The sequence below is a fragment of the Spiroplasma phoeniceum P40 genome, from assembly GCF_003339775.1.
GTDB classification, from domain to species: Bacteria; Bacillota_I; Bacilli_A; order Mycoplasmatales; family Mycoplasmataceae; genus Spiroplasma; species Spiroplasma phoeniceum.
Window position 1 is genome coordinate 1,557,129 of the sequence record NZ_CP031088.1, and the last position, 57,671, is coordinate 1,614,799.

Here is a 57,671-nt window from a genome sequence, read left to right on the forward strand (position 1 = left end):
GATAAAAAATATTTTTTCACAATCATCACACAAAATAAAAACACTGCAAAGCAAATAATATTCAAAATACTAAACCAACACAATACAAAGAAATTAACCAAAGTAATAAATCAATTAAACTAAACAAAAGCATTGAACCACTAATATAACAATAGTTTTTAAAGAAAAATATAAACTTTTTCATTATTTAAAATACCCAACTATTTTAAAAACCATTCACAAGAAAAACCAAGTTAAAAACAAAATCACAATTCAAACACCAACCATCAAAGTTAAATATTCATTTTGCGTTAAATTCCACATTGTAATACTTTCAACATTCGCCTTATCTATAAACAAAAAAATATAAATAAAAAACTCTTTGAATTCTTGTCAATCATTTTGCATTTTTAAAAACTCCACATTTTTTGAATAAGTTTAAAAAACATTCCAAAAAACAAAACAATAAATAACACAAACGATATAACATATAAAAACTCAGGGGCATTTGAACCAATAATATAACTAACAAATTGAACTCAATAATCATATAAACTCATTTAATTTAAACTTTCTAAATCATTAATTAATTGTTCTTCTTTTTCAACACTTCAATTTGTTAAATTATTATTGTTATTATTTGCTTTTACTTTTTTAGGTTCACTTAAAAATAACGCTTTTTTCATTTTAGTAAAATAATTTTGTTTATATTGATTATATAAATTGATTAATTCGGTTCCAGTTAAATATTTTCAAATATTTCGCTTTAAATTTTCATCATATTTTACAATAGGATAAGAATTATCATAAATCAAACCGATTGCTACTTGTTCCAAATGTTTTTCACTCGAATAAATAAACTTATTACTCAACCAAAAACCAATATGGCGATTATGATTGGGTAAATTAATAAAACTTGCTTTATCTGTCTTAAAAGGGATAAATTCCTTACTAATAAAATAATTTTCTATATTCTGATTTTTCTTAACAAAATTACTCAATTTTATCATCTCCACTTCTTAACATTTTACCTTCTCCTAATTTTCCAACTATATTTTCTAACGGTAATAATTGCTTCTTAAATACTGTAACTTTAAATTCCTTAACTTCTGATATATGCTCCATAATTACAAATGGTAAAAGTACAACAAAAAGAATTAAACAGAAAAAATATCCTAAAATACCTATAATATCTCATACATTTAAAGACCAAATTATAATAACAATACAAAGACCAGAAATAATTAATATAGCAAAATAAATAGAAACAAAAACAAAATTCATAATAATAAATTCTTTTTTTAATTTTTTATATTCCTTAGTTGTTTTAAATTTCATATCCATAATATAGTCTCCTAACTAAATATTTGTTTAATAAACAATGTTATAAATAATGTTTATATAATGTTTTTTAATTGTAATAAACACTGATTATTAACAATGTTATATATAATGCTAATATATTGTTTATTTAATGTTTAATAAACATTGTTAATAAACATTGTTAAATATAAAAATAATAAAAATTGGCACACTGAAAATAACTATTAAGAACTTTAATAGTAAATATAATAAGTTCATTTTTCTATTTAATAAATTCATTTTTTACAAATGTGATACCATCTATTTTTTGATTATCATGAATGGTATCACCAATTAAAACAATTATTTCACTAAAACTACCTAGATTGTGCCTTAACTAAGATATAATCGATTATAATAAATACTAAAATCCTTTAACCATAACACGGAAAAAGTTTAAGATTTTAATAATACAAAATATAGCAAATGGAATTAATATAATTCACGCTTCACCTAAGAAAACCATTATCTCAGGTAAAATATTTGTTATACCTTCTTTAACTTTTCATAATGCACTAGTCAAACCCGTTCAAATCCCAGTCATACCCTCAGTCATAGTTTTAGGTGTAGGTGCTGTTAAAAAATTAAACGCTGTTGTTAAATACATACCTAACATTATTTATTACTCTCCTTTCTTTCAATTTCTTTTTTATCTTTTTTCTTTCCTCGAATTTGACGAATTTTTTGGTAAATTAATAAACCAAAATAAAGAAAAATTGCTAATACAATAACAACACTAAATATTGTCGTTAATCAAGTTGGCATAATACATCTCCTTTCTAAAAACTAAAAAATTGAAATTTGCAAACTCGCTCCGCTCGTTGTCGCTTCGCTCCATTAAAAACACTACTGAATAAATTATCCGCTAATAAATTACGCGGAATAATTTATTCTTTTACTTTTTAATTTCAATATCTTTTGCAATCTTATTAACAGTATTAATAACATTATCTTTACCATACTTTTTCACTAGGGGCCGCAAAATAAAATATTGCTTTGTTTGCATAATTTCAACTCCTCAATTAAAAAAATTAAAAAAATTTACTTTCCAAAACTGTAAAAACCAAAAATACAAAATGTATGTGGTTTCTACATTTTTTCAAAATTTAACTAATCCAAATCTACAAATAATCAATTATTATTCATCAAGTACAAAATTTTTTTGAGAAATGAATTATCAAGAAAAAGCAATTTTACAGAAAGAAATGCAAAATGGTTTTAATGAATTAAAAAAATTAAGTCAAGACGCAACAGTTGACTTAATTATTGTTGATGAATTATTGGAGTGTATTTATAATGAATTAATTTCTGAAGCAGAATTAATTGAAGTTATTCAAAAAAATCTCCAAATATTGAAATGGCTTTTTCTGGCGATCATATTACTAATAATTAATTTAATTAATGCTGTTGACTTAGTTAGTCATGTTCAAGCAACAAAACATTATTTTTATCAAAAAGTTCCTGCTCATAAAGGGATTGAATATTAAATTAACTTTTTTAAAAAGATAAATTAATAATATCATAATATTTTCTTAATTGTCATAAGCAAATACTTAAAATTTTATGCTATTTAAAAATTTTATATATAACTACATTAAAAATAAAGTTATTAGCAATAGTCTTTAATTAACAACTCGCCATTTTTTTACATCAACTACATGCATACTTAATTGGTAACTCCCCATTATAAAGACTACTATCTTTTGCTGTAATTATTGCATTTCATTGCGTAATATTTGTTACATTAATATCATCAATATTTAAATCATGATATTTTGTTTTTAATTTATCTTTTATATGATTTTCTGTTGGAACAGGAAACCCATTTGTATTAATTCTTTAATACAATTATTCTATAATATAAAAATCTATTAAATTAATTGTTGTTGTAAATTTACCTTTAGCATTTTTGTGCCAAATTATAGTAATATCAAATGTTTTATTCTTAGAAGCATCATTAATAAAAACTTTTCTTAAATTAAACATGCGACTCTTATAAGGCTCAGCTTCAAAAACAATCGTAAAATCATTTTCACTTAAATTAGGATCAATTTTTTGAATTTGTTTTAAAAATTGTGTTCTAATTTTATCTTCTAAAAGTCATGCTGTAAAATAATCATTTGGATATTTTGGCAATCTATCTTCAGGACTTGGAATTTTAATTTTTGTAAAACTTGTAAAATCAACAATTTTATATACTGTCTTTGGAAATAAAATTTCTAACTTAATACTATTCTTAGCATTATTATATCCTACAATATTAATAACATAATTATTAACCTTCTTTGCTAAATTAATTGTTCACGGTTGATTCTGATTAAAGTAATCATTGAAATTAAAAGAAAAATCATTTTCTGTTATTGTCGCATTTAATTGTTGTCTTATTACTGTTAAAATTGCTGCTTGTAAATATGGTCTAATTTCTGATTCTTTTACTTTTTCAATATCACCAACTTTAATTTTTAAATCTAACAAATTAATTTCTTTGATATTTCTAAGTTCAGCTTGTTCCAATGTTTTTTTAAGTTCTTTAATTTTTGCTTTTAGTTGCAAAATATTATTTTGTAATTTTTTGATTTTTTTTATGTTTATTTGTTGATTTAAAATATTAATTTTATGATTTAATAGGTGAATTGTTATTTTAACATTATTGATATTATCTTCTTGCTCTTGATTTGTCGTTTCAGGAATTGCTTCTTCTAAATATTGCAGTTTTTTATTACCGCTACAAGCAGTTAAACTTCCTCAGGGTGTACTAATTAATCCACATATTCCTAAAATATTTAATAATTTTTTCATTTTTCAGTATTTTTCCCTTTTCTAAAACTTAATAATTAAATTAATACTTAAAGTATTGATAATATTTTATAAAAAAATATTAAAAACAAAATAAAATTAATTTTTATCAAATTATTTGTAATTTAAACAAATATTTTTAAAAATAATTTGACAAAATATTTTTTATTTTTATTTTTAATATAATAAATTTTTTTATATAATATAACTAATATAATTCTATTTTAATAATTGATTAAGATTATTAATCATTTCTGTTAATTTTGTAATCAAGCCATTATAAACATTAGCATCAGTATAATCAATTCCGATATCTTTTAAAATTGCTAATGGTTCTTTACGACCACCTTGTTTTAAAAAATTTAGTAAATATTCTGGATTGCCATTAATGACATCATTATAAAGTTTAAATGAAGCAACAATACAAGTTGCATATTTATAAACATAATATGGTGAATGAAAGAAATGTAAAATTCGTGGTCAACTATATGTCTTTTGTTGTAACTCATGTTTATCAAAAACAGTATAACCAAATTCATTAGCTTTTTGATCAAAAAGATTTGCTAATTTATCAGCATCTAATGGCTCATTATTTTCAACCATTTTATGCGCAGCTCATTCAAAATCAGCAAAATGAATTTGGCGAAAGAAAGTTGCCATAATTTCATCAATTCGATTTTGTAATAAATAAATTTTTTTTTCTTTACTTTCAGCATATTTATATAAATAATCAAATAATAAGTGCTCATTAACTGTTGAAGCAACTTCTGCTAAAATAATTGGATAACTATTTAATGGATATTTATTATTTAAATCTGCTAATAATGTGTGAACAGAATGACCGGCTTCATGTGCTAATGTATTAACTGAACCAATTGTATCATCTCAATTCATTAAAATAATTGGTTCAACTCCTGAACCACCAGATGAATAAGCACCACTACGTTTATTAGTATCTTCAAAGTAATCAATGCGATGATCACTTCAAACTAACTCTAATTGGGTTAAATATTCATTTCCTAATGGTTGTAGGGATTCACGTATCATTTTTTTTGCATCTTCAACATTATATTTCTTATCTAATGATGCAATGTTTTTAACTAACTTCAAACTACGATCAGTTGGATAAAACTTTTTAAATTTAAAATGTTTTTTTAATAACTCATTATATTGAACAAATAAATGACTATTTTCACGACCATATTTAATTAAACTTGCATAAATTTCTTCAGATACATCATCATTATTTAATGATGCTTGTAAAGTATTTTTATAACCACGTAAGCGAACAGATTCAACACTATGTTGAATGATTCCCTCATAAATTCGTGCAAAAGAATGTTTTTTATCAACTAAATGCTCAGAAAACAATTGTGATGTTTTAATTCGAAATTCTTGTTCACCTAATGGATCAGATTTCTCCATAATTTCACTATATACACTATTTGTTAATTCTGTTTTTGTTCCTTGATAATAAATAAAAGTTGACTTTTTATCAGCATATGCTAATAAATCATACAATTCATAAGCTACACTTCGTGACCGTGTTACTAAAGCTAAAATTTCTTCATCACGTTCTGATAAAATATATTTTGCATTTTTAAAAAACTTACGATAACTATATTCATATGCACTTAATGCAGAATCTTCTTTAATTCATGTCATAATTGTTTTTTCACCAATTGCTTTTAATTCGGGAGCAACAAAAGCTAATTGACTTAAAATTTGATTTAAAGTATTTGAATAAGTTCCTGCTAATTCTTGATATGATAAATCAGTTGTATCAATATCACCCATATGTAAATATTGTCCCATTTTATTTGCAATTAAATCAATTTCTTCATCTAAAAAAATATATTTTTTAAAAACAGCTATTTGATTTAATTTTCCTTTAAAGGTGATAATTTCTTCTAATTTTTTTACAATTTTTGCTAAATCTTTTTTCCATGCTTCATGATTGGAATATAAATGATTGAAATCTCATTTATATTGTGCTGGTGCTTCATTTCGTTTCATTCTTTTCTCCTCTTTCTTCTAAATTTACCTTTTTATATTATAACGGAAAACAAAATATTTTTATTGTTATTCTAGATAATGTTATAATATTACGTATATAATTATCTATATAGAAAGAAGGAATTTTACAATGGTATTATTAAATGACAAAAAACAAGATTTAACACTAAAAGCAATTTTTAAAGGTGATGAAATCAACCCATTAGTTGTCCAAGAAAACGGTGCAACTACTTTAATTTCAGAAGAAAAAACAATTTATGCTTATTTCGAAAAAGCATTAACTTTTAAAAATGCTGAAGATTTTATTCAAAATTTTATGAAAACAATTAAATATAGTTTAAATATTGATGTTGACACTTTCAAAAAAGGTGCTGAAGCAAATACTCATATTTTTAAAGCACTAGCAGAAGGAACACTATATGCTTTAAATGATAATTATAATTTAAAAACATATAAAAAAGAAAAATCAGTTTATACAATTAATTTAATCCATAAATGTGACAAGGCACCTACTATTTTTAAAGAAATTCAAATTAAAATGGAATTTGTTAATTTTGCTCGTATGTTACAAGATACACCACCAAATTTAATGTATCCAGAAGTTTTTGCTGAAAAAATTACAACAATGGCAAAAGGAATCCCAAATTTAAAAGTAACAGTTTTAGATAAAAAAGAAATTGAAAAAGAAAAAATGGGTTTACTTTTAGCTGTTAATGCGGGAAGCTATTTAGAACCCCGAGTTGTTATCTTGGAATATCTAGGTGATAGTAGTAAAAAAGAAAAAGTTGGCTTAATAGGAAAGGGAATTACCTTTGATAGTGGTGGATATAACTTAAAGCCATCAACAGCATTAACTGGAATGAAATTTGATATGTCAGGAGCAGCTATTGTTTGCTCAACAGTATTAGCTTTAGCAAAAGCACAAGTTAAAACAAATATTGCTGCGGTGTCTTGTTTAACAGAAAATCGAATTGGAGGAAAAGCAACTTTAACTGAATCAGTTATTACGTCAATGAACGGAAAAACTGTTCAAATTGATAATACTGATGCTGAAGGAAGATTAGTTCTAGCTGATGGTATTACTTATGCTATACGTAAATTAAATGTGGATAAATTAATTGAAGCCTCAACATTAACTGGTGCAATTCTAGTAGCTTTAGGAAAATGATTAACTGGTGTTTTTGCTAATAATGATGCATGATATGAACAATTTGCACAAGCAGCTTCTAAAGCTCATGAAGGAATTTGAAGAATGCCAATTTTAGAAGAACATAGTGCTGTAATGCGTAAAACACCAATTGCTGATCTAACAAATGCTGAAAGTTCACGCTTTGCTGGTAGTTCAACTGCTGCTGCCTTTTTATGTGAATTTGTAGAAAAAAAACCATATATTCATTTAGATATCGCTGGAACAGCGGATACTAAAGATGGGCGTGGAACTGGAGTAATGATTAAAACATTATTTGAATTATTTAAAGAATAATTTTAAACATCTTGTAAAAGCAAGATGTTTTTTTATTTTGCATTAAAAATAGATTTACTAAAAGTAAATCTATAATCATCGCTTAAAAATTTTAATATATAAATCTTTGACTCCTTGACTCATTAAACAATATCCAATCACTAATGCAGCAAAGAAAGCAAAATACATTGCGGGTAATGGTACTAAACTTAGTTTTGGCCCTAATGATGTAAATGGTAAGGTCATTCCAATCAAAATGACGGCAATGCTGGATACCAATAATTGCCATGATGGCATTGATTGAAAGAATGGAATTTTTCTTGTTCGATACATTTGAACAATTAAGGTTTGGGTCACTAATCCTTCAACAAATCAACCTGTTTGAAATAAAGTAATTTGTTCAGTTGTGATGTGTTGTGGATTGGCAAGAACCCCAAAATAATAACCCATAACAACAAAAGTTAAAATATCAAAAATTGAGGAAACAGGTCCATTAACAAAAACAAACGGTAAAATATCCTTTGTTGTTCAAGTTTGTGGTTTTGATAAAAAGTCTACATCAACCTTATCAAATGCTACTGCCAATTGGGATATATCATATAATAAATTTTGAAATAGAATTTGAATTGGCATCATTGGTTGAAATGGTAATCATGCTGAAGCAATTAAAATACTCAGAACATTTCCAAAGTTAGAAGCTATTGTAATCTTAATATATTTTAAAATATTTCCAAAAATTTGTCGCCCCTGAATAATTCCCTTTTCCATAACTAATAAGGACTTTTCTAATAAAATAATATCTGATGCTTCTTTTGCAATATCAGTTGCATTATCAACAGATATTGCAACATCGCTTTGGCGTAAAACAGGTGCATCATTAATTCCATCGCCCATAAAACCAACAACATGTTGATTTTGTTTTAAAGCTGTAATAATTTTTGCTTTTTGTAATGGATTTAATTTAACAAAAATATTATTTTGTTCAACAACATCACGGAGTTCAAATTCACTTAATTTTTCAATATAATCGCCAGTTATAACACCACGAATTTTGAAATGAACTCGATCACAAATTGCTCTTGTTACTTGTTCATTATCACCAGTTAAAATTTTTAATTGTACTCCATTTTTTCGCAATAATTGAATCATTTTTGCTGCAGAAGGTTTTGGTTTATCAAGAAAAGAAACAAAACCATAAAAAATTAAATTTTTCTCATCTTTTGTTGAATAATAAGTATCGGCATAATGACCATGGTTATATGCTAATCCAATAACTCTTAATCCTTCACTATTCATTCGTTCTGCTGTTGCAGAAATCATTCGTAAATGTTCTTCTGTTATCTTTTCAACTTTTCCTTTATATTCAATTCTTGTACAATTTTTAATAATTTCTTCAATTGCCCCTTTACAGATTAAAGTATGATGTTTGTCTTTGTCTGAAACAACAACCGTTAATTTACGCCGATTAAAATCAAAGGGGATTTCATCAATTTTTTGATAATCATCCTTAAAACTAGATAAATGATGATTATCAATATAATGAATAATTGCTTTATCTAAAGGATTTTTTAATCCCGTTTGAAAATAACTATTTAAATATAAATATGTTAATAAACGATCATCTTTTTTATTATCTAATAACTGATAATCAACCAATTCAATTTTATCATTTGTTAAAGTTCCTGTTTTATCTGTACATAAAACATCAATTGCCCCTAAATTTTGAATTGCTTCTAATTTTTTAACAACTACTTTGGCTTTACTCATTCGACTAGCACCACGAGCAAGATTAGAAGTCACAATCATTGGTAACATTTCTGGAGTTAAACCAACAGCAACTGAAATAGCGAATAATAAAGCAGATAACCAATCATTTTTTGTAATTCCATTGATAATAAAAACAATGGGAACCATTACAAACATAAATGATAATAGTAATCAGGTCGTTCTTTTAATTCCACGATTAAAACTATTTTCTGGTGGTTTAACTTGCAATGTTTTTGAAATTGTCGCATAATATGTTTCTGTTCCCGCACCAATAACAACTGCAATTGCACTACCTGAAACAACACTTGTTCCCGTATAACAAATATTTTCTAACTCTAGTAAACTTGCTTTATGACGATTATAACTAGCATGTTTTTCAACAGGTAACGACTCACCGGTTAAACTGGATTGATTAATAAAAAGTTCATTACTTCATAATATTCGAACATCAGCAGGAACCATATCCCCACTTGATAAATAAATTAAATCACCTGGTACTAATTCATGAATTTCTAATTCTTTTGCTTCTCGAATTAAACTAGTATTATTTTTAACTGATACTTCAGAAACTTTTTCATCATCTTCTAATCGAATTACTGTAATTGTGTTACTAACTAAATCTGTTAGTTTTTTTGTCACGAAAAAACTGCGGATATCTTGAACATATGCAATTGTAGTACTAATAATAATCATAATAGCAATAATAATAACTCCAATAACTTCAAAACTATCACCACCTAAAGTAAAATAACTAATTATATTATAGGTCGCAATTAAAGCCAAAACAATATTAAAAGGATTTAACAATACTTTTAAAAAATGTTTAAATCAATGAAATTTCATTTTTTCTTGCGAATTATCACCATATTTTTTACCCATTTCTTCTGCTTCATCATAAGTTAAACCAAAACTTTTAAGTTCAAAATGTTCTAAAATTTCGCTTTGAGAAAACTGGGAAATTTGTTTAATCTCATCAGTTTTTAAAAAACCAATTTCTTTTTTTCTTGCCTTAAACTCTTTATTATTTCCCTTAAATTTAGTTATTATTTTTGCCATTCCTGGACCCCTTTCTTAAAAAATATTTTTACCTAAATTATAAATTTAGGACTTTTAACACATACATTAACAATTTATAAATCAAATAAGACTTAAAGTAATAAAATTCCTAAATCAATAATATTTTTTATCCTTTTTAAATAATTTCACCTTAGCCTCTCATAATTTTATTCTTATGTTAATTATAACGAAAATAATTTAAATAAAACATAATTAATAACAAATAAAGTGAATTATGTAAAATTAAGTGCAACAAATTTTTATTAATTAAATAATATAATAAAAATTACAAAAATCAACCATAAATTTAAAAAAATTAAAAATATTTTAATTTTTCTTTTATTTTATCCATATTTAAGCACACTAAAAAAGCATTTATTAAATTTTACACAAATAAATTTATATAAAATTCTCTAAAAATAAATCTTTTGCTGTTCTTCAATTCAAAATAGGCCTTAATTTTTCATTTATAACATTAAATACTCAATTTATTTTTTGTTGACTAACATTATTAAAACAGTACCCTTAGGAAATCAGTGTCTTAATTCACTATTCATATATTCAATTAAAGGTTTTTGACGAGGTTTACCAGCATCACAAAAATATACTTGTGTTTCAGCAAATATTTTCATTTCTCTTCACTTAGTAAATTCTTTACCTCTATCTGTTATTATTACTTTTATTTTTCCAATTAAATTATTATTTATAACAATATCTTTAAACTTTTCAAAAACTTCATTAGCAGTATGATTTTCTAATTTTATTGCAAAATAATTTTTACTTGATTGTTCTACTAAAACTAAAACAGCAGATTAATGGTCTTTACCAACTACTGTATCCATTTCAAATCATCCAACATTAGAAACTTTATTTTCAATATCTCAAATTGACTTAAAATCAGTTAATTTACCACGATTATCAAATTTCCCTTTTGTTTTATATTTTTTACCACGATGTCGCAAATTCTGTTTTAAAAAACCATAAAAACCCAAACAAATTAATTTATACAATGTTTTAACACAAACGGGAAATTTAATCCCAAATTTTAAAAAATAACGATAAATAAATTCTCTCGAAGAATCACGATATTTATTAAGTCTAATTTTCATAAAATTAATCTGTTCTTCCGTAAATTTACATCTTTTATTATTCTTTTTTCTTTTCTTATAATACATTTTATCTGACTTATAAACACTATATTCATCAATATTTTTAAACTTCTTAATTTACCGTAAAATAGTACTACGATGTCTATTCAAAAATTTAGCAATTACAGAAATATTCTGTTTACCATTCTTTTTTAAAAACATTTTTGATAAAAAAAATTGTTTTAATTTAACCTTATCCATAAAAATTAAATGACTATACATAACATTTATATACCTTTCATCAATTTATAAATTTAATATTAAAATTATTTAATACATGATTGATATATGATAAGAACAGCTATAGCATTTAAATAATTTTAATAAAGAAGGAGTAAAATATGAAAAAATGACTTAGCATTTTAGTGGTAATCGGATTAACAACAATAAGCACAACCACATTAATTAGTTGTGAAAAACCAAATAACAATGAAAACGGGGGGATAATAAACCAGAACCATCATATAATCCACAACAACCACCAACTGAAAGTAATTGAAAATTAAATACTCGTTCTACTTTGCCAGATAATAAATGATATATTGCAATTGTTAAAAAAGAACGAACTGATGATTTTTCTATTATAAAATTTAATTTTAAAGATAAATTAGTTTGAAGTGTTGGAGTACCTTATCATATAATTAATGGAGTATGATATATTGTTAATTCATATTATCGTTGAGATGGTGATAATGAACCACAAATACCTACCATTGATAAAAACATCGGTGAAATTACTGATTGAAAAGAACAAAAAGGAACTGAATAACAGTTCCTTTTTTATATTAATCGCACAAATTTCATAAAAATAATTAATAAAAAATATTTGTTATTGTACTATACAATGCTGGATTAAATTTTCACACTTCAAATATTTGACTAAAAAACTATATACTGTCTCAAAAACCTTACCAACACCACTCGCTAATTCATTAACTTGTTTAACTCCCGGAATAGTATTAACAATTCAAATCACAGCATTTTTAATATGAGCACCAAAATATCATCAACCCTGTGGCGTTACATATTGCACTTGTCATCATTGTTTATTGGGGAACAAACCACCGTTATTAATTTCTTGTCAGTTATAAATACCAAAATTAAAATCATAATATCGATACATATCATTCTCTTTTTGTGCTTGTAATTCAAAAACATTATAACCGATTTTTTGTTCTTCATTTTTTTTATATTGCAAACCATATTTATTTTGTAAATTACCGCCAAAAACATAACCAGAATTTAATTTAATATTATATTCATTTGTAACCGAAAAATCATAATTAAAAACACTACCATAATTATTAATCGTATAAAACCGATTTTTAAACACAGAATATAATTTAATATCTAATTGCTTATATTTATCTGAAAAATAAAAATATCGTGGATAAATTTTAAAACCATTATTTACTAATAAACCATATTTTTTATTATAATCTTGAACATAAGTATTATTTTCTAAATCAAAAATCGTGCGTAAATAATTAGTATAAAATTTCTGTGAAATTTTAAACATACTATTTAATAATTTATCAAATTGTAATTTATATTTAATATTTTCACTTAATAAAATATTATTAAAATTTTGTAATTTCAACGCAAAAAAGTTAACTAAAACAGTATCATATTGTAAATTATCAATATATCCATTTTCAATAAACGAACTACGATTTTGAAACACTGGAACCAAAGCACTTGCAAAAAACGACTGTAAAAACTTAGATAGATCAAACTGACCGCTAAATTGTTGATAATATTTTAAATCTTTACTATTTAATGATGAATAAATTGAACCATTAAAATTAAAAAATGCACCCATTGCCGTTAGCATAAAACTAAAATTAAAACTTAAATCATCATTATTAATATTATTTAATTCCAAACTACCAGAAATAATTAAATTTGCTTCATCAACAGTCAAAATCATCCGATAAATTGCTTTTTTAATATTTTTAACATCCAATTCATCAACTATCTCAAAATCAAAAATTATCCGCTTTGTTCCAACCTTATTCGGATTTTCATAATCCGCACTACCACCTTGCTGAACACGGACATTTTCTTGTAAAACAGCATATAAAGATAAATCAATAAACTGTTTTACACGACTTCGTTGATAACTATTTCAATCAGTAATTTCACCAGTATCCTTGTTGATAGTTGGTATTTGTGGTTCACCAACTCCATCTCAACGATAAATTGCTTTATATTGATATAAATGTCAGAGTCCTTCGCCTTCTATTCTTTTTCAACTTGTAATATTAACATTAGGTTTATTTCCAAAAATTCCAATATAAGTTTTACCACTATTTCCTTGACCGGTGGTATTAATAATTAATTTTCAATTATCTTGGTTTAACTTAACTCTTGGATAACGATTATCTTTATAACGGTCAACATTCTCCACAATTTTTTCAGATACATCATACATCTTATATTTTACTGCAAAAGCATAAATAAAATCAGTTAAATCATCCAAAAAATTCTCCTTTTTAACATCATAAAATTTATCAACCATATATCAACTTTTTTTAAACTATGTCATTGTTGATAATAATTTAAAAATGTTCCACCAGGTTTATCATAAACAACTCCCGTAGAATAACTATCTTGTAAAAAATCCAAATACCATTTATCATTAAACGATAATTTTTTTGATGTTTTTAAAGTTGGATTAATAAAATAATTTGTTTTTGATCAATTTTCAAAAAAACTACTGCGTAAAAACATTGTATTAATAAAATCAGTTTCATTAATACCTTTATCAGTATATTCTCTTGTTTAAGCGTATAATGTAATAGGATAAGAATTATCATAAATCAAACCGATTGCTACTTGATCCGAATGTTTTTCACTCGGATAAATAAACTTATTACTCAATCAAAAACCAATATGGCGATTATGATTGGGTAAATTAATAAAACTTGCTTTATCTGTTATAAAAGGGATAAATTCCTTACTAATAAAATAATTTTCTATATTCTGATTTTTCTTAACAAAATTACTCAATTTTATCATCTCCTAACTAAATATTTATTTAATAAACATTGTTATATTTAATGTTTATATAATGTTTTTTAATTGTAATAAACAATGATTATTAACAATGTTATAGATAATACTAATATATTGTTTATTTAATGCTTAATAAACACTGTTAATGAACATTGTTAAATATATAAAATAATAAAAATTTGCACACTGAAAAATGCTATTTAATTTTTAACAATAGTTATTAAAATATAAAATCATAAGTTTTAAGTTGATATTATTTAATCAAATCACATATAAAAACTAGTGTGCCACAGTTAAAATACATGATAAATAATAAATACTAAAATCCTTTAACCATAACACGGAAAAATTTTAATACTTTAATAATCACAAAAATTGCAAACGGAATTAAAATAATTCACGCATCACCGAAAAAAACCATTATCTCAGGCAAAATATTTGTTATACCTTCTTTAAATTTTCATAATGCACTAGATAAACCAGTTCAAATACCAGTCATACCCTCAGTCATAGTTTTAGGTGTATGTGCTGTTAAAAAATTAACCGCCGTTGTTAAATACATACCTAACATTATTTTTTATTGTCCTTTCTTTCAATTTCTTTTTTTTCTTTTTTCTTTCCTCGAATTTGTTTAATTTTTTGATAAATTGATAAACAAATTCAAGCAAAAATCCCTAATATAATAACAACACTAAATATTGTCGTTAATCAAGTTGGCATAATATATCTCCTTTCAAAATTTTTAAATATAGCATCACGCTCTGCGTGTTCGCTACGCTCAAAATAAACAATATTGAATAAATTACCGCTAATAAATTACGCGGATAATTTATTCATTTTCTTTTACATTATTAATTACTATTTTATTTACAGTATTAATAACATTATCTTTACCATACTTAATTACTAAGGGCCGCAAAATAAAATAATGTTTCTTTTCAATAAAAAATCAACTCCTTTCTGAGTTGATTTGTTGCACTTCGATTACAAAATGCAAAAATAAGAATACATTAAAATTCTTAGTACTCTTATTTTTAATAACCTAACAATAAAAACTGGTTAATTAGATTGTATTGTAGCAGAAATATAGTTTGAAACATAAAATATGTTATGGAAGTCAAATCAATCTGAATTCATTCGTTTTGCAATTGAAACTTCTATTTTAATAGGAGACAACTTATCACTATTATTTCAAACAGAATTAATAGTCTCTCAATTATCATATATTTGTTCTGTTAACCCAAGAAGATATTTTTCTTCGTTAACATTTGAATCAATTTCAACAGATTTAAACATTCTATTTATCAACACATTACTAAAACCTAATTTGCTATTAATACTTATAATTAACTTTAATATGTTCTCAAAATTAGGGTTCAAAAACAGCATATAAAATTGTTGTTTCGGTAAAAAAATTATAATAATATGTAATTTTATTTATGCTACTTTTGCTACTAGTTTGCGCTAAACTTGTTGGTTTATCATACATACTGACAGCACCTATTAAAGGTATTACATTGGGAGTTATACTAATTGTTCCTAAAAAAAGCTAGTATTTTTTTTCATGAAATAATATCCTTTCTCTTTTTAATATAACTTTTAAATTAATACTATTTTATTATAACAAGGTTAAAAATTAATAAAACATTAGCATTTAATAAATTATGTCTTATCCTTTTCTTTTGTATCTGAATTTTCTACTAAATTTCTTTTTAAATCCTTACTAGAATTTTTATCATTAAATGACATTGTCATAGTTAACTTTTTATTAATTGTATCATTATCTTTCATTCATATCCCAAATCATGGCAAAACTAAAATTAGCAATAATAATGCAATTGCTAAAATGGGACCAGTTTTTTCTGGCATTACAATAGCATTTAAAAAATATGAATAGATATTATATCCAATAATAGAAATAATACAAAGTGCACTAATAAATGCAGCTGGAAGAAAATATCAATTTTTAATTGTTGCAATCCGTTGATGATAACGATTTCATATTCCCAAAGCAATAATTGTTCCATACATCAGAAATGCCATCACAACACCTGCATTACTAATAAAATCGTAAAAATTATAAGTTTCTTTTGCAAAAATAATTGGAATACCCATAATTAGTCCTCATATTAATGTAATCATAACTGATGCTAAAAAAATTGCAAAATTAATACTATATTTTTTCATAATTTTATTCCATAGTTTTGCACCAATAATAAAATTATCTTCAATTGATGAATGACTTAGTTTAACTAAAGAAAAACTATATCCATTTAAAGTTCCAAAAGCACTAATTAAAATAAAGAAGAAAATAATTCATTCAAAAATTTTATTAATAACCGGATTACTAAAAATTTTACCCGCAGCAACAGCAACACTTCCTTTAGCATCTAAATTTAAAGTTCCAATTGAAACAAGTAAATAAAGTATTGTTACTGATGCTAAACCTAATACTAAAGCTAATGGAATATTTCGCTCTGGTTTTTTAACATCCTTTTGAATATATGTTGTTGATAAAAAACCATCAAATGAAAATAGAATCCCTGGCAAAGCCATTAAAATCATTTCAAATCCAGTTTTATTTGCAACTAATTTATATTTATCAGGATCACCTAAACCACTCTTACTTAATGCATTAGGGTCATTATTAAAAAATAACATTCCAATTAAACCAATTAAAATTAATGGAATTAATTTTAAAACAACAGTTGTCATTTGAATATATTTTCCTGTTTTTTCTAAATAAGTACAAATATAAATTAATAAAACAGTATAAATAATTGAAAAACTCGTTAAAATTAATTGATAATTAGCATAACCTCCAACTTTTTCACTAAATACAATTTCTGCGGTCAAACCACCACCAAAAGCTCAAATTGAAGCTTTTGTTGTATAATACGCAACAGTAAAAGTTGTTAACGGAATATAAATATGGTTCATAGCGTTTCTCACTACACGACCAAACCATTTTCCCCCGAACATCTTTGCATACAAAGCAATACCTGAATTTGAATCTTGTTTTGCTGATGAAATTTCCATAAATGATAATCCAAATGAGAGAGCCATTATACCACCAATTATCCATGCAATTAAACCTAGAACTCCATTCCCATTAATTAATCCATATACACCTTCATTTTTAAAAAAGATTCCTGTTCCAACAACTGTTCCAACAACCATACAAAAGCACATAAAAAATCCATATTTTTGTGCTGTTTTTTTCTGCATAACTTCACCTCATAATTCTTACTCATTTTTATTGTTTTTTAAAACTATGAAAATTTAAATAATACTTAGTATATTATTCAATAATCAAAATTTTAACATAAATCTGATAATTATTTTAACATTAAAATAATAATTAAAAGGAATGGTTGTCATAAATAAACATTCCTTTTAACTATTTTTAAAATTATTTTATAATCAATTTTTTGTCACTTTAATATAACCAACTTTTGATAATTGAGCAGTGATACAATAAGCTCCAATAACTCCTATGACGATTGGAATATATACTAATGGTTGTGCTGTCATTGGAAAGACATTGTTCAATGCATATGGAATTAAGAATCCTAATAATACAACAATTCCTGTGGCAACATTAACTGGTCAAGTTGGTTTTGATTGAATAAATGGAATTTGTTTTGTTCTAAACATTAACATAACAACGGTTTGAGTAATTAATCCTTCAATAAATCAACCCGATTGAAAAATTGCAACATGATAAGCGGCATTTGCCGAAATAGGATCAGTATGATATGCACTAAAGACACCAAAACCATACCCCAAAATAATAAAGGTTATTACATCAAAAACACTACTAATTGGGCCGTTAACAAAGGTAAATGATAACATACCTTTTGTACGTCAGTGCTGTGGTTGTAATAAGAAATCTTCATCAACACGGTCAAATACAACCGCAAATTGTGAAAAATCATAAATTAAATTTTGAAATAACATTTGAACTGACAACATTGGCGTAAATGGAATTCATCAAGCCACAATAATTAAAGTAAAAACATTCCCAAATTTTAGAAGCCATTGTTATTTTAATATATTTTAAAATATTTCCAAATGTTAAACGTCCTTGTTCAATTCCTTGTTCAATTACATCTAATGATTTTTCTAATAAAATAATATCTGATGCTTCCGATTATTGATTGTTAATGAAGTATTAAAGGGTTTATTGCCATTACTTTTAATAATATCATTATTAAATTCAATACTATATCATAATTTTTGAAAAATTGGAAAACCATAAATATTAACGAATAAATTAGCAAAAGTAATTAAATTATTAATAAATAACTTTTGCTTACCAGAAGCAACAGCAGCAACAATTTCCGCAAATTGATAATAATAAACTTGATTATTTGTTACTCCATGCACAACATTAGCAAATGTTTGAAAATGGTTAAATTTTTTCTTTTTGTTAAAATTGTTAATTGACATCTGGCTTGCTTGATAAGTCATATTATTTTCACAACGATGAATAAATGCAAAATCTTCATCAGTTAACGATATCTTTTTTTAAATTTACTATTAAAAGATTGTAATTTTCCTTTTACTAATTGGTTATTATTTAAATTAGATAAATTTATTTTTTCTTTACTATGATTACGGTATAGTAAACAATCACTATGTTTAGCATAGTCAATTTCATTATCGCCTTTTAAAACACATCAAAATAATCCTCCCATAGAAAAGATAATTATTACACTAGTTATTAAAATAATAATTATTGTAATATCTTCATTTTTTTCATAACCTTTCTCCTTAAATAAAATTAATTTTGATATGTATAAAAATATTTTTTCATAATTTAAAGTTAATAAAATATTACATCGCACTATAGCATTATAACAAAATATTATCTAAATTAAAAATTACATTCATTTAATTCTAATTAAAAACATCCATGGGGTACGGATGTCAAAATATTAATACTAATAAGATGATTATGGCTATTAGGTTCTCTCTAATAACCAACTTGATAATAACATTACCTTATTAGAAACTATTTTTTAGTTTAATAAAATTTTATTAATTATTATCATCTTCAGTTAAATCTTTTATTTTCTTTTTATCAATTTTAATTCAATTAGACGCTTGTTTTTCGTGATTTAATTGTAGTCAAATTTTATAATTTGGATCTTTTGGATTATTAGCCGCTTGTCTTAATTTTAACTTTTGTTCAAGGGTTAAATGTTTAAAATCAAAAGGTTCTTCTTTATTTAAAGTTTGGGGAGAATCAATTGATGTTTTAACTCTTTTAGCTATAGCTAAAATCTCAGCCATTGTTTTTTCTGCCATTTTCTAGACCTCCATTTTGGACCTATTTACCTATACTTATATTATAACATTTTTTAAGTTTTCATTACCATTGTGAATTTTAGCATAGAAATTTAAGAATAAAATATTTTAAAAAAAATATCAAATTATTTTTAAAATTATAAATTTAATTTACAAATAATTTGATAAAAACAAAATTTACTTTTGATTTTATTATTTTTTTATAAGATATTACTAATAGTTTAATTTTTAATTAAACTATTATTTTTAGAAAAGAGGTCCCATTTTAAATCTATGAAAAGATTATTTAGTATTTTAGGTGCAATTGGAATTTTTAGTATATCAGCACCAAGTTTAACAGCTTGTAAAAAACCAGATCAAACTCAAAATACTGCAAAAGACCTAAAAAAAAGATAAAACAAATACAGATGACAAAAATTTAAAAAATGACAAAAATTAAATCCTTAACTAAGGAAAAATGTTAAAATCCTTTAAAATAACAAACTTTTTAATAAGAAACGAAAAAACACTAATAATTAATAATTTATTTAAAAATTCTTTCATTTTTTTTGCATTAAGAAAGAATATACTTAAATTTATAAATAAAAACAATAATTTATATTATTGTTTTTTATTATTTTATAAAAATAAAAATATTTTTCATTAAAACCTATCAAATGTTTCGGGATAAATATTATCATACATATTAAGACTCTGTAAGATTTGAATTGTTTTTTTAGTTAGTCTATTTTTTTCACTCTGCTTGTTTTCTTGGATATGACGTAATAGTTCTGCTTTAGCAATTGGTTGAATACTAAAATATTGGATTCAAGCTAAAACTAATTGAGCAGCAGTACAATTATATTTTTTAGCTTCGGCAGCTAGAATTTGATTTTCCATTGTATTAGCATTTGTTGAATATGCTTGTACCAAAATGTTTTTATTTTGACAATATTGTACACGATTTCATCTTTGGTTAAAAGGATTAAATTCAATTTGGTTTAAATTTGGATAAATACCCGTTTCTTCAAACAAAATTTCAATCATATCCTTATCAAAATTACTTACACCAACAACATTAATTAACCTTTTCGCTTTGCATTGTAGCAATTCGGTATAGACTTTGATAGTTTTGTAAAAATTTAAATTTGGGCGATGAATTAAAACAATATCTAAATAAATTGCTCCTAATACATCTTCTTCATTAATTAATTCAACCTTAATGCCTAATTGACAAATTGTTTTTATTATTTTTTGATGACGTGGTTTATTTAAAAGAATACATGATAAATTTTGCTTAATTTTTAATAAAGTCAATAAAATTGCTTCAATTGGTTGATTAAAATCAACTATTACAGCTAAGTCCTGTGATAAAAACAATTTTTCCATATACATTTCTGAGATTTGTAACATTGTATTATTTTTAGCAACAGCAATACATGAAATTGAACCCGGTTCATTTTTACTAGCCGGTATTGTCCCTTCAATTGGGTCAACTGCAATATCAATCGTAATTGCTTGTTGATGAGAAAAAGTTTGCCCTTGATATAACATTGGTGCTGCATCAAGTTCACCTTCGCCAATTGCAATTTTTGCTTTAACATCATTACTTGTTAATAATTTATTAATAATATCAACTGCTTTTTGGTATAACATATTTTTATCATTTTTACCAACCAATTCATATGAAGCAATCACAGCTAACTGGACCGCACGTAAAAAAAGACTATTTGTTTCCATTGTTCATTCCTTTGCTTGCTATTAATATTTAATCATATAATTTCCAAAATAAAAATGTAAAATACCTTACATTTTTATTTTTTATTAACCTTATTTTGTATTTTGTTTTGGAATCTTACCAAATAATTCATGAAAGGCCCGCTTTCATCGAACTTTACTAGCATGAACTAAAAATTCATTGCTAGAAATAATAAAAGTACAAAAGACAATTGGAATAACATATACTCAATAATATCATTTTGGTTCTGAAATTTTATTTGGAACATTTACTGCAATAAAAATATATTGAAAAATTGGGGTTCAAAAAAACATTAATAATAGGGTTGAAGTTGTATAGGTGGGGCCAGACATTGCTAAACATGCATAATATAGCATTCGAGAACTACCCATAATAATTCCTCCAGCAAGAACAATTAATGCATAATCATAATATTGAAAATTAGCAAAAATTTTATAACCATCTAAGAAACTTTGATGAGAAAAAACTGCAGCAATTGGTGTCCCTAATAATAACATTAATATCGCTGAAGAACTTGTTTTAATTGATACTGTTTCATGATTTGTAAATTTAATTTTTGAAGAACTCATTAAATGGGACATTCCTAATGCTTCCATTGCATAAAAGTCAGCGGTCACTAAAGCTAAACACATCCCTCCAATCGATGATCAAGCTATTCCTTCTTCAATTGCAAAATGAATTGACATTCCTAAAATTAAACATGTAGAAATTGCTAAAGCAGTTCAAGTATATTTACTTTGACGAGCACGAAAGAAAATAGCACTTCCAATTGTCGCTAAAATAACATTTAAATTTAACAATAATCCTGGAGCAGTTCCATCTGTACCACCTTGATGATTAATTGTTAATAAAACTGATAACTGAAAAAATACCATTGCAACCGGACCACCTAAAAAACCATATAATACAATTAGTCAAGTTTCTTTGTGACGAAGTAATTTTAAAAAATTAATAAAAATTTTTTTGGTTTATAAAAATAAACATTACAAAAGTTGCCATTATTTCTTGAACTGTCACATAAAAAGTGGCATTAATTGGCGCTGCTAAATTACCATATGGTCCTTGTTCTGGAATAATATATAGCATTAATGGGACAAATAGAATACCCAACTGCAGAAATTAATCCATACATAATTCCCAGAATAATGCGACGTTTTTTACAAATAGTATCTAATTCATTTTTTACATTTTTTTCTTTTGGTATAGTGTATATTCAAGCTCCAATTTATCTCTGTATGATTGTATACTAAAATAAAAAGTAAAGTAATTTACTTTTTTTATTTTGATGTAAAATAAACATAATAAAAATAATATTAAGTTCTTTAATACATTTTCCTACGTTTTTAGTTCTTAATAAGTTTGGTATTACTCTTTTATTTAATCATATTGTTTAAATAATAGCAATTTTAATATGCAAAAAGGAGTAAAAATGAAAGAATTTAATCCAAAAACAGCAAGTTTACGAACATTCTATCGTAAAATAGATGAATTTTGGCAAAATAAATCACCTAATAAACCATATACTTTGAACGATTTAACCAATGAATTCAACCTTTCTCGCAAGTGAAGATATGATACTTATGCGAGCGAGAATATAGTTCCTTTACTTGAAAAACAAGTTGATAGAATTGAAAGTGAAATAATTAACTTTATTATGAAATCACCTGATGGTGCTAAATTATATTGACAACGAGCATTTAATTATAAATATTCACTGCAAGAAAAACAATTGGAACAAGAATTAAACTTAAATAATCAACAACCAATAATAGTTAATTTACAAACTGATATTAGAGATATTAAAAATAATGATAAGGAAAAATAATAATGCTTAATCATTTTACTTATTTGTTAGAAATTCCTTATTGGTTATTACAAAACAGTAGTATTGCTAATAAATATCCCTTTGCTAAGAAATATGAGTTAGTTAATGAAATTAATCAAATTGGTTCACGACATAGTGGTAAAACTTTATCTAATTTAAAAATGTTTGCTGAATTAATTAAAAATATCAATGTTAATTAAAGAACCTATTTTTATTTTTGCTAGTAGATTTTTAGTTTTGTTTTTGATATATTTTTGTTTATTTTTGATATAATTTTAAATACAAAGTTACCGATGACAAATACGTCAATTGCTTATTTTTTAATCTTTTTTATGGTTATTAAATTATCTATTTATGCAATTAATGGGACATCAACACAATATAATAATTTAGGTTCAACAGTTAATAATGGTGTTTCGCAAATATTTTCTTCAACAGTTCGCGGTGTTTCTGATACTAAACAAGGTATGCAAAAACATATTAAAGAGAGTAAACAATTTAAAATTAATCGTAATAAAAAACAATTATCAAGTTTAGCAAAACAAGCAAAAACAAGAGAACAAGGATATAGGAGAGTACATAAATAATGATTAAATTAGTTTTATTGGTGGCAGCAATTGCGATATTTGGTACTGGTTTTATTACTGTTATTATTAATCAATTTACATCAGCAAAAAATATTATTATGTATTTATATAATTCTGATACTTGGTTAATTTGATTATTTGGGAGAATGGCAATTTTATTTAGTCATCCGTTAATGTTAACAATATCAAGTTTATATATTGTTGGGTTTATTGTTTCAAAAACATTGTATAGTTAGGAGTTGAGTTTATGAAAAAATCGTTATCTTTATTTGCCATATTTATTTTAACTTTTTTAGGTTTGGTTATTCCATTTATTACTTTAACGGCGTTTAAACCGTTAAATGAGGAGCATTATACATTTAAACAAGAAAAATAGTACTAGTAAAGGTATTAATGAAAATGATTTTATTAATACAATGTTTTTACGCAGTAGTTTTTTTGAAAATTGGTCAGAAACAAATTATTTTATTAATCCAACTTTAAAAACATCAAAAAAATTATCGTTTAATGATAAATGGTATTTGGATTTTTTACAAGATAGTTATTCTACGGGAGTTGTTTATGATAAACCTGGTGGAACATTTTTAAATTATTATCAACAATGACATAGTTTAAAAAGTCGATATATGGTTGATAAATTTTATGATGTTAAAAAGAAGAATTTTTTGGATGATTTAACTGATTTTATTTATTCTTTTGCCTTCAAATATAAGATGTATGATGTATCTAAAAAAATTGTGGAAAATGTTGATCGTTATAAAGAAAATCATTATCCAAGAGTTAAGTTAAATGTAGATAATTGAAAATTAAATACTCGTTCTGTTCTACTTTGCCGGATAATAAATTATATATTGCAATTGTTAAAAAAGAACGAACTAATGATTTTTCTATTATAAAATTTAAAATTAATGCAAAATAATCAAAAATTTACGATATTGTAGTATTTTTTTACTTTTATTAATTATTATGTAAATTAAGTTGTTAAAAAATATTAAAAATTTGCAATTAATTTGTTAAAAATTAAAAAATATACTTATCTTTTTCTTTTTTTATAAAATATTTTATTAAGGATTAAAAAAATGAAAAAAATATGAATAATAAATGCATTTTTAATTTTAATTAATATTATATTAATATCTTTTATAACTTTTTTGTCGGCATATATATTATAAAAATAAATGAAAACAAGAACCTTTAATTAAAAATTATGAACCATTATATAAAGAAAAAATGAAAATATTATAAAACATAAATCAATTTCATTACCAGTTGAATTATTTTATCAAGAAACAAATTATTGATGTGGACCCGCTAGTGTACAAATGGTAATAAATTATGTTTCTAATAAAAAATATCACAAGAAAAATTAGCAAATTATTTACAAACTGTAAAAACAGAAACTTATCCAGGAAATATTCCAGCAATTTTAAATAAATTCACAAACCAAAATAATCATAAATATACACGAAAAATATTAAGACTCAATTATGGTTTAACCGAAAAAGAACAAAAAATATTTTATAATGATGTAAACAATAGTTTAAAGCATAATTTTTTAGTTATATTAAGTATGCATGGTAAATATCCTTGAAACAACCATATGATAAAACATCTTATTGTTATACATGGAATTCAATTATCAGAAAAAATTTGAAGAATATACATATTTAATTGCTGATCCTTGATCCGGAAAAGTAGAAGTTAAACAATCACAAATAAGTAGTCTATTTACTTATGATGCAAATAGTAGCATTATTAAATCTAATTAAAATATTTTAAAATTATTTGTGAATTTTTAACTACTATAACCATCGATTCTTCAACTAATTGAATATACAATATTTTAAACATTGCATAATTTATTTTATTAACACTTGATTGCAATCCTTCTTTTACTATTTTTAATTTTTATTCTATTCTATATCTTTTTTTTAAAAATAAAAAATCCAATTACTTTTGTTTTAATTTTGTGCAAATTAGAAATTTAACATTAGGTTGTTAAATCTTTTTAAGTTATTAATTTATTGTATTGAATATATCCTAAAACTAAGCAAATAAATGATTTGACAATTAATTTGTAATATAAAAATTTTTAATTCGCTGACTTGGAGGTGTTTTAAAGGCACCAACTACATTACAAATAAGGTCATTTTTTCAATCTCGTTCTGATAATGCCATTTCAAACAAAATTTCACGAAAAGGACGATCTTTTTTAGGGTCAAGGTCAAGACCATTTGTACTAAAATTAGCACTACCGGATCAAAAAGCTAATATTTCATTATTTGCATTGTATCACACATATAACTTAGTATGTGTTTTAGGTTTAGTGTACTTAATAAAATCAGAATTATAAACATTAGGTTTCGGATGTTCACGAATAATATTTAATCGATTAATATTTTTTTCATCTTTTAATAACTCTGCTTCAAGAACCGGATTATATCCAGCACTAGTATTACCAACAAAAAGATCTAAATTAATATTATCCTTTGCCGTTTCATCTAAATATCGTTTAATAAAATTCGTATCACCATCAACAGTCAATACCAATAGTCCTGTTGCTGTCTTTATTTTTTCATTTGTTTTATGTGCTTTTACAATCTCATTAAATTGGCTTTTTTCTTTCAAAACATTTGCTTCTAACTGATAGGTTATCTTATCATTAACATCAAAGCCAACACAATTTTGTTGATATAAATCACTAATTCGTGTTGCACTAACCTTCTCTGTTGCATTAATTCCTACGCAAAAAATATCACGACCAAGGCCTTTATAATTTGCAATATTGTATAGAACTTCTTTAAAAGATGGGACTTTTAATAAGGTAGATTCTGAAAAATTACCACTACCTGTAAAAGAACGAATAATTTCTTTTTTATCATTAAACCAAAAATACGATTTCATATGAGACAACCTATTAGGCTTATCAATAACATTAGCTTGGTTATTTAAATTATTGTGTGAAAACTCTTGATTATATTTAGTAACACGTTCTTGCTCATTTTTTGCACGACCTGAAGCCATATAACTACGAATAATATCAACCGAAAATTTACCTTTAACACTTTCAAATAAATACTTTTCAACAAAAGATGTACCAACAAATCCGTTAATAAAACAACATGGGCAGTATCCTTGGGTGTTTCTTTAACTATTTCTCATATTTGGCTTTTTTCAGTTTCAAAATCACCGTTTATATGTCTAATACCAAAAACAATACCTGCAATAGCTCCTGCTGTTGCTAAGACACCAAAAGTTGTTCCTTCGATTATTATTGTTTGTTTTTTTACTTTTCTATTCATTTAATTAATTCCTATCTTTTTGTTAAATTATTTAAATATATGTGTTTTCATAATTTCATTCCTACTAATATTTTATAATATTTTTTAAATTATTTTTTTATAATAAATGTTTTAACAAAAAAAATTAGCAACAGTAAAATTGCTTGATTCCCCTATTCATTCTTTTAAACACCCTATCAGTTTTTAAAATTTTCCTTACCTATTCATTATTATTTTCATTATCCCTTTGAACATTATTAATTTGTGTTTTAATTCGTTCACGACGTTTTGCTTCTGCTTCCTTTGCTGTTTGCTCTTCAATTTCTAACATGCGTGATAAATAAGGATTACGATTAGTATGATATTCTTTAACGTGGTTCATATCTGGTTCAGAATCACTGTTTCGTAAATCATGCAATTTCTTATGATATCCTGATGCATTTTGTGATAATGGTTTCGGGCGACGAAGAAACTGATTATTTAAATTATTTTCTTGTAAATTAAGTAGCTTTTTAAATCTAACTGATCCCGCTTTTGTTGAATTATGTTGGATTAATCGACAGCGTTGCTCTAATGGCATATCTTCAGAAAAATTATCATCAATATGATAAGCTTCAGCAACTGAATTGCGAATCTGTTCATTAATTTCTCTTTGCTCTTCAATTCCTTCAAACATTGCTGTTTGCTCATAATCATCAACATTATGTTGTGGCATTGAATTACGAATTTTTTCTTTAATTTGTTCTAATTCTACTTTTAACTCAGCTGTTCTTCTATCGCCAAAAATATTTGTTCCACTTTTTCGCGGCTTTAATAAAAATGATACCGTTTGTGCTGTTGGTTCAGATAATTTATTTTTAGTTTTTAAAGTTGATGGAATAATTTCTTTATTTGTAACTGGATAATATTTTCGAAAATATGGTTCAATGTTAGTTTTATCAAAAGACGAAATTTTTTCTTCAGTAATATGAATTTTCACTAACTCCGCCTTCTTCTCACTCACCGGCTGAGCAATAACATCCTCAATCGAAGTTATGGGACTAATTTCTTTTTGTTGTTTATATGAATGCGACATATTAACTTTAAATTCATCAGCACCATTTAATTTTTTTCCATATAAAGGTGAAACAACTTCACATAACGATGTTAAAAGAGATTTATTCTTATTATTTTCAATTGTATTTTTTTCGTTTTCATTTTGATATTGTTTTCGTTCCTGTTTTAAATGAGGATAAGCATCATCATGATTATAATAAGACTCTATTTTATGGTTTTTATTTTCACTCATCATGAAAACCCCCTTTATTTACATATATTATAAAACATTTCTTATTTTTTAACTAGTCGATTCGAAGCAATATTACTCCGCCCAACCTTTGCTTGATCAACACCATTTAATTGAACAGCATCACCAGTAAAGCCAATATTAATTTTTGCCAACGATTCACCAACACCATAAATATCAACAGGAACACCTTCTTTTTCAAAATCCTGGATTTTTTGAACATTAAATCCTGATGAAACAATAATTTTAATATGTTGATATCCTGCCTTATCTAGAGTTTGACGTAAAGCACGAATTAAGTGTTTATTAACACCATTAATTTCACTACTTGGATACTTATCTTCTTTTCCAAGAAAATATTTATCGATTAATGATTGAGAAGTATCAACACGAACTGCATATAAATTTGAAAATGCACGTGCTACTTGCAAAGTATCAGTAATAACATCATTATTATAATCAACTAAAGCCACTAATTTATCAGTTGGATAAAACTTTTGATAAGCTTTCAAAACTGCAATTAAATCACCATTAAAAGCTTGGATTAAAGCATGCGGAACAGTGCCCATAGTTTCATAATTACCAACTAATTTTGTTACTTGTGCTGTTGTAACAAAATTAGTTATTCCACCAATTTTTGCAGCATAACCATCATTTTCTTGATTATAATAATAATCACTACGATCATTCATATATATCACTTGCTTATTATTAGCTGCTTGTAATACACGATAACAATTTGTTGCAATACTTGTTTGTCGTGCTAAAATACCATCAATAATACCTTCTAAATGGCCAAACTGATAATAATGCCCAGTTACTTTTAAAACTGGTTCATTAGCTTGAATTAAATCGCCATCCGTTAAGGCAGTGATTTCTAAACTTTCCGCATTAAAAACTTCTGTTTTTAATAATTCAACACATTCATTAACGCCTGCTAGAATAACATTTTCTTCACGTTGAAAAAACTGCATTGTTATTAAATCATTTGGTTTTTCATTTTTTAAAATATTTGCTGTTTTTAAAAAATAAATTGCACTATAATACCCTACCTTAATTTTGCCCATTATAATATTCCTTTCAAAAACTATTTCCCAGATGATATTGTTGCTTTGATAATAACATAATTTTTTTACCAATAATAGTAATTGGTAATCCCAATTCGCGTTCAGAACAAAGCATTCCATTTGAAATAATTCCTCGTAATTCACTAGGAACAATTTTTAAACATGAAGGCATAATTGCCCCAACACGCGCAACAACAACCAATTGGCCAATATCACAATTATCAGCTCCACAAATAATTTGTTCAGTTGATAAACCAATGTCTACTTGACAAATATTTAATTTATCTGAATTAGGATGTTTTTTACGCTCAAGAATTTTACCAACAATAAATTGTGGTTGTTGATTAATATTAAAAGAATAATCTTTTTGTTTAAAAATACCTCCTAACTCTGCTAATAAATCAGAATTATCACTATTAATTCCTAACTTCAAAGATGTTGTTAAATGTTTACTAGCATTTAACAAATTAAACCCACAACATTGGTGGCTTTGATTATAAAATAATACATAATCATTATTAATAACATAATTAACTGCATCGGGTGTTGATTCATATCCCATTAAAACATTAAAGTCTTGATTATAAAATAAACCAATTGTTTTTGTTCCCATTTTTACTCCTTATTACTTCAATTAAATCATTTAATTTTTGTTTCATCTAAATCTTCAATAATTGTTGTTACTAACTTAATTGTTTCATTAAAGTCATCTAAATCAATAATACCACTAAAATACCACTAATTGTATGCAAATTACGGGCAATTAAACACGCTTGAATAGTTGTAATACGAGCTGTTGTTAAATGAACAGATCCAGCATCAGTTCCTACTGGCGAAATATAAAATTGATATTTTATTGCATGTTCTTTCATCAATTTAAGTTGATATTGAATTAAATCATAACGCGTAATATAGCCATTATCCATTCCACGTAACATTACACCTTGCCCTAATTGACCAAAAGTTGTTGTTGATTCATAATCTTGTCCTGGTGAAACATCAGTTACAATTGCAAAATCAGGATTAATTAATGCTGTAGCTGTTTTAGCACCGCGAGTTCCAACTTCTTCTTGCACACTAAAACCAACATATAAATCATAGTCTAATTGTTTATTTTTAACTTGTTCTAAAACTTCTAATCCTAAAATAACACCCATTCGGTTATCAATCGCTTTTAATTAATAATCGTTTATCATTTAAGAAAACTGTTGGACCTTAACAAATTACAAAATTTCCTTCTCGAATTCCAGCTTTATAGGCTTATGCTTGTGAAGAAAAACCAAAATCAACTAACATATTAGCAATTGGCGTTGGTTTTAATCGAGCTTCTGGTGATAACAAATGCGGTGCAATTGCTGAAATCGCGCCAATCAAAAACGTTCCATCATCTTTTAATAACTTTACTCGTTTAGCTAATAATGTTTGTTCTCAAATACCTCCTAATGGATTAATATGAACTAAACCTTTACTATTAATTTGGATAACCATAAAAAAACTTCATCACCATGTGCCATTAACATTACTTTTTTATTTTAACAACTTCTTGCTCACATCCAGATGGTCCAAATGCTTGTAAAATAGTCTCATACATTTTTTCTGTTCAGTAGTAATTTTCATTGTTTTCTTCCTTTCATCCTTGAAATTATTATATCAAAGTTTATAATTAATATATTGTTAAGACTTTAACAATACCTTAACTTAGATTCAATGATACTTAAGAGATAGAAATAAATGGAGGAAAAATATGCGCAAAGTTGCATTAATAATCGACTCATCGTCTGGAATTAAGAAAGACTATTTAAAAAAATATGAAGATACTTATTTATTACCATTATTACTAAATTTTCCAGATGGAAGTGAAGTGGAAGATGACGAAGATGTTATTTCATTTAATGAATTTTATGATATTTTAGAACATCAAGTTATCAAAACTAGTCAAATTCAAATGGGAAAAATGTTAAGTACTTGAAACGAATTGTTAAAAAAATATGAAGGCATTGTTTTTATGGGATTATCAAAGGGGCTATCTGGTCAGCATGAAAATATTTCAATGTTAGCTCAAGGCGATGAATATAAAAACAAAGTCTTTGTTATTGATACTGACGGGGTAAGTCAACTGCTAGTATATATGATTGATCTAGTATATCAATGAATTGGAGAAGGAATTGAATTAACAAAAATTCAATCAAAACTTGATTTAATTAAAACAAAAGTTAGCGCCTTTATTGTCCCAAAAAGTTTGGAAACTTTAAAACGCGGGGGTCGAATTACAGCGGCAGCGGCAGCTTTAGCATCGCTTTTGAAGATAACCCCTATTTTGAGATATGATGGTCGCATTGATAAATTTGATAAAACTAGAACATTTAAAAAAGCTGTTGAAACAGCTTTAGGACAAATAAAAAAAGAACGGCAAAATTGAAAAAACATTATTTTATTGCATTCAAAAACAGACGATGAAACATTAAAAGAAGTTTACAATATTATTGAAGACGCGGGTGCTAAAATTACTTCAACATACATTTTGCCAAATGTTATAGCAGCTCATACAGGAGCAAATACGGTTGTGCTAGTATGTTGAGATGAATAAAAGGAGGTACAACCAATGAGTAAAAAAATTGCAATCTTAACTGATTCATCAGCAGGTTTCACAACAGCAGAAATTAAACAATTAGGTATTCATGTTATTCCCTTACACATTATTTTAAATAATGAAATTGATATCTTAGATACGGAAGAAGAAACAACAAAACATAATTTTTATGAAGTTGTTCAAACAGGAACAACAAAAACAAGTCAAGCATCAACTGGTGAATTAATGGTTAAATATGACGAAATTTTAAAAACATATGATGAAATTATTCATTATCCAATTGCTGAGAAACTTTCAAACCAATATGCAACTGCTTATCTTTTAAGTCAAGATAAAAAATATCGTGGAAAAGTTCATGTTGTTCGTAATCATACAGCAGCTTTTGCTTTAAAAACATTAATAATTTATGCTAATGAATTAACAAAACAAAATCTTAGTGTCGAAGAAATTATTGCAAAAACAAATGAACTTGAGCAAAAAACATATATGGCAATGATTCCTGGTAGCTTAGATCGTTTATCAAAAGGTGGACGTGTTGGAAAAGTTTTATTATCATTAATTAACTTATTTAAAATTAAAATTTTAATTCAATGAGGAGAACATCCTAAAAAAATTGCCTCATCAAGAACTTTAAATAATTTAATTGAAACTTTAGTTGAAACATGAGAAAAATTTAAAAAAACAGTTAAAATAAACTTTCAATTATTTGTTTTAAAAACAAGTGAATGTGCTAGCAAAGTTTGAGATAATGTTACACAAAAATTAAATGAATTAAAAGTTAATTACCACACCGAAAATTTAGCTAATATCTTTGTTGCACATGCAGGGTTAAACACAATTGCTTTTGTTGGTGTTCCACAAATTAAATAGTAATAAAAAATCATTTCTAATATTAGAAATGATTTTTCATTTTTTCTTCATTAAATGGCGGAAGTAAAGAGATTCGAACTCTTGCATGGATCACTCCATCTAACGGTTTTCGAGACCGCCCCCTTCAACCAGACTTGGGTATACTTCCACTGTTTAAACTGGCAGGGGTGACAGGACTTGAACCCACAACGTACGGTGTTGGAGACCGCTGTTCTACCATTAAACTACACCCCTAAATCCTTTTTAAATCATAACATAATAAGATAAATATGGCAAAATAAAAAAGTATTTCCATACTTTCATCTTTTTATGTTATGGCAGGGGTAGCAGGACTTGAACCCACAACACCCGGATTTGAAGTCCGGTGTTCTACCGATTGAACTATACCCCTAACAAGATAAATTAAGCTTCTAAATTGGCACTTAACCATTTTAACAAAATAATAGAAAATAGCAAATAATTTTACTTATTTTCTTCATTGAAGTACTCTTCAAATTGAAGTGGTTCATATTTTTTATTATGGCACTGATCACAGATTCCATGACCTTCAATTTTAAAATGGACTGGTTCTCAATTAATATTTGTCATTACATCTTTTAAATTATCTAACTTAATTTCATGTAAAATATTCGTATCTTTAATATGAACAACATTTTTACAAATATCACAAACCATATGAAAGGATGGGTTTTCTGCTAAATCATATCAAATTTGTTTACCATCAAAAGAATTTGTAAAAACAATATGCTCACTAATTAATAAATCAATTGTGTTGTAAACTGACATTAAATTAACATTTTTAAATTCTTGTTCTAATAATGTTACAATTTCAGTTAACGTTAAATGTTGCTTTTCTGATAAAATTTTAATAATTGCTAACCTAATTTCAGTAATTCGGTAATTTTTACTTTTTAATAACTGTACAATCCCGTCATATGATAATGCCATTGCCACCATCTCCTTTATTTTTTATTTTCTTTAATAACTTCAACTAAATCTGCAACTGTTTTAATATCCATTAATTTATCATCTGGTATTTGAATTCCACATTTTTTCTCAGCCTCAATAACTAAATCCATCAAATCTAATGAATCTAATCCTAATGTTTTAAACTCCGTATTTAAATCAATTGGTTTAGAAATTCCACGTTCTTTTAAAACTTTTTTAATTTCATCTAGCACATTCATTTAAAATCCCTCACATTCTTTTAATAATTAATATAATTATAACAAGTTTAACAATAAAATAATAGCATTCACTAGTGTAAGCTTTCTAATGTAAGCTTCCAAGCTTGATATAATTGTTGTTCATTATGATAATGATATACAATTATTGTTTTTGAATAACTAATTTTTTCATTACTATAATAGAAACTAAGATAACTTGTTGGATTATAAAAAACATCATTTGTGGAATTCAACATTTTAAAAAATAATAATGAAAAAGAATATTATCAAAATAATATTCACTATATACATAATTAATTTTTGTTAGTAATTTTCTAAGATATAAAACAAATTTTTGTTCTGGTTGCAACTCAACATTCTAATCGTCTTTATTAAAAATACGTAAATTAACTTTAAGTTTATTATTACTAATTAAAATATTTTTATAAACATAAATAAAAATAGAACTTTTTTTTAAAAAAAACTAACATTGAGAACAAAAAACCAAGAATAATAACTAATCTTTTATTAAAAATTTTTTTCATCTGTAACTAATTTTTGCTCCACAAAAAAATCAAATTCAAATTGTGTTAAAAGTAATAATTTAAAACTTAAAATTTTTCAAGGTGAAAAAGGAAATGTTTCTAATGTGTTAACAGAAGGTAGAAAGAAGTAAAGAATGAAGAGAAAGTTAGAGAAAATTACTCTGCGTGAAGTTGATTTTGCGCAATGATATACTGATATTGTTTTAAATGTTGATTTAATTGCCTATGGGACAGTCAAGGGAACAACTATTTTTAAACCTTATGGATATGCAATTTGAGAAAATATTCAAAAAATTTTAGATGCTGAGTTTAAAAAAATGGTGTAAAAAATGTTTATTTTCCTTTACTAATTCCAAAAACTCTTTTTAATAAAGAAAAAGAACATATTGAAGGGTTTTCACCAGAAATTGCAACAGTAACAAAAGTTGGAGATAAAGTCTTAGATGAAGAATTATACATTCGACCAACATCAGAAGTTCTTTTTGGAACCTTTTTTAGTAAAGAAATCCAAGGTTATCATGATTTACCATTGTTATATAATCAATGAGTTAATGTTTTACGTTGAGAAAAAACGACCCGTCCGTTTTTACGTACAAGTGAATTTTTATGACAAGAGGGGCATACAATTCATAGCTCAAAACAAGAAGCACAGCAATTTACTTTAAAAATTTTAGATATTTATGCTACTTTTGCAGAAAAAACTTTATTATTACCTGTGATTAAAGGGCAAAAAACAGAACGTGAAAAATTTGCTGGAGCAGAAGAAACTTATACGATCGAATCATTAATGTATGATGGTCAAGCTTTACAATGTGGGACTAGTCATTATTTTGGTCAAAATTTTTCTAAAGCATTTGATATTAAATTTTCAAATCAAAAAAATACTTTAGAATATGCTTACTCAACATCGTGAGGGGTTTCAACGCGTTTGATAGGAGGGCTTATTATGACACATAGTGATGATAATGGACTAGTATTACCACCACAAATTGCGCCAATTCAAATTATGATTTTACCAATTAATAATGATAATGATGAGCAATTATTTGCAGTTGAGCAACTACAAAAAAAATTACACAAATATCGTTGTGAAATTGATCAATCAGACAAAGGTTTTGGGTTTCGTGCAGCTAATGCGGAAATTAAGGGAATTCCATTGCGAATTGAAATTGGAGCTCGTGATTTAGCACAGCAACAAGTTACAATTGCTCGGCGTGATACTTTTGAAAAAATTACTGTTTCCTGAACAGAAGTTGAAAAAGTAGTTTCTGATTTATTAGATCAAATTGCAACAAATTTATACCAAAGAGCTTTGGATAATCGTCATCAACGGACAAAAAAAATCGATAATTATTCAGAGTATAAAAAAACTTTAGCAAAAATAAATGGTTTATTTTTAGTGCCGTTTTGTTGTCGCATTGAGTGCGAAGATACAATTAAAGCTGAAACACAAACAACATCACGTTGTATTCCATTTGATGTTCCAACAAAAAAAACAACTTGTTTTCATTGCGGACAACCAGCAACTAATTTAGTTTATTTTGCGCGAGCTTATTAATAACAAGGAAATCTCTTTTATTTTTGATAAATTTCAATTGTAAAGGAGGTTTTTATTTGTTTAATCAAAATTTTATTGAAGAGCCATTAGCAGTTTATAATTCTTTTCAGTTTGCTTCTAATAATAAAATTAATTTAGCATTAGATTTAACAATTCCTTTATTTGCTTTTAATAATGGTGATAATAGTAAAGCCTATGCTTTTTATATTCGTCATAATATTGGCAATTTAAAACCATGGTTTACTCCAACTGGTGAATTAACAACAGCATATAAAAATGACCACGAACCAAACACCAAATTTCTTGATGTTTTAAAAAAACGTTTTTTTCAATTTAATTTTAATTTTTCAATGTTAAAAGTATATTGAAATATTAATAATAAAAAACAATGTCAAATCACAACGGAATTACAATCAACCGCTAGTTCAACAATTTTAAAAATATCACAAACAAAAGTGTAATAATCAAAATGAGGAAAAGTTATTATTCCAGTCCAGTGTTTTGATATGAATAAAACAAATAAAATTAGTTTAGTTATTAATGCACCTAATCTTCGGGACAATGATTTAGTAACAAAAAATTCTTATCAAGAATTTTATTTAAATTTTAATTATAAGAAAGACTTTCTTAAACAAACAAAAAAATTATTCGGAATCCTTCAATATAAAAATTACGATGAAAAACAAAAAAATTTAAAACTTTTTATGATATTTTTGCTAATTATTTTCAATTAATTCCACCAAAAATAAATGGAATAAAAATAACTAGTTTATTTGGATTACGTGGTTTAAGTGTTTTCAATTCTTTAGATATGATCGATTTTCCAATTGATTTTCATACTAAAATAGCAAAATTATGAACATTTTTTAATAATTAGCATCTTTTAATTTCAACAACAACGATGATAATTAGTAAACAAACAAAATACAATTTTAAGATTTTACAAGGTTATTTAAAATATAATTCAGTACAGAAGGTTTATGAACATTTATTTTATTTTAGGAATAATTGGTTTAAAAATAAAATTTTGAACAAGATTAAAATTAAATCGTTCTATTGTTGTAATAAAATTTATTTCGCTTTGTGCAAGAAAGGGATTAACAAGAAAATTATTATTTGCTTCAATTTCAATTTGGTTTTTGTTTTGATTATAAACTGTATTTTCATCAAAAAAATGTTCATAAACCTTCTGTACTGAATTATATTTTAAATAACCTTGTAAAATCTTAAAATTGTATTTTGTTTGTTTACTAATTATCATCGTTGTTGTTGAAATTAAAAGATGCTAATTATTAAAAAATGTTCATAATTTTGCTATTTTAGTATGAAAATCAATTGGAAAATCGATCATATCTAAAGAATTGAAAACACTTAAACCACGTAATCCAAATAAACTAGTTATTTTTATTCCATTTATTTTTGGTGGAATTAATTGAAAATAATTAGCAAAAATATCATAAAAAGTTTTAAATTTTTTTGTTTTTCATCGTAATTTTTATATTGAAGGATTCCGAATAATTTTTTTGTTTGTTTAAGAAAGTCTTTCTTATAATTAAAATTTAAATAAAATTCTTGATAAGAATTTTTTGTTACTAAATCATTGTCCCGAAGATTAGGTGCATTAATAACTAAACTAATTTTATTTGTTTTATTCATATCAAAACACTGGACTGGAATAATAACTTTTCCTCATTTTGATTATTACACTTTTGTTTGTGATATTTTTAAAATTGTTGAACTAGCGGTTGATTGTAATTCCGTTGTGATTTGACATTGTTTTTTATTATTAATATTTCAATATACTTTTAACATTGAAAAATTAAAATTAAATTGAAAAAAACGTTTTTTTAAAACATCAAGAAATTTGGTGTTTGGTTCGTGGTCATTTTTATATGCTGTTGTTAATTCACCAGTTGGAGTAAACCATGGTTTTAAATTGCCAATATTATGACGAATATAAAAAGCATAGGCTTTACTATTATCACCATTATTAAAAGCAAATAAAGGAATTGTTAAATCTAATGCTAAATTAATTTTATTATTAGAAGCAAACTGAAAAGAATTATAAACTGCTAATGGCTCTTCAATAAAATTTTGATTAAACAAATAAAAACCTCCTTTACAATTGAAATTTATCAAAAATAAAAGAGATTTCCTTGTTATTAATAAGCTCGCGCAAAATAAACTAAATTAGTTGCTGGTTGTCCGCAATGAAAACAAGTTGTTTTTTTTGTTGGAACATCAAATGGAATACAACGTGATGTTGTTTGTGTTTCAGCTTTAATTGTATCTTCGCACTCAATGCGACAACAAAACGGCACTAAAAATAAACCATTTATTTTTGCTAAAGTTTTTTTATACTCTGAATAATTATCGATTTTTTTTGTCCGTTGATGACGATTATCCAAAGCTCTTTGGTATAAATTTGTTGCAATTTGATCTAATAAATCAGAAACTACTTTTTCAACTTCTGTTCAGGAAACAGTAATTTTTTCAAAAGTATCACGCCGAGCAATTGTAACTTGTTGCTGTGCTAAATCACGAGCTCCAATTTCAATTCGCAATGGAATTCCCTTAATTTCCGCATTAGCTGCACGAAACCCAAAACCTTTGTCTGATTGATCAATTTCACAACGATATTTGTGTAATTTTTTTTGTAGTTGCTCAACTGCAAATAATTGCTCATCATTATCATTATTAATTGGTAAAATCATAATTTGAATTGGCGCAATTTGTGGTGGTAATACTAGTCCATTATCATCACTATGTGTCATAATAAGCCCTCCTATCAAACGCGTTGAAACCCCTCACGATGTTGAGTAAGCATATTCTAAAGTATTTTTTTGATTTGAAAATTTAATATCAAATGCTTTAGAAAAATTTTGACCAAAATAATGACTAGTCCCACATTGTAAAGCTTGACCATCATACATTAATGATTCGATCGTATAAGTTTCTTCTGCTCCAGCAAATTTTTCACGTTCTGTTTTTTGCCCTTTAATCACAGGTAATAATAAAGTTTTTTCTGCAAAAGTAGCATAAATATCTAAAATTTTTAAAGTAAATTGCTGTGCTTCTTGTTTTGAGCTATGAATTGTATGCCCCTCTTGTCATAAAAATTCACTTGTACGTAAAAACGGACGGGTCGTTTTTTCTCAACGTAAAACATTAACTCATTGATTATATAACAGTGGTAAATCATGATAACCTTGGATTTCTTTACTAAAAAAGGTTCCAAAAAGAACTTCTGATGTTGGTCGAATGTATAATTCTTCATCTAAGACTTTATCTCCAACTTTTGTTACTGTTGCAATTTCTGGTGAAAACCCTTCAATATGTTCTTTTTCTTTATTAAAAAGAGTTTTTGAAATTAGTAAAGGAAAATAAACATTTTTTACACCATTTTTTTTAAATTCAGCATCTAAAATTTTTTGAATATTTTCTCAAATTGCATATCCATAAGGTTTAAAAATAGTTGTTCCCCTGACTGTTCCATAGGCAATTAAATCAGCATTTAAAACAATATCAGTATATCATTGCGCAAAATCAACTTCACGCAGAGTAATTTTCTCTAACTTTCTCTTCATTCTTTACTTCTTTCTACCTTCTGTTAACACATTAGAAACATTTCCTTTTTCACCTTGAAAAATTTTAAGTTTTAAATTATTACTTTTAACATAAATTTGAATTCGATTTAAATACTGATTATTTTTCATTAATATTCAGCGAATTGCTGTTGGTTTCACATCTTCAAAAACTTTTACACGACGGGTTACATAATCATATTCTCAATCTTTTTTTGTTAAATGAAATAAATTTTGAATATCAATTGCAATTACAGCAATTTGACTTGGATCAACTTTTTGCTCTGCAATTCAACTTCAAAAATAATGTCGGGTTGAATTATCTAATTCAAACTCTAAATGATCAGGTTTTTCTAAATATGTTCAAACAATATATTCACTTTCTTTTGCCAAATGAATATTTTTAACTGGCTGTATCCCAAATTCCAATTGCCGTAAAACATTACTAATATCAGTATAAAATAATAATGACTTAATTCGCTGGCGATTTAATTCTTTAATAATTTTGTGCGTTTTACGCCGTTTAAAACTAAAACCAGTTTTAATTTTACTATTATCATCTTCATCTTCAAACAAACTACTTTCTAAATTATCTGATGATGACAATGATTTTTCTTGTAATAAGTTATGCTTTTTTTCTGTTTGATGTTCCTTTTCTTTGTCATCTTTATTTTTTAATTTATTAAATAGCATTATACCCCTCCTTCACATATTAATTATACAAAAAATTATTCTTGATATTAGCATTAACTTATAAAATTGGTGCGACTAATTTTAAACATGTTAACAATAGTCGATAACTCAAGGGTTTATATTTAATTGGTCATTCCTGTCATAAAATTGAATGTTCATAATCTCATTCTCAACGAGGAATAAAGCTTGCGACTACCTCTGGATCATAAATAACTGCTGTTGTTTGATGGTCAGAAAAGAAACTACGGTAATCTAAATTACAAGTCCCAATCACAGCAATATCATCATCAAAAATAGCAATTTTATTATGACTAAAAGTATTATTCATTTCATAAATTTTAACACCATTAGCAAATAAAGGTTTACAGTAACTTTTTGTTATATCTAAAACAAAAATTTTATCAGTCAAACCTGGAATTGTTAAACGAACATCAACTCCAGCACGTGCTGCAAGAATTAAAGCTTGAATAAGATCATCTGGTGGAATAAAATAAGGGGTTGATAATCAAACTCGTTTACTAGCTTTGTTAATTAATGAAATATATATGTCTTTGGTAATGGAATGATCAATGCTAGGACTATGATTAACAATTTGTAAATGTGATTTACCCTTCATATTGTATTGTTTTGGTGCTAAAATGGCTGGTTCTAAATCTGTGATTATTTCATGACGTTTAGTTGCAAAAAATCAGTCATCAGCAAAAATTACTTCCAAACCTCGAACCGCTTCACCTTCAATTCGTACTTGTGTATCATGAAAAATTCCAAACTTTCATGATTTATCAGCATATAAATCGGCTAAATTAATTCCACCTGTATAACCAATTAAACCATCAATAATAACATCTTTACGATGATTACGATAATTGGCATTCCCACTAATAAAAGGTGTAATAATTGGTAAATATTTATGAACTCGAACACCAGCTTTAATTAATTTTTTAATACTTTTTTTACTAATTTTAAAGTAACTACCAACATGGTCATAAATCATATAAACCCGAACACCAGTTGCAATTCGCTCTTTTAAAACTGCTAAAAAAGATTCAAATAGTTCACCATCAGCAACAATAAAATAAGTTAATAAAATATATTGTTGTGCTTGTTGTAAATCTGTTAATAATGATTTAAAAACACGGGTCCCATTTGTAATTATTTTAATTTTATTATTTTGGTATAGTGGCTTATTCGCATGCCGCATTAATAATTCAACAACATTCCCAAATTTTTGATTAGGAGCAGTATATTTTATTAAACATGTCTTATTTTTTTTACAATAAGTATCATATTCTAATTTATTTAAATAATTGTACAATAATGATTTTTTATTTGAATAATGGTATTTTCGACCAAAAAAAACATATGAACATAGACCAATAAATGGCACAAAATTAATAAAAATAATTCAAGAAAATTTAACTTCATAACGTCGTTTGGAAAAAAAGAAAAAGAATGAAAAAATTAAATCAATAATAACAATTCCTAAAAAAATATATAAGAATTTAACATTGAAAATAATAAAGACAACAAGTAACCCCATAATCGCCATACCAAATAAAAAAATCATTGATAAAATAATTTTTAATCAATTTTTCATTATGCTTCCCCTTTATTGCACAATATTACTACTTTTATTATACCAATAATTTAAAAAGAGTTATAAAAATTATTTATAACTCTTTATTGCTTTTTTTCGTTAAATGTAAATTAAATGGCGGAACAGGAGAGACTCGAACTCTCGCGCCGGTTACCCGACCTAACACCTTAGCAGGGTGCCCTCTTCACCAACTTGAGTACTGTTCCGTGGTGATACCCTATATATTATACAAAAAATATCATTTTAAACAAGAGAAAAAGATTATTTTTTTTGTAGAAACCATATACATTTAAGACCAGTTCTATCGCTAGATTAAGTATACCGCTTTTTTATTAATTTTCAAATAAATTAAATCTAAAAAACGACAAAGTACATTCAAATGCATTAATAGCATCCAATTAATTTCAGCCAGGACGTTCGTCTCTAATATTCGTTTTTTCGTAATTAAGACATTTATATAATTCATCATATAGGTAACCATATTTTTTTGTAACTATATCTTCACCATTAATATTTTTAGTAACAGTTAAATTTTTTGAAAAATATATTCTTCCAGAAGATAACAATCGTTTTATCGTAAAATTTCGATCAACTATTTTTCATCCTTTTTCACCCGTAACCAAAATCCAACTAATACTATTTTCAAGACTTTTTTCATCTCAATATATGATTAATAATTAATTTTTCTCGAACAAAATCGCCTACTGTTCGTGCATCATGCCCAATTCTATATTTTAAATCTTCTTTTAATTTATGGTATTTTAAAGATCAATCATTAACTTTATTTGCCATACTAGAAACCTTTTTAGTCATATATTTAAATTCAGTAGTTGAAATTGATTGTTCTTCTAAAATATAAATTTCAGTTAGAACATCATTTTTGTTTATTTCTACCCCAACTAAAATTTGTACAGCATCGTCTTTTCCTTGAATACTATCTGCATAATCAGACCCAGAAGCTATAAAACTAAATCAATATTTATTAATATCTTTTCATCAAAATTCAGTTGGATCAAAAAACTTTGCTCTTTCTATTAGTTCTTTTCGATAACTATATTTTTCCAAAGCAAATTGACGTTCTTTTCCTAAAAATAAATAATCATATTTTTGTAGATTATTTTCCTTTAATCAGTTACCTAAATCAAACGTACGTTTATTTAAGTTTTTATCATTAACTTTTGTAGTACCTCGAATAAAGGTTATACCTATTCCATTCATATAATTTGGATCATTATAACAAGAAATATAATTGTCTTCTAATTCTTTTTCAATTTCTTCAGTAAGCGGAAAAATCGATTGTACAAATGTTTGATAAATTATATGATCAGCATCATGATTATTAAATCCAAATAATACAATTTGTTCTTTTCTTAAATTTAATTCAATTTCATCATCTTTATAACAAAGCTCTGGAATAATTTCTTTTGATGTTTTAATATTTTGCCCCCGGAAAATTTGAATTATCATATTAAATAAACGATACATATATTATTCAGTATCTAAGATAACTGTATCTAAAGGTATGACTTTATCAAGTCCAAAAAACCATACTCCCCTACTGGCGCATATTGCCCTTCTCATTTAGAACCATTATCAAATCCAACAATTTTAATAATTCTACCATTGGGTCATTTGTATTCAAATCGATTGTCGTTATTGGTTACCTTAATTATTTTTTCTTTGATAGCTTCTTTAATTGTGACTCCAAACTTTTCTAAGTCATTAATAACCCTGGTTATTTTTTTATCAAAGTTGTCTCGTGCTGAATTATATTGGTACCGTGCTAAGATGAAATTCCAATCTGTAAAATTGCAAGTAAAGAATAATGCTAATAAACAAAATAAATATGATTTTCCAAATTTTTTAGCTCCAGTTAAAATTTTAAATACTGCGGTTCAAGAAAATGGTTTACAAAATTTTTTAATAAAAGCTTTTGCTAAAATATCAATATTAAAATTACAATTATTTTCTGATCAATTCAAATCTATAGAGTACTCCATTATAATTCCTCCCGTCAGTAATTGATGCACTATTTTTTACTATTTGTCAAGAAAATTCGGGAGAGCAAACAAAACAAAAAAAGACACCCCTTGACTCCCATTCTAAAATAATGGAGACCTCTACAATTATGCAAATATTCATTAATTCATATATTATTTATTTTCCACTATTTAAATGGGAGTCAAGGGGTGTCTTTTTTCGTTTGGTTTTTCAAGCCCTCCGGCATATAAAAAAACGCTTATAATATAAGCGTTTTAATTCCCTTTTCTTTTAAAACCTTAGTTGGTCAAATATTACCATTATATAATTTAGTAATTAAACCAGTTTCATCAATAAGTTCAAATTGTCATAAGCCATACTCGTTTAAAGAACTAACTAACAATTCTTTAATAATTTCAGGGTTTTCTAATTTAAAATTCCCACTATTTACAAGCTCATCGTTATAACTATTAAAATTTAATTCTCTTATACCATAATCATTTCATAATTTTTCTTTGTCTTTATCATCATTAGTAATTCTTCGAACAAAATATTTTGAATATTCTCCATTAGCTAATGACTGATCAGCAGGTAACGTTGATGATAATGCACTCGTTTCTAAAGATTTATTTAATTCCGGGAAAGAAAAATTATTATTTTCTAATTTACATATTAAATTCCGGGAAATTATATTTTTATTAAAAACAAAATTATCTTCAGTAAAATATCCATAATTTGATTTTAATTTTACTTTTATATCTGTATAGTAAACTCAATCTTGAGGTTGATCAGGTGCATTAGTAACTTCAAAATACCAAGGTAATAAAATTTTATAATCATCATTGTCGCCCTTATTAACTGAATAATTTGATTTTAAAGTTTCTGACAACATTGCTAGAGCATTCTCAATTCTAGTTACCATATCTGGATTTTCTTGGACCAATTTAGGATTAGTTTTTTTTCAAATAATTCACAAATTAGTAACTACTGAATATCTGTCTTGACTTTCAAAATACTTACATAAAAGATAAATATTTTTATCTACTACTTCTTCTACTCAAACATTAGTTTCTTTTTCTACCATTTTTATTGCGTATTCAAATTCACGATCTTTTCAATACGAATAAGTCATCATATTTTTTATAACATCAAATGCTTTAGTAGACTTTGTAACAGATGAAGGTGTAATTCTAAGATTAATAATTTTTCTTTTGTAATTGCCATTTTTATAAACCTCTCTTTTTTTATTCTTGTTCGATTAACAAGTCAGCATAAACTCTTTTTAAAGCGGAAAACTTAAACCGGAAATACGCTTTTTTAACAAAAGATTAAACCATTACCTTTATTTTACACTATTATTTTACCAATACAATACTTTTTATAAAAAATTAAAGTTAATATATTTCATTGCTAATATACCCCTTAAAACACGTAATAAAGGTATTTACAAACAAATATATTTTTATATAATTTAACTAAAAGAAAGGGTAAATTATTATGAATTTAGAAAAAAAGATAAATTATTTTCTATTGTATCTTATTTAATTAATAATCATAAAAAATTAATTAACCAGTAAAATTACAAAAGATTTTATATTTTTTATATTTAGATTATTTAAAACAATATGATGAAAAATTATTTGAAGATGAATTTGAAGCATGAGTATATGGACCAGTATTAAGAAGAGTTTATTATCATTACTCATAAAATATGTGGGAGTAAATTTTGATGAGTATGAAAATTTTAATGAAAATAAATATACTTGTACTAAAATAATCCCCCTAGAAGATAAAAAAATAATAAAATTTATAGATGATAAAATAGAAAAATATAAAAATAAAAATACCTTTGTTTTAATTGGGGAGGCTCATAATACTGAACCTTGAATTAATGCAAGAAAAGGATTAGATAAACATGAAACATCAAGAGAAAAAATAAATTTTTTAGATATGAAAAAATTTGTTAAAAATTAAAGTAATAATTGATAAAAGTTTATTTAAAGAAAAATGTATAAAGAGATAAAAAAACCTTATTATTCTTACTTGAAATAATTATATATTAATATATAATATCATTTATTAATATATAATATAAAGGAAGAATGATGTGGGGTCATTCTCTTTTTTATTTAACTAAGTTAATAATAACATATTATCTCATATAGTATATGTTATAATTTAACTAATAGAAAAGAAGGTTAATTGGAATGAAAAGATTATTAAGTATAATAGGTGCAATTAGTTTAATAGGAGTACAATATAACGAAGATGAATTACAACAACTAAAACAAGAAAACCAAATATGCACAAATTACAAAGAAATAAAAGAAAACTTAGAATGAATTGCACCACAAGAAAAACCTTTTAATCAAGTTGATAATAAATGATATTATGTTGTATGACGTGGTGAAAAAATGATAAGTGAAGATTAATTAAATTTCAAAATAGTAAAAAAATTGAAAGATTTCACCCAAAAAATCTTGATAAACAAAATGAAATTAATTTAAATTTAAATAATTATTCACAAATTTAATCATTTTCATTTACAAGTTGATATTGATTTGGCTATTAATGCAAAAATTATATTTTGCGTTGAAAAAATGATGATGGTAATTATTTTAAATCAGTTTATCGTTTAAATGGTGATGAACAAAAATTACCTAACTTAATTGCCGATAAAGATGGTAATGTAAAAGTTAATGGAGAATAAAAAAGAGATTTGTATCTCTTTTTTATTTTTATCTTGGTTTAAATGTAATTTTAACATCACTATCACTTTTATTTCTAATCCCTAAAACATTTGGGTTAGAAACATCTATCGTAATATCTTTATCATTACCAAAATAAATCATAAGTAAATTATTACTGCTTAAAAATAATTGAGATAATAATGTTTTTGTAAATCTAATTTTTAATTTTAAATCATTAGTGTAATATGCTTGTAAATATGTTTCTATAATTTTATTATCATCATTATTAGATAATTTTGTTATTTGTAATAAAAATTTTACATTATCACTATTTTTAGTTTTATATATATTTTGATAATTATCACTTGGTAAACCATTAGTATACGCAATAGGTTTAAATGTTTGAATATTATTAGTTATTTTTTTTGTATCTATTGTAAAAGTATTTGGAAAATTAACTTTATCAGTTTGTGAATTACCACTTTGCTGTAAAGTTAAATCCGATAATAAACCAGAAATAAGATTACAACTAGTATTTCCAATAGTTAAATCAACATTTAGATTAGAAATAAAATTTTCTATATTTGGTTGCTTACATTCAACTTGTAAATTACCTAGATTACTTATTTCAATTGTTTTATAAGCATCTTGGAATTTACTAATACTTTGAATTGGTGGGTCAATTTGTTTTAAATCAATTTCTACATCATAATAAACATAATTAAATTCATCAGAAAATAAATTAATATAATTTCCAGAAGAACCTTTTTTACATTGTGCTGGTGCTGTAATTTTAGTTTTTAATGGTAATACTACATCGGAAGGCATAATATTTTTTGTATAAGGTTTATAGTTATATGGTACTGGTGTTAATACATATTGTGGGTAATTAAATGTTGTTATTTCATAGTCATGTGGTAATAAGAAACTAGTTTTATAATTAGTTGTCATATCGCGTAAATAATTATTTAAAACACTTTTTGTTTTACCTCTGAAACTCCATACTGATAAACGTAAGTAATCTTCTTCATTATTTGTATATGGATTATCAGCATAAAAGATAATTTCAAAATTACCATTATATAATGCTTGTATTGAAAACATATCAATTATATATAACTACAATTTGTACCATCAGGTGTTTGTAAGAATTCACAGGCATTATCTTTTTCACTATCATTAACTGGTGTTTGAGCATCAACTGCTTTTGTTTTTTTATTAATTAAATAAACTCTGTTAGTTTTAGGATTTAATTGTTTTAAATTATAAGTTGAATAAGTTATTTGTTCAGTTGTTTTACCATCGTTAGTAAAAACTGTACCTTTTAATTTATCAGTTAATAAAGTTGTAAGCCCTAAACTAGTAGCATTAGCACCAATTAAAGCACCAACTTTATCATTACCTTGTTCTCTAAATATTTCAAAAGGTAAATAACCAGCAGCAGACTTATCACCTCAAAAGGCATCATTATAAAAACTATAAACATTAGCACTCATAAACCCATTAAGTCATGGAAAATTAGGTCATTTATCATCTTGTGTAATTGTTAAATTACCAATTCAGTCCCATGGAATACCAAACGAAACAAAATTTAAAAACTTTCCAATAGAAGGTATAGTAAAAGGATTAAATACTAATTTTTGTGTATAGTTTAATGGTAATGTAGTAATTTGGCGATTAATAAAATTATTCATATTTAAAATATTTCAAATATTACATGAACCCATTTTATTATATTCAATTTGAACTTGACCAATAGTATTACCAAATTCATCTTTTCTTCTAAAATAAGATGATGCTTGGGTACTAATAATATTATTAATAGTTCCACTATTTACTTTTACTTTATTTGGTGGTGTTATTTTTCAACTTTTAGACCAATAAGGTTTAGAATTTGCCCCATCTTCATTAATAGTTGTTCCAACAGTTGAATTAGTAGCTGCTGATGCTGTTTTATCTGTTATTATCATACTTTCATTATTTTTTTCAATTCAAAAATCAGACATTGATTGAATATGTTCTTTTCAATCTTCATAACCAGTAATAATTGTTGGTTGAATCCCTTGAATATTATATCAACTTACTTCTGGTGAAGCATAAGTATTTATTTTATCAGGTGGTGCAGGATACATATTATACATTAATAAATCTCTTGAATTCATTACTTTTTTATTAAATTAACCTTTAATAATTGGTCGCCCAATAACTCGCATATCAAATAAAATAGGATTACCATAAAATTTAACTGTCATTGCTCTAACGCCTGGGTCTTTTAATAAGATATCATCTAATTCAACAATACCTTTATTTAATTTTTCATCATAAGTTATTTTAGGAAAACAATAACCCTCACCTGGAACACTTGTTTGTATAAATTGTCGTACTGATAAACCACTATGACTAATTTTATCATTAATACTTGAAAAAGTAATTTCTTGTCATAAAAAACTACCATCATAAGGTGAATAATAATTAATAACATTTGATGGATATAATCATTGTCTATCTTGGGGTACAGAATTAATATCACCACCACCAATATTTAAACCACGGTCATTAAATACAGTATAAAAATTATAATAATCATTTATATTTAATTTATCTGCATCTTCATCTAAAATTAATAAAGTATATTGTCTTTCAGTTGATTGTTGAGTAAATACTTGTTCAAATTTTGCTTCACCAAATTGAACTGAACTTCTATCATCAATCATATAAGCATCTCAATATTTACCAACTTTAACCTCTTTTGTATAAAAGTTATCAGCTGTATTATCATTATTTATAAAATAACTTAATTTATATTGATTTAAGTATTCTAACATTCTATTAATATCATAAATATTTTCACCATCAATTAATTTTCAATAATCATTTTTATTTTCATCTTGTAATTTTATTGCAAAAGGTGTTTCATTATTAGCTCATATAGTTGAATTAATTGGTTGATTTTTAAAATCATCAATTGTTAAAATATTAATTTCTTCACCTTTATATTTTTGCACTATTTTTAAACTACCTTGTCATTGAGCAATCGTACTTTCCATATTATCAAATATGCGTAAATAAATACCATAATCACTTGGCTTAGCATTATTAGGTTTTCAACCTGTTTCAGTATCAGGAATATATGAACTATAAACATTAAAAGGAAATACCATTCAATGTCTATTATCTCGTATATTTTCTCTGATATCTATTAAAGTATCGTGGGCTTGTCTTCTTAATTTTTCCATAACACCTGGGTTAATTCTACTCATTTTTTAATTCTCCTTAATTTCTGTTCTACCTTGTACGGCATTTTGATTATTACCAGTTTCATCATATTCTAGTAATTTATTATTATGTTCTATTTCTTTTGCTTGCATTTTATCTTGTCATGCTTCTACTTTTTCAAAATATTTGGTTGCTTCTAATTCATCAATATTATCATATTCAGTTATCGCTCTTATTGGTTCCATTGTGCCATTATCTAATCTAGCAGTAATTAATTCATTTTGTCGCATTTGATCAACTAAACTAGCACTAACAAAAAAACCATAAGGTCGTTCACCAACGCCATCTCATAAACCATAATATTTTAAAACTGTATCAAACATTTTAGTATAATATTGTTTACGATATGCTTGTAAATATGCTTGTTTTTCTAAGTATTTTGTTTTTTTATTAATGATTGTGTTTTATTTTCTTCACTATCTGAGGCATCACCAAAAGGACTAGAAAAATTACATGCTATATATACTTGTTCAATAATTGCTTTTTTAAAGATTGTGATAATTGACCACCTACTGCTTATTGACCTGATTGAATAAAAATATCATCAAATACATCTTGTAGTACTTTTTTATTACCTTTGTTATAAGCAGTCATTAAATCATCATCTAATTGACCATATCAATGTGTACGATTTGATCATCGTTCTTTTGATTTAATATTAAAACTATCTTCTAAATCAAATTGTAATTTATAACAATTTGCCATAGTAGGTCATGGATTTAATGTAGTTGATGTTGATAAAAATAATGGATTAGGCTCATTAATCATTTCTCAAAAAAGCACAATACCTAATTTATTTTTAAATTCTTGTACTAAAATAGGTTTAACATCATCTTTAATTTGTGTTTTACTTTGACCAACAACTACTTCATTATTTTTAGGTCAATCTTTAATAATTATTTTATCTTTTGTACAAATTAAATTTAAAATAAAACCACTATCTGATTGATGATAATTTAATCAAATATCAGCACCTTGTTCAATTTCATTAATTTTACTTACGCGTGATGTAAAATTAAATGGATTAATTCATAAATCAATATTACCATCACTAGTTTCTAATAAACCAAAAATCGTTTTACCCATTAAACTTGCCGTTAATTCATTTTTATCTAATTTTTCTTTTATTTTATAATTTTCATATCATCAATTTAATTTTTCTAAAATATCTTTACGATGAGATTTAAATAAAATATCTTTACCATTTACTAATCGCATTTGATGGCGAGCAATAATATTTGCTAAATTAATTGTTCAATCATAATTATAATATTTTAAAACACTATTAATATTATTTAAGTTTGGTAAAGTAGGATATGTATTATTATTCATTGTTATTTTGCTCCTTTAATTTTAAAATAAGTGCATAATTAATTATATTTACTGTTAATAAATTTGGTTCATTTGCTAAAACTTGTACACATACTTTAACTTTTTTATATTTTTTAATATATTCTTTATATAAATTTAATTTACATATTGCGATATTATCTTTTTTTAATTCTTTACAAAGTCTTTTTTTAACTTTTTCGCAAACAGACATATAAGGTCTTTTTGCATTTATTACACGCTCATCATGTATTACATAAATATCTTTTTTCATTAAGTTATTCACTCCCTTTTTTGTCATAATTTATAATCTGCTGAACTATTATGTTTAACCATATTTACTAATTCAAAGTGTAAAGCATAAAAATCACTATCAAATGTATCATCATATAAATCTAACATTCGTTCTTCTCTAGCATCTGGTTTATCTTCTCATTAAATTAATTCATATTGAGTTTTACTTACAGGACATTTTTCTCATAATCATTTTAATTGATTAGTATTTATTAACATTGTAAATGCTTCAATACGATGTCTTATTTTAAATTTTTGTTTTTGTGCTGGTTTAAATATCATATATTGACCAAAATTATAATTATATTTCTCTCGGTTTAAACTTTGTAATGTTGAATAAGCACTATCATCAACATTAATTGATATACCTTGTTGTATTAAACTAAAATATTGTTTTAATTGATTGTTATAAAACTCTAAAATATCTTTAACTTGTTCTAATTCAGTTTTAAATTGTTGTGTCGCATTTGAATGTGTATATTCTGATACTTTATATGCTTTTTTATCAAATGAATTATATTCAAAAACTCGCTGCTGTTGTATGTCCTTTGGGACTAGTAGCATTCGCAATATCAACACCACCTAATAATTTAGTTGGTTGAATAATATCAGTTGCTTGCATAATATCAATATATCTTGCAAAGATTGACCCACTAGTATTACCGGGCAATCCTCAACTCCATACTCTTGCTCTTTCAATATCTAATTGTTCTAATCTTAATTGTTCATTAACTTTATCTTGTGGTAATTCATAATTTAATCTTCAACTAGAATAATGAATAATAATTTTCATATTTCATTTTTCAATATACTTAATTTGCTCATATTTACTAGGCATTATTTCTTCATTAAAAGGTAATAATTCATTACAATAACCAACAATATACCTTTTTAAACTTTCAGGATTACAAGTATTAATTGTTATTTTATTTTGATAACCACGAATAGCAAACTCTAAATCACTTAAATATTTTTGTTGAAATTGATCACATTCTTCTCTTCAATCAATTACTAATTTATATTTATTTAAATCAGCAAAAGCTTTTAATTTTTCTCTTTTTGTAGCTGAATGTAATCCTCTACACACTATTTTTGTTCCATTAGGAATAGTAAAAGAATGTGTACTTAAATTAACACTAAATGGAATATTATGCTTTTCTAATGTATTTCATATATTTTGAAAAATACTATCTCTAATATCTTTATTCATTTTCATACTAGCAAAAATAAAAATAGGTTCTTTAATTAACATTGATATTTTAATTAATTCAGCAAACATTTTTAAATTAGATAAAGTTTTACCACTATGTCGTGAACCAATTTGATTAATTTCATTAACTAACTCATATTTCTTAGCAAAGGTATATTTATTAGCAATACTACTGTTTTGTAATAACCAATAAGGAATTTCTAACAAATAAGTAAAATGATTAAGCATTATTATTTTTCCTTATCATCATTTTTAATATCTCTAATATCAGTTTGTAAATTAACTATTATTGGTTGTTGATTATTTAAGTTTAATTCTTGTTCCAATTGTTTTTCTTGCAGTGAATATTTATAATTAAATGCTCGTTGTCAATATAATTTAGCACCATCAGGTGATTTCATCATAAAATTAATTATTTCACTTTCAATTCTATCAACTTGTCGTTGTATTAAAGGTATTATCTTTTCGCTCTTGTAAGTTTCATGTCTTCATCTGCTAGAAAGGTTGATTTTATCGGTTAAATCGTTCAAAGTATAGGGAATATTTGGTTTCTTATCATTTCAAAATTCTTCAATTTTTCTTCAAATTGTTGTATAACTTGCTTTATTTGGATTAAATTTTTTTATTTTTTACTCCTTTTTGCATATTAAAATTGCTATTATTTAATGAAAATGATTAAATAAAAGAGTAATAACAAACTTATCAAGAACTAAAAAATTAGCAAAATGTATTAAAGAACTTAATATTATTTTTATTACGTTTATTTTACATCAAAATAAAAAGAAAGTAAACTTAATTACTTTCTTTTTTAATATAAACATTTTTAAGAGACAAAACTTACTACTTGTTTATATTTTAATTGTATAACTTTAAAAATAATTGTCAATATTTTTTTAAAAAATAGTGTATAAATAAATTTAAAAAGATTGGAGACAAAATATATGAAAGATTATACACATGTCAAATTTGATGAACGAATTTTATTTAAGGATTTATTACTTTCTAATGCTTGTAAAAAGAAAAATGGTACTCTTAATTTATCAGAAATAGCAAGGCAAATAAATCGCAGTGTAGATACTGTTAAAAGAGAAATTAAAAGATTTAAAAATATCGAAAATTATACACCAGTTGAAGCACAAAAAGACTATAAAAAAAGCGTAAAAAATGTATTAAAAAAATACCTGAATTTACAGAAGAGCAATTAAATTTCATTCATTTAAGATTTAATAAATATCTTGATACACCTGAGCAATTAATTTATCGTTATTTTTTAAAATTTGGGATTAAATTTCCTGCTTGTCTTAAAACATTTTATAAATGAGTTCGCTTAGGTAAATTTGGATTAAAAAAAGAAAATTTACGATATAGTGGTAAAAAATTTAAAACCAAAGGAAAAAAAAGATAATCGTGGGCAATTAAATAATTTTAAATCAATATGAGATATTGAAAATAAAAAATCTGATATTGGTTGATTCGAAATGGATACTGTTGTTGGAAAAGACCATAAATCTGCTATTTTAGTTTTAGTAGAACAATCAAGTAAAAATTATTTTGTAATAAAATTAAAAAATCATACTGATAATGAGGTTTTAATAAAATTTAAAAATATTGTTATAAATAATAATTTAATTGGGAAAATTAAAGGTGTAATAACTGACAGAGTAAAAGAATTTAGTAAATGAAGAGAAATGGAAATATTTGATGAGACACAAGTTTATTTTTGTGATCCAGCATCACCAACACAAAAACCTTTAATTGAATATATGAATAGTGAATTAAGACAGTGATTTCCTAAGGGAACTGATTTTAATAATGTTAGTCAACAAAAAATAAATTGAGTAGTTAATGTTATAAATGAAAAATTAAGGCCTATTTTGAATTGAAGAACAGCAAAAAATTTATTTTTAGAGAATTTTATATAAATTTATTTGTGTAAAATTTAATAAATGTTTTTTTAGTTTGATTAAATATGGTTAAATTAAGCTATATTTATAAAATATTTTATTTTTTTTAAAAAAGAGTTGCATTTTCTAAAAATGATGTTATTATTAATAATGACAAGAGGAAAAAATTACTGCTTGCATTTACAGGATTCAGTATTATTAATTTTTTCCATATATTAAATACTCCTTTGCTTAAAATACCTTTTTAACAATAAAAAAACACCTTAGTGGTCTTAAATGTATATGTTACATTACAAGAAGATTATTTTTTTCAACCTATCCAATTAAAATATTTTCTTCAACATAACTGTATTCTTTTTCACCACTTCCACGAATTGAAACTAATAACGTTGAAGAAACTCCTAATTGCCCAATAAACATTAATAGAATCAATATTAAAGTACTTAAAATACCAATGTTATATAGTTCGGTAAAATTTAAAGTACTTAATCCTGTTGTTCCAAATGCACTACAAATTGTAAAAAAAGTATTTAAAACATCAAGATGAGGATTTTCAGCACTAATACAGATAATGGCAATTGCAATTAAACCTCCTGAAATAACAGTAACTCCTAACGCTCGTTTTACTGTTTCATTTGGGATTTTCCGTTTAAAAGCATTAACACTATTATTATTCCTAATAATAGACCAAATTGTAATGATAATAACAGCTAAGGTTGTTGTTCGAATCCCCCCTGCGGTAGAAGAAGGCGCTGATCCAATAAACATCATAATTGACATCACTATTCGTGATCCTGGTAAAAAGTTACTCATTTCAACTGTTGAATAACCTGCATTTCTGGTTGACATTGTATTAAAGAAAATATTCATAAAACCATTTCAATTTGATTTTGAATTTCGTAAAATACTTTCCATATGCTGAGCAGTTTCAGCATGGATTGTATTAATATTCGTAAATTCAATTAATCAAACACTAAAAACACCAATAATTGATAAACCAATATAAGTAATTAAATTAATTTTAGTAAATAAGGTAAATTTAACATGTTCTTTTCGTCGTCATCCTACAAATTTTCGTTTTAAATCGTAAAAAGTTGGAAAACCTAAACCACCAATAATAAATTGGAATAAAAACACAAATTGAATAAAATAATTAGTATTATAAGGGATTAATGATGAATTACCAATAATATCAAACCCAGCATTATTAATTGATGAAATTGAGTGGAAAACACCGCTTCATAAACTTCGTCAAAAATTATGATAAGTAACATTATCAATCATGAATTTTCCTTCTACTGATAAAGGTGAAAAATAAAAATTACAAAATAATAAAATTGCCCCAAAACATTCCAAAATAATTAAAAAAATAAAACTATTTTTAATTAAATCCATTGTATGCCCAAAGTTACTACTTCCTCGTTCACCTTGCACTAGCATTTTATCCTTAATTGAAATTCGACGCCCTAATCATACAAAAATCATAATTTTAAAAGTAGCAATTCCAAAACCACCTGTTTGAATTAAAATTAAAATTACCAATTGTCCCCAAAAAGTATAATCCGCTGCAGGATTACTAATTGTAATTCCATTATCAGAAAAAGCACTAGCAGCAGTAAATAAACCAATTAAATAATTTCACGCAAAAGTAACTGAAGGGTTTAAAATTTTACCTTTTCCATCAAGAATCATCCGTTCTCCGCCATGAACAAAACCTGGAATTGATAACAGTAGTCCGCCTAAAAAAACAATTAAAATATAAACTAAAAATAATTTTCCCGATATTTTTGAGAAGGGTAACCAATAACGACGCCGTGTTAATGGTGCAGTTGTGTCATTATTACGTTGTTGTTTATTATCATTTTTTCTTTTAAAAATATTTTTGAAATATAATTGAAAAAAAACCATTTGTGTCCCTCTTTCATTAATATTATTATATACTACAAGTTAGTAATTATTGCTAATAATAAAAAAAATAGTATAATTAAAAGTGCAATAAGGGGGGGGAGGAATGGCAAGAAGAAAAAGTTTTGCAATTATTGGACTAAATAATTTTGGACGTTCAATAATTGAAACACTAATTGCGCGAAAACAACACATTATGGTCTTTGATATTGACCAAACTAAGGTTAATAATATGATTGCTAGTTATAAACAGGTTGATGGCGTAGCATTAGACGCAACAGTTAAAACAAATCTAATTGAGCAAGGACTAGACGAGTATGATACTGTCATTATCACAATCGCAAGTAATATTGAAGCTAGTATTTTAACAATTATTGGATTACAAGACCTTGGAATTACTAATATTATTGCGAAAGTAAAAGATATCCGTCATGCACGAATTCTAAAAGCATTAGGAATTAATAATATTATCCAACCCGATACAATGGCCGGAAGTATTACGGCAACTAAAGCAATGTTTGATATTGACATTGAAATGCAAACTGTTGATGAAAATTATGCATCATTAATTATTCAGGTGACTGATCCAAATATTGAAGGACAAACATTATCAGAATTACGTTTTATTAATAATAAAGATTATAATATTGTTTATGTTAAACGTAAAGGCCGTGTTATTTTACCCGGAGATGTTGAAACAATTAAATTAGATGATGAATTATTATTTATTGCTAAAATTAGTGCAATTAATGATTTAACAATTAAATTACAAAAAATTGA

At 25.2% G+C, this 57,671-nt stretch carries 68 protein-coding genes, 4 tRNA genes and 5 pseudogenes (2 of these 77 cut by a window edge); 21 read left to right on the forward strand and 56 right to left on the reverse strand.

Features of this window, described 5'->3' with window-relative positions:
- From SDAV_RS09530 to SDAV_RS09560, 6 genes are all read right to left on the reverse strand, one after another.
- Window positions 1–184 carry the 5' end (the start) of a hypothetical protein gene (locus SDAV_RS09530; RefSeq protein WP_114565399.1) on the reverse strand. The gene continues 830 nt to the left of window position 1, outside the view, so only the first 184 of its 1,014 coding nucleotides appear in the window; its start codon is at window positions 182–184; its stop codon lies beyond the left edge, outside the window.
- Window positions 184–387 (reverse strand): DUF2649 domain-containing protein, encoded by a 204-nt coding sequence (locus SDAV_RS09535; RefSeq protein WP_114564286.1) that lies wholly within the window; start codon window positions 385–387, stop codon window positions 184–186. The genes SDAV_RS09530 and SDAV_RS09535 overlap by 1 nt, the downstream gene beginning before the upstream one ends.
- A 152-nt stretch (window positions 388–539) precedes the next feature.
- Entirely contained in the window at window positions 540–989 is a 450-nt protein-coding gene (locus tag SDAV_RS09545; RefSeq protein ID WP_114565401.1) for a DUF3627 domain-containing protein, read from the reverse strand.
- On the reverse strand, window positions 973–1,323 hold the full coding sequence (locus tag SDAV_RS09550) for a hypothetical protein (protein ID WP_114565402.1): 351 nt from the start codon (window positions 1,321–1,323) through the stop codon (window positions 973–975). The genes SDAV_RS09545 and SDAV_RS09550 overlap by 17 nt, the downstream gene beginning before the upstream one ends.
- Before the next feature lie 382 nt (window positions 1,324–1,705).
- Window positions 1,706–1,957 (reverse strand): hypothetical protein, encoded by a 252-nt coding sequence (locus SDAV_RS09555; protein ID WP_071937632.1) that lies wholly within the window; start codon window positions 1,955–1,957, stop codon window positions 1,706–1,708.
- A complete protein-coding gene (locus SDAV_RS09560; protein ID WP_015979229.1) occupies window positions 1,957–2,106 on the reverse strand; it encodes a hypothetical protein in 150 nt (49 codons plus the stop codon). Before SDAV_RS09560 ends, SDAV_RS09555 begins: the two co-directional genes overlap by 1 nt.
- A 266-nt stretch (window positions 2,107–2,372) precedes the next feature.
- Here SDAV_RS09560 and SDAV_RS09565 point away from each other — a divergent pair, with 266 nt between their 5' ends.
- On the forward strand, window positions 2,373–2,828 hold the full coding sequence (locus SDAV_RS09565; RefSeq protein ID WP_408641557.1) for a cob(I)yrinic acid a,c-diamide adenosyltransferase: 456 nt from the start codon (window positions 2,373–2,375) through the stop codon (window positions 2,826–2,828).
- A 361-nt stretch (window positions 2,829–3,189) separates the two neighbouring features.
- On the opposite strand, the gene SDAV_RS09575 is transcribed toward SDAV_RS09565, so the two are convergent.
- Window positions 3,190–4,140, reverse strand: a complete 951-nt coding sequence (locus SDAV_RS09575; RefSeq protein WP_114565404.1) for a hypothetical protein — start codon at window positions 4,138–4,140, stop codon at window positions 3,190–3,192.
- Window positions 4,141–4,356: 216 nt separating this feature from the next.
- The gene (pepF, locus tag SDAV_RS09580; RefSeq protein WP_114565405.1) at window positions 4,357–6,153 is read right to left on the reverse strand and encodes an oligoendopeptidase F; all 1,797 of its coding nucleotides are present in this window, start codon (window positions 6,151–6,153) and stop codon (window positions 4,357–4,359) included.
- A gap of 130 nt (window positions 6,154–6,283) precedes the next feature.
- Here pepF and SDAV_RS09585 point away from each other — a divergent pair, with 130 nt between their 5' ends.
- The gene (locus SDAV_RS09585) at window positions 6,284–7,636 is read left to right on the forward strand and encodes a M17 family metallopeptidase (RefSeq protein WP_114565406.1); all 1,353 of its coding nucleotides are present in this window, start codon (window positions 6,284–6,286) and stop codon (window positions 7,634–7,636) included.
- Between the two features lie 69 nt (window positions 7,637–7,705).
- Here SDAV_RS09585 and mgtA read toward each other — a convergent pair whose 3' ends face one another.
- Together mgtA and SDAV_RS09595 are read right to left on the reverse strand one after the other, a co-directional pair.
- Window positions 7,706–10,438 carry a magnesium-translocating P-type ATPase gene (gene mgtA / locus SDAV_RS09590; protein ID WP_114565407.1) on the reverse strand — a complete coding sequence of 911 codons (2,733 nt, stop codon included), beginning with the start codon at window positions 10,436–10,438 and terminating at the stop codon, window positions 7,706–7,708.
- 399 nt (window positions 10,439–10,837) lie between these two features.
- Window positions 10,838–11,808, reverse strand: a pseudogene (locus tag SDAV_RS09595) (IS30 family transposase).
- Window positions 11,809–11,927: 119 nt separating this feature from the next.
- Between SDAV_RS09595 and SDAV_RS12265 the strand changes: the two are divergent.
- Window positions 11,928–12,092, forward strand: coding sequence for a lipoprotein (locus SDAV_RS12265; RefSeq protein ID WP_186823375.1), 165 nt, complete (start codon window positions 11,928–11,930; stop codon window positions 12,090–12,092).
- A gap of 14 nt (window positions 12,093–12,106) precedes the next feature.
- Window positions 12,107–12,355 carry a DUF3688 family protein gene (locus SDAV_RS09600; protein ID WP_114565408.1) on the forward strand — a complete coding sequence of 83 codons (249 nt, stop codon included), beginning with the start codon at window positions 12,107–12,109 and terminating at the stop codon, window positions 12,353–12,355.
- An 11-nt stretch (window positions 12,356–12,366) separates the two neighbouring features.
- Here the strand turns inward: SDAV_RS09600 and SDAV_RS09605 are convergent.
- The 10 genes and pseudogenes from SDAV_RS09605 to SDAV_RS09645 form a co-directional block, all read right to left on the reverse strand.
- Window positions 12,367–14,381 (reverse strand): annotated as a pseudogene (locus tag SDAV_RS09605) (spiroplasma phage ORF1-like family protein); the annotation flags it as partial.
- Window positions 14,377–14,607: pseudogene (locus tag SDAV_RS09610) on the reverse strand (DUF3627 domain-containing protein); the annotation flags it as partial. The pseudogenes SDAV_RS09605 and SDAV_RS09610, both read right to left, overlap by 5 nt.
- A 316-nt stretch (window positions 14,608–14,923) precedes the next feature.
- Window positions 14,924–15,175 carry a hypothetical protein gene (locus tag SDAV_RS09615; RefSeq protein ID WP_114565409.1) on the reverse strand — a complete coding sequence of 84 codons (252 nt, stop codon included), beginning with the start codon at window positions 15,173–15,175 and terminating at the stop codon, window positions 14,924–14,926.
- Window positions 15,175–15,324, reverse strand: a complete 150-nt coding sequence (locus tag SDAV_RS09620; RefSeq protein WP_114565410.1) for a hypothetical protein — start codon at window positions 15,322–15,324, stop codon at window positions 15,175–15,177. The genes SDAV_RS09615 and SDAV_RS09620 overlap by 1 nt, the downstream gene beginning before the upstream one ends.
- Window positions 15,325–15,663: 339 nt before the next feature.
- Entirely contained in the window at window positions 15,664–15,900 is a 237-nt protein-coding gene (locus SDAV_RS09625; RefSeq protein WP_114565411.1) for a hypothetical protein, read from the reverse strand.
- A gap of 366 nt (window positions 15,901–16,266) precedes the next feature.
- A complete protein-coding gene (locus SDAV_RS09630) occupies window positions 16,267–17,832 on the reverse strand; it encodes an APC family permease (protein WP_114565412.1) in 1,566 nt (521 codons plus the stop codon).
- Window positions 17,833–18,021: 189 nt separating this feature from the next.
- A complete protein-coding gene (locus tag SDAV_RS09635; protein ID WP_245938392.1) occupies window positions 18,022–18,564 on the reverse strand; it encodes a cation transporting ATPase C-terminal domain-containing protein in 543 nt (180 codons plus the stop codon).
- Window positions 18,565–18,729: 165 nt separating this feature from the next.
- A complete protein-coding gene (locus tag SDAV_RS13620; protein ID WP_245938393.1) occupies window positions 18,730–19,077 on the reverse strand; it encodes a hypothetical protein in 348 nt (115 codons plus the stop codon).
- Between the two features lie 41 nt (window positions 19,078–19,118).
- Window positions 19,119–19,454 (reverse strand): hypothetical protein, encoded by a 336-nt coding sequence (locus tag SDAV_RS13625; protein ID WP_245938394.1) that lies wholly within the window; start codon window positions 19,452–19,454, stop codon window positions 19,119–19,121.
- 193 nt (window positions 19,455–19,647) lie between these two features.
- Window positions 19,648–19,917 (reverse strand): hypothetical protein, encoded by a 270-nt coding sequence (locus tag SDAV_RS09645; protein WP_114565413.1) that lies wholly within the window; start codon window positions 19,915–19,917, stop codon window positions 19,648–19,650.
- Between the two features lie 273 nt (window positions 19,918–20,190).
- Here SDAV_RS09645 and SDAV_RS12270 point away from each other — a divergent pair, with 273 nt between their 5' ends.
- Window positions 20,191–20,313 (forward strand): lipoprotein, encoded by a 123-nt coding sequence (locus tag SDAV_RS12270; protein WP_186823376.1) that lies wholly within the window; start codon window positions 20,191–20,193, stop codon window positions 20,311–20,313.
- 246 nt (window positions 20,314–20,559) lie between these two features.
- Here SDAV_RS12270 and SDAV_RS13630 read toward each other — a convergent pair whose 3' ends face one another.
- The 3 genes from SDAV_RS13630 to SDAV_RS13635 all read right to left on the reverse strand — a co-directional run bounded on the left by SDAV_RS13630 (window position 20,560) and on the right by SDAV_RS13635 (window position 22,741).
- Window positions 20,560–21,636, reverse strand: coding sequence for an aldo/keto reductase (locus tag SDAV_RS13630; protein WP_114565414.1), 1,077 nt, complete (start codon window positions 21,634–21,636; stop codon window positions 20,560–20,562).
- A 90-nt stretch (window positions 21,637–21,726) separates the two neighbouring features.
- Entirely contained in the window at window positions 21,727–22,530 is an 804-nt protein-coding gene (locus SDAV_RS09655; RefSeq protein WP_245938395.1) for a hypothetical protein, read from the reverse strand.
- Between the two features lie 73 nt (window positions 22,531–22,603).
- Window positions 22,604–22,741 carry a hypothetical protein gene (locus SDAV_RS13635; RefSeq protein WP_245938396.1) on the reverse strand — a complete coding sequence of 46 codons (138 nt, stop codon included), beginning with the start codon at window positions 22,739–22,741 and terminating at the stop codon, window positions 22,604–22,606.
- Between the two features lie 343 nt (window positions 22,742–23,084).
- Here SDAV_RS13635 and SDAV_RS09660 point away from each other — a divergent pair, with 343 nt between their 5' ends.
- The 7 genes from SDAV_RS09660 to SDAV_RS12285 all read left to right on the forward strand — a co-directional run bounded on the left by SDAV_RS09660 (window position 23,085) and on the right by SDAV_RS12285 (window position 25,836).
- Window positions 23,085–23,480: a hypothetical protein gene (locus tag SDAV_RS09660; RefSeq protein WP_114565415.1), complete on the forward strand. Its 396-nt coding sequence runs from the start codon at window positions 23,085–23,087 to the stop codon at window positions 23,478–23,480.
- 2 nt (window positions 23,481–23,482) lie between these two features.
- Window positions 23,483–23,680: a hypothetical protein gene (locus tag SDAV_RS09665; protein WP_114565416.1), complete on the forward strand. Its 198-nt coding sequence runs from the start codon at window positions 23,483–23,485 to the stop codon at window positions 23,678–23,680.
- Window positions 23,681–23,707: 27 nt separating this feature from the next.
- Window positions 23,708–24,067 carry a hypothetical protein gene (locus SDAV_RS09670; protein WP_114565417.1) on the forward strand — a complete coding sequence of 120 codons (360 nt, stop codon included), beginning with the start codon at window positions 23,708–23,710 and terminating at the stop codon, window positions 24,065–24,067.
- Window positions 24,067–24,303 (forward strand): hypothetical protein, encoded by a 237-nt coding sequence (locus tag SDAV_RS09675; RefSeq protein WP_114565418.1) that lies wholly within the window; start codon window positions 24,067–24,069, stop codon window positions 24,301–24,303. Before SDAV_RS09670 ends, SDAV_RS09675 begins: the two co-directional genes overlap by 1 nt.
- Window positions 24,304–24,314: 11 nt before the next feature.
- A complete protein-coding gene (locus tag SDAV_RS14490; RefSeq protein ID WP_334199312.1) occupies window positions 24,315–24,443 on the forward strand; it encodes a hypothetical protein in 129 nt (42 codons plus the stop codon).
- The gene (locus SDAV_RS09680; protein WP_222611551.1) at window positions 24,409–24,963 is read left to right on the forward strand and encodes a spiroplasma phage ORF1-like family protein; all 555 of its coding nucleotides are present in this window, start codon (window positions 24,409–24,411) and stop codon (window positions 24,961–24,963) included. Before SDAV_RS14490 ends, SDAV_RS09680 begins: the two co-directional genes overlap by 35 nt.
- 729 nt (window positions 24,964–25,692) lie before the next feature.
- A complete protein-coding gene (locus SDAV_RS12285; protein ID WP_186823377.1) occupies window positions 25,693–25,836 on the forward strand; it encodes a hypothetical protein in 144 nt (47 codons plus the stop codon).
- Window positions 25,837–26,137: 301 nt separating this feature from the next.
- Here SDAV_RS12285 and SDAV_RS09685 read toward each other — a convergent pair whose 3' ends face one another.
- From SDAV_RS09685 to SDAV_RS14170, 7 genes are all read right to left on the reverse strand, one after another.
- Window positions 26,138–27,091, reverse strand: a complete 954-nt coding sequence (locus SDAV_RS09685) for a restriction endonuclease PLD domain-containing protein (RefSeq protein WP_245938397.1) — start codon at window positions 27,089–27,091, stop codon at window positions 26,138–26,140.
- Window positions 27,016–27,369, reverse strand: coding sequence for a hypothetical protein (locus SDAV_RS13640; RefSeq protein ID WP_245938398.1), 354 nt, complete (start codon window positions 27,367–27,369; stop codon window positions 27,016–27,018). Before SDAV_RS13640 ends, SDAV_RS09685 begins: the two co-directional genes overlap by 76 nt.
- A gap of 199 nt (window positions 27,370–27,568) precedes the next feature.
- Complete coding sequence (locus tag SDAV_RS09690) at window positions 27,569–28,636, reverse strand: hypothetical protein (protein ID WP_114565419.1); 1,068 nt, start codon at window positions 28,634–28,636, stop codon at window positions 27,569–27,571.
- 41 nt (window positions 28,637–28,677) lie between these two features.
- A complete protein-coding gene (locus SDAV_RS09695) occupies window positions 28,678–29,700 on the reverse strand; it encodes a nicotinate phosphoribosyltransferase (protein WP_114565420.1) in 1,023 nt (340 codons plus the stop codon).
- Window positions 29,687–30,313, reverse strand: a complete 627-nt coding sequence (gene ytpR / locus SDAV_RS09700; protein WP_114565421.1) for a YtpR family tRNA-binding protein — start codon at window positions 30,311–30,313, stop codon at window positions 29,687–29,689. Before ytpR ends, SDAV_RS09695 begins: the two co-directional genes overlap by 14 nt.
- A 97-nt stretch (window positions 30,314–30,410) precedes the next feature.
- On the reverse strand, window positions 30,411–30,857 hold the full coding sequence (locus SDAV_RS14165; protein ID WP_281268799.1) for a zinc-binding metallopeptidase family protein: 447 nt from the start codon (window positions 30,855–30,857) through the stop codon (window positions 30,411–30,413).
- 103 nt (window positions 30,858–30,960) lie between these two features.
- Window positions 30,961–31,188, reverse strand: a complete 228-nt coding sequence (locus SDAV_RS14170; RefSeq protein ID WP_281268800.1) for a zinc-binding metallopeptidase family protein — start codon at window positions 31,186–31,188, stop codon at window positions 30,961–30,963.
- 256 nt (window positions 31,189–31,444) lie between these two features.
- Between SDAV_RS14170 and SDAV_RS09710 the strand changes: the two genes are divergently transcribed.
- Window positions 31,445–32,287, forward strand: coding sequence for a DegV family protein (locus tag SDAV_RS09710; protein WP_114565422.1), 843 nt, complete (start codon window positions 31,445–31,447; stop codon window positions 32,285–32,287).
- A gap of 15 nt (window positions 32,288–32,302) precedes the next feature.
- Window positions 32,303–33,160 (forward strand): DegV family protein, encoded by an 858-nt coding sequence (locus SDAV_RS09715; RefSeq protein WP_114565423.1) that lies wholly within the window; start codon window positions 32,303–32,305, stop codon window positions 33,158–33,160.
- A gap of 55 nt (window positions 33,161–33,215) precedes the next feature.
- Here SDAV_RS09715 and SDAV_RS09720 read toward each other — a convergent pair.
- From SDAV_RS09720 to SDAV_RS09740, 5 genes are all read right to left on the reverse strand, one after another.
- Window positions 33,216–33,308: transfer RNA gene (locus tag SDAV_RS09720), tRNA-Ser, on the reverse strand.
- Between the two features lie 11 nt (window positions 33,309–33,319).
- Window positions 33,320–33,394, reverse strand: a tRNA-Trp gene (locus SDAV_RS09725).
- Between the two features lie 81 nt (window positions 33,395–33,475).
- Window positions 33,476–33,551 (reverse strand) — tRNA-Trp (locus SDAV_RS09730).
- A gap of 71 nt (window positions 33,552–33,622) precedes the next feature.
- Window positions 33,623–34,108, reverse strand: a complete 486-nt coding sequence (locus SDAV_RS09735; protein ID WP_114565424.1) for a Fur family transcriptional regulator — start codon at window positions 34,106–34,108, stop codon at window positions 33,623–33,625.
- A gap of 14 nt (window positions 34,109–34,122) precedes the next feature.
- Window positions 34,123–34,347, reverse strand: coding sequence for an acyl carrier protein (locus SDAV_RS09740; protein WP_114565425.1), 225 nt, complete (start codon window positions 34,345–34,347; stop codon window positions 34,123–34,125).
- Window positions 34,348–35,005: 658 nt separating this feature from the next.
- Here SDAV_RS09740 and proS (SDAV_RS09755) point away from each other — a divergent pair.
- A pseudogene (gene proS, locus SDAV_RS09755) lies at window positions 35,006–36,429 on the forward strand (proline--tRNA ligase).
- A 56-nt stretch (window positions 36,430–36,485) separates the two neighbouring features.
- Window positions 36,486–36,890, forward strand: coding sequence for a hypothetical protein (locus SDAV_RS09760; protein WP_114565426.1), 405 nt, complete (start codon window positions 36,486–36,488; stop codon window positions 36,888–36,890).
- Between the two features lie 527 nt (window positions 36,891–37,417).
- Here SDAV_RS09760 and SDAV_RS13645 read toward each other — a convergent pair.
- The 10 genes from SDAV_RS13645 to SDAV_RS09810 form a co-directional block, all read right to left on the reverse strand.
- Window positions 37,418–37,690 carry a hypothetical protein gene (locus SDAV_RS13645; RefSeq protein ID WP_245938399.1) on the reverse strand — a complete coding sequence of 91 codons (273 nt, stop codon included), beginning with the start codon at window positions 37,688–37,690 and terminating at the stop codon, window positions 37,418–37,420.
- Window positions 37,691–38,130: 440 nt separating this feature from the next.
- Complete coding sequence (locus SDAV_RS13650; protein WP_114565426.1) at window positions 38,131–38,535, reverse strand: hypothetical protein; 405 nt, start codon at window positions 38,533–38,535, stop codon at window positions 38,131–38,133.
- A 56-nt stretch (window positions 38,536–38,591) separates the two neighbouring features.
- Complete coding sequence (gene proS, locus SDAV_RS09775) at window positions 38,592–40,016, reverse strand: proline--tRNA ligase (protein WP_114565428.1); 1,425 nt, start codon at window positions 40,014–40,016, stop codon at window positions 38,592–38,594.
- Window positions 40,017–40,019: 3 nt separating this feature from the next.
- Window positions 40,020–40,706: an acetyltransferase gene (locus tag SDAV_RS09780; RefSeq protein ID WP_114565429.1), complete on the reverse strand. Its 687-nt coding sequence runs from the start codon at window positions 40,704–40,706 to the stop codon at window positions 40,020–40,022.
- A 58-nt stretch (window positions 40,707–40,764) separates the two neighbouring features.
- Window positions 40,765–42,303 carry a cardiolipin synthase gene (gene cls, locus SDAV_RS09785; protein WP_114565430.1) on the reverse strand — a complete coding sequence of 513 codons (1,539 nt, stop codon included), beginning with the start codon at window positions 42,301–42,303 and terminating at the stop codon, window positions 40,765–40,767.
- 115 nt (window positions 42,304–42,418) lie between these two features.
- Window positions 42,419–42,509, reverse strand: a tRNA-Ser gene (locus tag SDAV_RS09790).
- Window positions 42,510–42,701: 192 nt separating this feature from the next.
- A complete protein-coding gene (locus SDAV_RS09795; RefSeq protein ID WP_114565431.1) occupies window positions 42,702–42,926 on the reverse strand; it encodes a hypothetical protein in 225 nt (74 codons plus the stop codon).
- A gap of 13 nt (window positions 42,927–42,939) precedes the next feature.
- Window positions 42,940–43,788, reverse strand: a complete 849-nt coding sequence (locus SDAV_RS09800; RefSeq protein WP_114565432.1) for a hypothetical protein — start codon at window positions 43,786–43,788, stop codon at window positions 42,940–42,942.
- Between the two features lie 29 nt (window positions 43,789–43,817).
- Window positions 43,818–44,303 (reverse strand): hypothetical protein, encoded by a 486-nt coding sequence (locus SDAV_RS09805; RefSeq protein WP_151202529.1) that lies wholly within the window; start codon window positions 44,301–44,303, stop codon window positions 43,818–43,820.
- A 239-nt stretch (window positions 44,304–44,542) separates the two neighbouring features.
- A complete protein-coding gene (locus SDAV_RS09810; protein ID WP_114565434.1) occupies window positions 44,543–45,418 on the reverse strand; it encodes a hypothetical protein in 876 nt (291 codons plus the stop codon).
- Between the two features lie 578 nt (window positions 45,419–45,996).
- Here SDAV_RS09810 and SDAV_RS09815 point away from each other — a divergent pair.
- The 3 genes from SDAV_RS09815 to SDAV_RS14175 all read left to right on the forward strand — a co-directional run bounded on the left by SDAV_RS09815 (window position 45,997) and on the right by SDAV_RS14175 (window position 46,993).
- Entirely contained in the window at window positions 45,997–46,257 is a 261-nt protein-coding gene (locus SDAV_RS09815; protein WP_114565435.1) for a hypothetical protein, read from the forward strand.
- Between the two features lie 233 nt (window positions 46,258–46,490).
- Complete coding sequence (locus tag SDAV_RS09820) at window positions 46,491–46,715, forward strand: hypothetical protein (RefSeq protein ID WP_114565436.1); 225 nt, start codon at window positions 46,491–46,493, stop codon at window positions 46,713–46,715.
- 155 nt (window positions 46,716–46,870) lie between these two features.
- A complete protein-coding gene (locus tag SDAV_RS14175) occupies window positions 46,871–46,993 on the forward strand; it encodes a hypothetical protein (RefSeq protein ID WP_281268801.1) in 123 nt (40 codons plus the stop codon).
- Between the two features lie 28 nt (window positions 46,994–47,021).
- Here the strand turns inward: SDAV_RS14175 and SDAV_RS09825 are convergent, their stop codons facing one another.
- The 10 genes from SDAV_RS09825 to SDAV_RS11545 form a co-directional block, all read right to left on the reverse strand.
- Window positions 47,022–48,077: a hypothetical protein gene (locus SDAV_RS09825; protein WP_114565437.1), complete on the reverse strand. Its 1,056-nt coding sequence runs from the start codon at window positions 48,075–48,077 to the stop codon at window positions 47,022–47,024.
- A 5-nt stretch (window positions 48,078–48,082) separates the two neighbouring features.
- Complete coding sequence (locus tag SDAV_RS09830; RefSeq protein ID WP_151202531.1) at window positions 48,083–49,114, reverse strand: hypothetical protein; 1,032 nt, start codon at window positions 49,112–49,114, stop codon at window positions 48,083–48,085.
- Between the two features lie 36 nt (window positions 49,115–49,150).
- Window positions 49,151–50,233 carry a hypothetical protein gene (locus tag SDAV_RS09835; RefSeq protein ID WP_114565439.1) on the reverse strand — a complete coding sequence of 361 codons (1,083 nt, stop codon included), beginning with the start codon at window positions 50,231–50,233 and terminating at the stop codon, window positions 49,151–49,153.
- A 3-nt stretch (window positions 50,234–50,236) separates the two neighbouring features.
- Window positions 50,237–50,572 (reverse strand): hypothetical protein, encoded by a 336-nt coding sequence (locus tag SDAV_RS09840; protein WP_114565440.1) that lies wholly within the window; start codon window positions 50,570–50,572, stop codon window positions 50,237–50,239.
- Between the two features lie 193 nt (window positions 50,573–50,765).
- Entirely contained in the window at window positions 50,766–51,581 is an 816-nt protein-coding gene (locus SDAV_RS09845) for a hypothetical protein (RefSeq protein ID WP_114565441.1), read from the reverse strand.
- Window positions 51,574–51,852, reverse strand: a complete 279-nt coding sequence (locus tag SDAV_RS09850) for a hypothetical protein (protein WP_114565442.1) — start codon at window positions 51,850–51,852, stop codon at window positions 51,574–51,576. Before SDAV_RS09850 ends, SDAV_RS09845 begins: the two co-directional genes overlap by 8 nt.
- On the reverse strand, window positions 51,852–51,980 hold the full coding sequence (locus SDAV_RS14180) for a hypothetical protein (protein WP_281268802.1): 129 nt from the start codon (window positions 51,978–51,980) through the stop codon (window positions 51,852–51,854). Before SDAV_RS14180 ends, SDAV_RS09850 begins: the two co-directional genes overlap by 1 nt.
- Window positions 51,981–52,013: 33 nt before the next feature.
- Window positions 52,014–52,442: a hypothetical protein gene (locus SDAV_RS09855; protein ID WP_151202532.1), complete on the reverse strand. Its 429-nt coding sequence runs from the start codon at window positions 52,440–52,442 to the stop codon at window positions 52,014–52,016.
- Window positions 52,387–53,310, reverse strand: a complete 924-nt coding sequence (locus SDAV_RS09860; RefSeq protein WP_114565444.1) for a PBSX family phage terminase large subunit — start codon at window positions 53,308–53,310, stop codon at window positions 52,387–52,389. Before SDAV_RS09860 ends, SDAV_RS09855 begins: the two co-directional genes overlap by 56 nt.
- Window positions 53,311–53,312: 2 nt before the next feature.
- Window positions 53,313–53,612, reverse strand: coding sequence for a hypothetical protein (locus SDAV_RS11545; protein ID WP_151202533.1), 300 nt, complete (start codon window positions 53,610–53,612; stop codon window positions 53,313–53,315).
- A 411-nt stretch (window positions 53,613–54,023) separates the two neighbouring features.
- Between SDAV_RS11545 and SDAV_RS09865 the strand changes: the two are divergent.
- Window positions 54,024–55,004 (forward strand): annotated as a pseudogene (locus tag SDAV_RS09865) (IS30 family transposase).
- A gap of 297 nt (window positions 55,005–55,301) precedes the next feature.
- Here the strand turns inward: SDAV_RS09865 and SDAV_RS09870 are convergent.
- Window positions 55,302–56,894 (reverse strand): TrkH family potassium uptake protein, encoded by a 1,593-nt coding sequence (locus SDAV_RS09870; protein WP_114565445.1) that lies wholly within the window; start codon window positions 56,892–56,894, stop codon window positions 55,302–55,304.
- 103 nt (window positions 56,895–56,997) lie between these two features.
- Here SDAV_RS09870 and SDAV_RS09875 point away from each other — a divergent pair, with 103 nt between their 5' ends.
- Window positions 56,998–57,671, forward strand: the 5' portion of a protein-coding gene (locus SDAV_RS09875) for a potassium channel family protein (protein ID WP_114565446.1). Its footprint extends 28 nt past the window's final position; 674 of the gene's 702 nt are visible here — the first part of the coding sequence; it begins with the start codon at window positions 56,998–57,000; its stop codon lies beyond the right edge, outside the window.